Genomic DNA, 56,450 nt, shown 5'->3' with positions numbered 1-56,450 from the left:
TGTTCGACGTGCCGCCCGAGGCCTTCGATCCGCCGCCCAAGGTGGTATCGGCCATTGTGCGCATGGTGCCGCTGCCGGCGGACCGCTTGCGGCCCATCAGCGAGCGCGCCTTCGAAACCGTGGTGGCGCGCGCCTTTTCGCAGCGCCGCAAGATGCTGCGGCGGGTGCTGGCCGACTGGGCGCCGCAAGTGCCCTGGGAAGCGCTGGAGATTGCGCCGACCGCCCGCGCCGAGGACATTTCGGTCGACCGCTACATCCGCCTGTCGGATGCGCTAGTCGAGGCTGGAGTGTTGGCGCGGGACTGACGTCCTTTCAGTATGGCAAAGCAATGCAAAAAGGCCCCGCGGGGCCTTTTTGCTCTTTTTGCATTCAGACGCAGGGGGAAACGGTGTCAGACACCCTGGGGAGATGGACGTCAGCCTGTGACGGCGGTGCTGCGGGTGTCAGACACCTTGGCGAATCAGCGGGTGTCTGACACCTTGGCGAATCAGCGGGTGTCTGACACCTTGGCGAATCAGCGGGTGTCTGACGCCTGGCATGGCGAAGACCGCAACGTTGCAGGCGCAGGTGTTTGCCCCAGGCGCCCAATCACAGCATGCGTTTCTGCGCCGCCATCCACAGCTGCATCACGTCGCGCGCGCGGTCGGTAAGCAGGCGCTCGGCGTCCGCCAGGGCCTGCTGCAAGGTGATGGGGCCGGGGGCCAGGCTGAATGCGGCGCTGATGCCGCAGGCGTGCAGGGCTTCGTAGCCGTCGCCCAGAGAACCGGCCAGCGCCACGACGGGAACGCCCGCGCGCTGCGCAATCTTGGCGACGCCCGCCGGTGTCTTGCCGCGCAGGGTCTGTGCATCCATCCGGCCTTCGCCGGTGAACACCAGCGTCGCGCCTTCGACCGCTTCGGCCAAGCCACCCAGCTCCGCGACGATCTCCACGCCGGGGCGGAAGTGCGCGTTGAGAAACGCCTTGGCGGCAAAGCCCAGGCCGCCCGCGGCGCCCGCGCCGGGCGCATCGCGGTGGTCGGCGTTCAGATGGCGCGCGCACACGTCGGCAAAGTTGCCCAGCATCGTGTCCAGCGTCTGCACCTGTTCCGGCGTCGCGCCCTTTTGCGGCCCAAAGACATGCGAGGCGCCCTGCGGTCCGCACAACGGGTTGTCGACGTCGGAAGCGATGTCGATGCGGACCTGCGCCAGCCGCGGGTCCAGACCGCGCGTGTCGATCGAGGCAAGCTGCCCCAGCGCGCCGCCGCCCGGCGGCAGGCTGTTGCCGCCGGCGTCCAGCAGCCGCACGCCCAGCGCCGTCAGCATCCCGGCGCCCGCGTCGTTCGTGGCCGAGCCGCCCAGACCCAGAATGATGCGCGTGGCGCCCGCGTCCAGCGCCGCGCGCATCAGCTCGCCCACGCCGTGGCTGCTGGCACGCATCGGGTCGCGCTTGGACGGTGCAATCAATTCAAGGCCCGCCGCCGCAGCCATTTCGATGATGGCGGTGCCGTCTTCCAGCAGCCCCCACACGGCGTCGACCTTGTGGCCGAGCGCGTCGTTTACGGTGATCTGCCGCTCCTTGCCGCCGGTGGCGGCCAGCACGGCCTCGACGGTGCCTTCGCCGCCGTCGGCCATCGGGACGCACACCGTATGCGCGCCGGGAAAGGCCGCCTTGACGCCGCGCGCAATGGCGGCGGCCGCATCAGGCGCGGAAACGCTTTCTTTGAACGAGTCGGGAGCGATGACGATTTTCACGGGTGTCGTTGGGCGTGTTGAGGGTCGGAAATGTCACCCATGATACCCGTGGCAACGCGGCCGGCGTACCATAGCGCTTTCGTTGTTTTTGCGAGAGTGGACCGCCATGCCTGTATTGCGCCGCACCAAAATTGTCGCCACCCTGGGACCCTCGACCTCGTCGCCCGAACGCATCGACGCGCTGATTCGCGCGGGGCTGGATGTGGCGCGGCTGAACTTCTCGCACGGCAGCGCGGACGATCACCGCGAACGCGCGCGCCTGGTGCGCGAGATCGCCGCCAAGCAAGGCCGCTTCGTCGCCATCATGGGCGACTTGCAAGGGCCCAAGATCCGCATCGCACGCTTTGTCGATAAGCTGGTGCATCTGCAGGTGGGCCAGCCGTTCACGCTGTCGCGCGTGCATCCCAAGGACGCCGGCACCGCCAGCATCGTGGGCATCGATTACCCCGAACTCGTCACCGACTGCCGCGTGGGCGACGAGCTGCTGCTCGATGACGGCCGCGTCGTGCTGGTCGTCGACCGCGTCGAAGGCGACGAGGTCCACACCACCGTCACGGTGGGCGGCCCGCTGTCCAACAACAAGGGCATCAACCGCCGCGGCGGCGGCCTGTCAGCGCCCAGTCTTACCGACAAGGACCGCGTCGACATCAAGCTGGCCGCCGAAATGGAACTGGATTACGTGGCCGTGTCGTTCCCGCGCTACGGCAGCGACATCGACGAGGCCCGCACCCTGCTTGCCGCCGCCGGCAGCCAGGCGTGGATCATCGCCAAGATCGAACGCGCCGAAGCCGTGGCCGACGACGAAGCCCTGGACGCGCTGATCCGCGCCAGCGATGGCGTGATGGTGGCTCGCGGCGACCTGGGCGTGGAGGTCGGCGATGCCGAACTCGTGGGCATCCAGAAGCGCATCATCCAGCACGCGCGCACGCTGAATAAGGTGGTCATCACCGCCACGCAGATGATGGAGTCGATGATCTCCAGCCCCATGCCGACCCGCGCCGAAGTCTCGGACGTAGCCAATGCGGTGCTGGACTACACCGACGCCGTCATGCTGTCGGCCGAAAGCGCCTCGGGCCAGTACCCGGTCGAAACTGTGCAGGCCATGGCGCGTGTGTGCCTGGGCGCCGAAAAGCACCCGACCACCACCAAGTCGCATCACCGCATGGGCGAGACCTTCACGCGCTGCGACGAGACCATTGCACTGGCGGCCATGTACGCGGCCAATCACTTCCCCGGCGTGAAGGCCATCATTGCGCTGACCGAAAGCGGGCACACCCCGCTCATCATGTCGCGCATCCGCTCGGGCGTGCCGATTTACTGCTACAGCCCGCACAGCGTGACGCAGAACCGCGTGACGATGTTCCGCGGCGTGTACACCATCCCGTTCTCGCCGTCGGACTACGATCCCGCCGACCTTTCCAACGCCGCCATCGACGAACTGCGTAAACGCAATCTGGTGCAGACGGGCGACTGGGTCATTCTGACCAAGGGCGATTTCTATCGCGACAGCGGCGGCACCAACGGGATGAAGATCCTGCTGGTGGACTGAGCCAGTCTTGAATGGGGGCGCGGCCGGGCGCCAGATGCCGGCCGGCGCGCCCTGCGATCAGCCGAAGAACCAATAGCAGACGCCGATCGCGGCCAGCACACCGGCCAGATCGGCGATCAGCGCGCATCCCACCGCATGGCGCGCGCGCAAGATGCCTACCGATCCGAAATACACCGCCAGCACGTAGAACGTGGTCTCGGTGCTGCCTTGCACCACCGCGGCCAGCAGCGCCGGGAAACTGTCCACGCCAAAGTGCGTCATGGTTTCCAGCATCATGGCGCGCGCCGCGCTGCCCGAGAACGGCTTGACCAGTGCAGTGGGCAGCGCGTCCACGAACCGCGTGTCCCAGTTGGCCTGCGCGGCCACCCAGCGGATGCCGTCCAACAGGAAGTCCAGCGCGCCGGACGCGCGCAGCACACCCACGGCGCACAGCATCGCCACCAGATAGGGCAGCAGGCTCTTGGCGATGTCGAAGCCTTCTTTGGCGCCCTCGATGAAGGCCTCGTACACGGGCACCTTCTTCCAGGCGCCCACGACCAGAAACGCCAGCAGGATGCCGAACAGCGTCAGGTTGCCCATCAGCGAGGACAGCGACGCGATTGCGGCCGCCGACATGCTGGCCAGCAGCGCCATGAATCCGCCCAGCACCAGCGCGGCGCCGCCCAGCCACAGCAGGATGACGGGATCGGCCAGGCGCAGGCGCTGGCACAGCGCCACCGCCAAAAAGCCGGCCAGGGTGGACGCGCTTGTCGCTAGCAGGATGGGCAGAAAAACCAGCGTGGGATCGGGCGCGCCCTGTTGCGCGCGGAACATGAACAGCGTGACGGGCAAGAGTGTCAGCGACGACGCATTGAGCACCAGAAACAGAATCTGCGCATTGGTGGCGGTGTCGGGCTTGGGATTGAGCGATTGCAGCTCGCGCATGGCGCGCAGGCCGATGGGCGTGGCGGCGTTGTCCAACCCGAGGCCGTTGGCCGCGAAGTTGAGCGTGATGAGACCGATGGCCGGATGATTGCGCGGCACCTCGGGCATCAGTCGCGCAAACAGCGGTCCCAGCACGTGCGCCAGCTTTTCGACGAGGCCCGCACCCTCCGCGATGCGCAGGAAACCGAGCCACAGCGTCAGCGTGCCAAAAAGCAGCACCATTACTTCCACGGACACGCGCGCCATGTCGAACAGGCTGGCGACCATCTGGCGAAAGACCTCGGGATCTCCGATGGCCAGCCAGCGGTACAGCGCGGCCGCGGCGGCGGTGAGGAAGAAGCCAAGCCAGAGTTTGTTCAGCATGCGGACGTGCCCGGACAGCGGTTGATTGCGCATCAGCGCGGCGACGCTCATTGTCGCAGAGTCGGTAAGCCGCAGCTTGGCCGCACGGCGTCAATTCTGGTACTTTGCCCCGATACGTCTTGTAGCGAACAACAGGGGGACCCATGGATTTCAACGCCTGGCGCCGGCGCCGCATTTCGGAACCCGCATACCGCTGGGCCCGCAATGCATTGCCGGCCATGTCGGCCACCGAACGCGAAGCCATCGAAGCCGGCGATAGCTGGTGGGATGCCGACCTGTTCACGGGCAACCCCGACTGGCGCAAGCTCCTGGGCGTGCCGCCCGCCACGCTGACGCCGGATGAACAGCGGTTCATCGACGGCCCCGTGCGCCAGCTTTGCGGCATGCTGGATGAATGGGACATCTCCTGGAACCGGCGTGATCTGCCGCCGCAGGTCTGGGAATTCCTGAAGACGCAGCGCTTCTTCGGCATGATCATTCCGCGGCGCCATGGCGGGCTGGGCTTCTCGCCTTATGCGCACTCCGAGGTGGTGCGGCGCATTTCCGCATATTCCATCACCGCGGGCGTCACCGTGATGGTGCCGAACTCGCTGGGCCCCGGTGAACTGCTGATGCAGTTCGGCACGTCCGCGCAGCGCGACTACTGGCTGCCGCGGCTGGCCGATGGCCGCGAGATCCCGTGCTTTGGCCTGACCAGCCCCGAAGCCGGATCGGACGCGGCCTCAATGGTGGACACCGGCATCGTGTGCCGCCAGGTGGTGGACGGCCGCGAGCTCATCGGCATCCGGCTCAATTGGCACAAGCGCTACATCACGCTCGGGCCGGTGGCCACGGTGCTGGGGCTGGCGTTCAAGATGTCCGACCCGGACGGCATCCTGGGCGGCGCCAAGGACATCGGCATTTCGGTTGCGCTGGTTCCCACGGAAGCGCCCGGCGTCGAGATCGGCCGCCGCCACCTGCCTGCCATGCAGGTCTTTCAGAATGGCCCCAACTCGGGGCGCGACGTTTTCGTGCCGCTGGATGCGCTGATCGGCGGCGTTGAGCGCGCCGGCCAGGGCTGGCAGATGTTGATGAGCGCGCTGGCGGCCGGGCGCGGCATTTCGCTGCCGTCGCTGTCGGCAGCCGCCGCTGCGATGTGCGCGCACACCACGGGCATGTACGCCCGGGTGCGCGAGCAGTTCGGCATACCGATCGGCAAGTTCGAAGGCGTGCAGGAACGGCTGGCCAGCCTGGCCGGTAACGCGTATCTGGTCGAGGCCGCGCGCCGCCTGACGTGTGCCGCGCTCAACCAGGGCGTCAAGCCCGCGGTCGTGTCCGGCATCATGAAGTACCACGCCACCGAGCGCATGCGCATGTCGGTGAACGACGCCATGGACGTGCACGCGGGCCGCGCCGTCATGGACGGTCCCAGCAATTATCTGGGCTCGCTGTACCGCGCCGTGCCCATCGCCATCACGGTCGAGGGCGCCAACATCCTCACACGCAATCTGATCATCTTCGGGCAGGGCGCGATCCGCGCGCATCCCTACCTGATGCCGGAGATCCTGGCGCTGGGCAATCCCGACGAGGAACGTGGCATCGAGGTCTTTCACGATGTCTTCTGGCGCCATCTGCGCCACGCGGGCATGAACACGCTGCGCGCAATCGGCCGCGCCTGGACGGGCGGCATGCTGGCGCCCGCGCCGGCTTCGGGGCCGGTGGCGGGCCATTATCGGAGGCTGGGCCGCTATGCGTCGGGCTTTGCGCTGCTGGCGGACGCCACGCTCGCGCAGTTGGGCGGCGGCCTGAAGCGCCGCGAAATGATCTCCGCCCGGCTGGGCGATATCCTGTCGGAACTCTATCTGCTGTCCGCGGTGCTCAAGCGCTGGGAAGACGAAGGCCGCAAGCACGACGACCTGCCGCTGGTGCGCTGGTGCATGGCGCAGGGCTACGCCAGCATCGAGAAATCGATGGACCAGGTGCTGCGCAACCTGCCGGTCAAGGTGGTGTCGTGGGGATTGCGGGCGGCCATCCTGCCCTTGCGGCTGGCCAAGGGGCCGGACGATGCGCTGACGCGAGAATGCGCCGAGCTGCTGCTCAAGCCGTCGCCCACGCACGTGCGTCTGGCGGCCGACTTGCAGCGCGAGCCCGGCGAAGATCCGCTGGGCCTGTTGACCCGCGCCTTTGCGCTGGCCGACGCGGTGCAGCCGATCCGCGACCGTCTGCGCCAGTCCAACGTGCGCAACTGGCGCGAGGCCCATCAGCGCGGCGCGATTACGGATGCGCAGGCAGCGCAGCTCGAAGCCGCCGAAGCGACGGTGCTGAGGGTATTGCAGGTGGATGATTTTGCGCCGGAGGCGCTGACGCCGCACGGCGAAGGCGCACCGGCTCAGAAGCAGAAGCAGAAGCAGGATCAGGAGCCGCAGCCGCAACAGCCGCAGCCGCCGCAACAGGAGGACGAGCCCCCCGCTGCGGCAAAACCCGCCGAAAACGCCTAATCGTCCTGGTTCGGGTCCATGCCCGGGAACAGGATTTCAGTGAAGCCGAACTTCGTGAAATCCTGGATCCGGGACGGATACAGGCGGCCGATCAGGTGGTCGCACTCGTGTTGCACGACGCGCGCGTGAAAGCCCTCGGCTTCCCGTTCGATCAACTGACCGTACGGGTCGCGGCCGCTGTAGCGGATGTGGCGGTAGCGCGGCACCAGGCCGCGCAGGCCGGGCACCGACAGGCAGCCTTCCCAGCCGTCTTCCATTTCATCCGACAGCGGCGTGATGACCGGATTGCACAGGATCGTCTGCGGCACCGGCGGCGCGTCGGGATAGCGGTCGTTGCGGTCGAAACCGAAGATCACCAGTTGCAGGTCCACGCCGATCTGCGGCGCGGCCAGGCCTACGCCCTGCGCCGCAGCCATGGTCTCGAACATGTCGTCGATCAGGGCGTGCAGCTCAGGGGTGTCGAAACGCTCGACCGGCGGCGCCACGCGCAGCAGCCGCGGGTCGCCCATTTTCAGGATGGGATGGATCATGGCTGGCGTCCGGATCAGTCCTGGCGGTCTTTCTTCTGGATGAATTCGATCTTGTAGCCGTCGGGATCTTCCACGAAGGCGATGACCGTCTTGCCGTGCTTCATGGGGCCGGCTTCGCGGGTGACCTTGCCGCCGCGTTCCTTGACCTTGTCACAGGCTTCGTAGGCGTTGTCGACTTCCAGGGCGATGTGGCCGTAGCCGTTGCCCAGGTCGTACTTGTCGGTGTCCCAGTTGTGGGTCAGTTCGATGACGGCGCCATCAACTTCGTCCTGGTAGCCCACAAAGGCCAGCGTGAACTTGCCGTCCGGGTAGTCGTTGCGGCGCAGAAGACGCATGCCGAGCACGTTGGTGTAGAAGTCGATGGACGTGTCGAGGTTGCCGACGCGCAGCATGGTGTGGAGCAGACGCATGGGAGGTTTCCTTAAGCGATGAGAGGTTGGGGGAAAAGCCGGGCATTTCCGACATGTTCCCGGGAGATTCCGATGTCGCGCAGCGCGCCGCCCATGGCGTCGACCGCCTGCCGCATCTGGCCGGCGCCAAAGGCGCCGATGCAGCCGACCCGGAACGTGGGTTCTTCGGTGTTGGTGAAGTTGCTGATCACATAGCCGCGCTGCTTGAGCGCGTCCACAAAGAGCTGCAGGTGCCAGGTCGGGGCATCCGGCGCGCGGACGTTGACGACGATGGGGCCTTGCAGCTCGGGCGGCAGGTACGGGGTCAGGCCAAGTTCGATCACGCCATCATAGAGCGTGCGCATGTTTGCCGTGTAACGCGCCAGACGGGCCTCGCGGCCTTCCTGGCGGAAAAGCTCCAGCGCCACGGCCAGCGCCGCCAGCGTGGGGGCGGCGGGGGTGAAGCGGGGACCGGCGTTGGGCGCCAGCGTGTGCTGGTAGATGTCCGCCAGATCGAGCGACCAGCTTCCCGCATTGCCGCGCGCGGCATCCAGGCTGTCGCGGCGCGCGACCACGAAGGCGGCGCCGGGCAGGCCTTCCAGGCATTTGTTGGCGGTCAGCACCACGGCATCGACCGCAGGCAAGGCGCGCAGTTCGAGCGGCAGCGCGCCGAAGGCGGACACGGCGTCGATGATCACGCGGCGTCCCAGCGCATGGGCGATGCGCGCCAGATGGGGCACGTCGTGGCAGATGCCGCTGCCGGTTTCGCTGTAGACCAGCGCCACGTGTGTAATCGTCGGGTCGCGTTCCAGCGCGTCGGCCACGGCCTGCGGGTCCACGCGCTCGGTTTTGCCCACCGCAAGCGGCACGGCAACGCGGCCGGCCTCGCCGGCCAGTTTCTGCAGACGGGCCGCATAGGCGCCGGTGGACGGCGCCAGCACGCGGCCGCCGGGCGGCACGAAAGTACGGAGGGCGGCTTCGACCGCGAAATGGCCGCAGCCGGGCAGGGCAAGGGCCACGTGTTCATCCGCGCTGGCTTGCGCAATCGCCAGCACGCCGTCGCAGACCTGCCGGTACAGGGTTCGAAAATCGTTGTCCCAGGGCGCGTAGTCCTGCGCCATGGCGGCCTTCACCCGCGCATCGGTCGTGACCGGGCCCGGAATCAGCAGCAGCATTTCGATTCTCCTTGGGATCGCTGAGACGCTGGTGTGCTCCGGCGCCTCAGAACTGAGGCAGCGAAGCAGGATCGTGACGCCGCAGGATGTTCTTGGCGTCTTCGAAGTCGGGCAGGATCTGGCCCACTTCGCGCCAGAAGTCCTGACTGTGGTTCATCTCGCGCAAATGGGCAAGCTCGTGCGCGATGACGTAATCGATGATGGCCGGGGCAAAATGAATCAGGCGCCAGTTCAGCATGATGTTGCCGTCGCTGGTGCAGGAGCCCCAACGGGTGGCGGCCGACGACAGGCGCCAGCGGCTGATCTTCAGTCCGCTGATTTGCAGGAAGTGGGCCAGCCGCGTGCCGAACCAGGCGCCCGCGCGCTGTTGCAGCCAGGCTTGCGCCGCATCGCGGATGCGGCCCTGGTCGGCGTGGGACGGCAGCGCCAGCCACAGCGTGTCGCCGTCCTGCGGCGCATCGGCGTCGCCGGACAGGTTGGCCTGACGGCTGTCGCCACCCACGCCGATGACGATGCGCCGGCCCAGATACGGGAGTTCGCCACCTGCTTGCCAGCGGGTGTGGGCCATGGCCAGTTGCTGCTTGCGGGCATGCCATTCACGCAGCTTGGTCAGGATCCAGCGGGACTTTTCACGCACTGCGTCGTCGATCTGCGTCAGCGTCACCCAGTTGGGAGCGGTGACGCGCAGGCCATCGTCGGTGATGACAAACCCAATACTGCGCCGCCGCGAACGCAGCAGCACGAAGCCGATGGGTTGCTGTTCGGTGGGCACCTCGCGCCAGCGCGCACCGGGCGGCAGCGGGTCAGGGCAGGGCGTGGGCACGCGCGAGGCCGCGTTGGGTGACAGCGTCAGCAGCGGCTCGCCGGTGGCGGGCGCCTTGGCGGCGTCGGGAAACAGGTTGGCGGGCGCGACGGGCTGGGGCGTGTCGGGGCGGTGCGTGTCGGGACGGTGCGTGTCGGGGCGGTGAGTCTGGGGCCCGGCGGACGGCGCCCGGGGGGCGGCCGTCGGCGTCGGCACGCCGATCAGCGGCGACGCGCCCGCGGGCGCGGCGTCTTCCTGCGTACCGAACAGGAGTTCTAGCTGATCAGTGCTGGGCATACCTTTCGGGGTTGAGACGCCGCATTTCCCCTTCGATCCATGCTTGAACCTTCTGGTTCAGTTCGTCGGGGGTGAGTCCCTTGGATTCTATCGCGGGACCGATCGACAGGGTGACCATGCCGGGGTACTTGACGAAGGCGTTGCGGCGCCAGCATTCGCCGGCGTTGTGCGCAACGGGAATGACCACGGCGCCGGTGCGCGAAGCGAGCAGCGCGCCGCCCATCTTGAAACGCCCGGCCTGGCCGGGCGGCACGCGCGTGCCTTCGGGAAACAGCAGCGGCCAGCGGCCTTCGTTCAGGCGGGTCTGGCCTTGCTTGACCACCTGTTCGAACGCGTCGCGGCCCTTGGCGCGGTCAATGGCGATCATGCGCAAGAGCGCCAGGCCCCAGCCGAAGAACGGCACCATGTGCAGCTCTTTCTTGTAGACGAAGCAGACCTCGCGCGGCATGTAGGCCGGGAAGAACAGGGTTTCCCAGGCCGACTGGTGTTTGGACAGCAGCACCGCCGGGCCGTCGGGCAGGTTTTCCCAGCCCTTGACCTGCCAGCGGATGCCGCAGAAGACCTTGGCGCCCCAGATGGCCAGGCGGGGCCAGCCCACCGTGAGCTTGTAGCGCCAGTGCAGCGGCAGCGGCGCCCACAGCACGCAGGCGAAGGCGTACGGAATGACCGTGACGGCCAGAAACACGAAGTACAGGAAGGAACGAAGCCGGGCCATCGGGTCACGCGTCCTGCAGCAGGGCGTCGGCCACGGCCGACAGGTCATTGCAGACGCGCGTGTTGTCCGGCAGTCCGCCCTTGGCCTGCGTCTTGGCGCCATTGCCCGTCAGCACCAGCCAGGGCGAGCACCCCGCGGCCGACGAGGCCTGCAGGTCACGCAGCGAATCGCCCACCGCCGGCACGCCGGCCAGATCGATGTCGTAGCGGTGACCGATCTGCTCGAACATGCCGGGACGCGGCTTGCGGCAGCTGCAGTCGTCGTCAGGGCCGTGCGGGCACATGAAGATGGCATCGACGCTGCCGCCCACCGCGGCCAGTTCGCGCCGCATCTTGGTGTGGATGGCCGTCAGCGTGTCCATGTCGAACAGGCCGCGTGCCAAGCCCGACTGGTTGGTGGCAACCACCACCTTCCAGCCGGCCTGCGTGAGGCGCGCGATGGCCTGCAGGCTGCCCGGCAGCGCGATCCATTCGTCAGGCGTCTTGACGAATGCGTCGCTGTCCTGATTGATGACGCCGTCGCGGTCGAGGATGATGAGCTTCACTGGGCGAGCCTGGAGATGTCGGCGACCTGATTCATCAGGCCATGCAGCTGGGCGAGCAGGGCCAGCCGGTTGGCGCGCACGGCCGGGTCTTCGGCCATGACCATGACGTCGGCAAAGAACGCGTCGACCGGCTCGCGGGCCTGGGCCAGCGTGGACAGGCTGCCGGCGAAGTCGCCGTCGGCAAGCTGCGCTTCGGCCTTGGGACGCAGGGCCGCCACGGCGGTGGCCAGCGCCTTTTCGGCGGGCTCCACCAGCGCGGCGTCGTTCACGGCGCCGATCTCGCCCTCGGCCTTCTTGAGCAGATTGCCGATGCGCTTGTTGGCGGCGGCCAGGCTGGCGGCCTCGGGCAGCTGCGCAAACGCGGCGGCGGCGCGCACGCGTTCGGCCACCTGGTGCAGCGGCGGGGTCAGCGCGATCACGGCCTCGACGGCGTTGCGGTCGAAGTCGTTGATGAGCTGGTTGCGATAGCGTTCATAGATGAAGGTGCGGACCTCGGCCAGCGTGTCGGCCGGGATCTTGCCGGCCGGGAACGTGCCGGCAGCCAATTGCAGCAGGCCGTCCAGCGTCAGCGGACCGTTCTGGCTGATCTTCAGCCAGCCGCCCGCGGCCAGTTGTTCGAAGGCGCTGATCAGGCCCAGCGCGGCGCGGCGCAGGCCGAAGGGGTCGCGTTCGCCGGTGGGGGCCAGGCCGATCGCCCAGATGCCGACCAGCGTTTCGACGCGCTCGGCGATGAAGAGCGTGGCGGCAGTCAGGGTGTCCTGCGTGACCGGCGCGTCGTACCGGTTTCGGTACTGGCTGCGCAGGGCTTCGACGACGCTGGCGGGCTCGCCGTCGCCGGCGGCGTAATACGCGCCCATGATGCCTTGCAGCTCGGGGAACTCGCCGACCATGTTCGACCCGAGGTCGGCCTTGGCCAGCATGGCAGCGCGGTCGGCGGCGGACACGTCGCCGCCCAGTTCGCCGGCGATGCCGCGGGCAATCGCGCGCACGCGCTCGACGCGCTCGAGCTGGGTGCCGAGCTTGTTGTGATAAACGATGGAGCCCAACTGTTCGACACGCGCGGCCAGCGGCGTCTTGCGGTCGGTTTCAAAGAAGAATTGCGCGTCGGCCAGACGCGGACGCACCACGCGCTGGTTGCCTTCGACGATGTTCACCGGATTGTCCGTGCGCATGTTGCTCACGATCAGGAAGCGGTGGGTGAGACGGCCGGTCGCCGGGTCGAACAGCGGGAAGTACTTCTGGTTCAGCCGCATGGTCAGGATCAGGCATTCCTGCGGAACCTGCAGGAACTGCTCTTCGAACTCGCCCACGTACACGGTGGGGTGCTCGACCAGCGCGGTGACTTCGTCCAGCAGCGCGGCCACTTCGGGGTCATCGCCCAGCGTGGCGGACAGGCGGGTCGCATCTTCCTGCAATTGGCGCTGGATCTCGGCGCGGCGCGCCTCGAACGAGGCCACGACATGGCCCTTTTCGGCCAGCGTGGCGACGTAGGCGTCGGCATCGGCGATGGCAATGGCGCCCTCGCTCATGAAGCGGTGGCCGAGTGTTTCGCGGCCGGCGGCAAGGCCCAACGCCGAGACCGGCACCACGTCCGCGCCGAACAGGGCGATCAGGCCATGCGCCGGGCGCACGAACTTGACGGTGGAGACGCCGTCCGCCAATTGGTAGCGCATCACCTTGGGGATGGGCAGGCCGTCGATGGCGGCTTCGATGCCTTCCTGCAGGCCGGCAGCCAGTTGCGCACCCGCGGCCGTGCCGCGCGCCACCAGGTAGTCCTGCTTGCCGTCGGATTCACGGTCCAGGGTGGACACGTCGATGTTTTCAAGGCCCTTGGCAGCCAGCTTCTTTTGCAGCGCGGGCGTGGCCTTGCCGTCTTCGGTCAGGCCGATCTTCACGGGCATCAGCTTTTCGGCATAGGCCTGGTCGGGCGCCTGCGCCAGCACGGCGGACAGGTGCACGGCCAGGCGGCGCGGCGTCGAGTACGGGGTGACGGCGCAGCCCTCGGCCAGCAGGCCGTGGCGGTCCAGCGTGGCGCGCACGCCTTCGGCAAAGGCCTGGCCCAGCTTCTGCAGGGCCTTGGGCGGGAGTTCTTCGGTCAGCAGTTCAACCAGCAGCGGGCGGATGTTCGTCGTCATTTATGCTGCCTCCCCGGCGGCCTTGTCGCGGCCCAGCATGGGAAAGCCCAGTCGTTCGCGGGAATCGTAATAGGCCTGCGCGACGGTGCGCGACAGGTTGCGGATGCGGCCGATGTAGGCGGCGCGCTCGGTCACGCTGATCGCGCCGCGCGCGTCCAGCATGTTGAAGGTGTGCGCGGCTTTCAGCGCGGCCTCGTAGGCCGGCAGCGCCAGGGGCACGTCCATCAGGCGCTTGGCTTCGGCTTCGTAGTCGTTGAAATGCGCAAACAGCATCTCGGCCGACGAGTGTTCGAAGTTGTAGGTGGATTGCTCGACTTCGTTCTGGTGGAACACGTCGCGGTACAGAACGCGATTGCCGTTGGCGCCTTCCGTCCAGACGAGGTCGTACACGCTTTGCACGTCCTGCAGGTACATGGCCAGGCGTTCCAGGCCGTAGGTGATTTCACCGGTGGTGGGCGTGCAGTCCAGGCCGCCGACCTGCTGGAAATACGTGAACTGTGTCACTTCCATGCCGTTCAGCCAGACTTCCCAGCCCAGGCCCCAGGCGCCGAGCGTGGGGTTTTCCCAGTCGTCCTCGACGAAGCGGATATCGTGCTGCGTGGGATCGATGCCCAGCGCCTTCAGCGAACCGATATACAGATCCAGGATTTCGGGCGGCGCGGGCTTGAGCACGACCTGGTACTGGTAGTAGTGCTGCATGCGGTTGGGGTTTTCGCCGTAGCGGCCATCCTTCGGGCGGCGCGAGGGCTGCACATAGGCGGCGCGCCAGGGCTCCGGACCGATGGCGCGCAGGAACGTGGCCGTGTGCGAGGTGCCGGCGCCGACTTCCATGTCGTAGGGCTGCAGCAGGGCGCAACCCTGCTTGTCCCAGTATTCCTGGAGCGTAAGGATGATTTGCTGAAAGGTGAGCATAGGATTCTTGGAATTCGGCCGCCGGGCAAAAACTGCCCCGCGCGTGGGAAACCCGGCATTTTAACTGGCCTGCGGCTGTAGCGGGCCCGGGCGGGGCCGTACCGGTTACATCTGGGTCCGAAGGCGTCCCCGAATGTGCCCCTGGTGGACACGAGGGGGCCTTTGCCTGCGCCCGTAAACCAATGGTCGTATGATTCCGGGTTGAGCCTGAGTCTTATATAAAACCCGGAACCCGATTCCGAGAAATTCGCGAAAAAGGAGCAGTCCCATGTCTGACCTGATCACGGTGGAAGTCACCGACGGCATCCAGATCATCACGATCAACCGTCCCGAGGCCAAGAACGCCATCAACCTGGAAACCGCCGTGGCCATGGCCGCCGCGCTGGACCAGCTGGACAGCCGTGACGACGTGCGCATCGGCATCCTGACGGGTGGCGGCGGCACGTTCTCGTCGGGCATGGACCTGAAGGCGTTCGCCGCGTCCGGCCAACGCCCCTACGTGGAAGGCCGCGGTTTTGCCGGCCTGAACGAACGCCCGCCCAAGAAGCCGCTGATCGCCGCGGTCGAAGGCTACGCGCTGGCCGGCGGATGCGAAATGGCGCTGGCCTCCGACCTGATCGTGGCCGCCAGCAACGCCAAGTTCGGCCTGCCCGAAGTCAAGCGCGGCCTGGTGGCCGGCGCCGGCGGCCTCTTGCGTCTGCCGCGCCGCCTGCCGTACCACATCGCCATGGAAGTCATCCTGACCGGCGAAATGCTGAGCGCCGAACGCGCCCACGCCTTCGGCCTGGTCAACCGCCTGACCGAGCCGGGCGGAGCCCTGGCCGGCGCGCTGGAACTGGCGCGTGCCATCGTCGAAAACGGCCCGCTGGCCGTCCAGACCGCCAAGAGCATCGTCGCGCAAGGCGGCGACTGGGACCAGGAAGGCATGTTCGACCGCCAGCGCCCGCTGATCGCGCACATCTTCACGTCGGCCGACGCGAAGGAAGGCGCCACGGCCTTCGCCGAGAAGCGCAAGCCCGTGTGGCAAGGCAAATAAGTGGTTGGCCCCCACGCCGCGCACGCTCCGCGCGCTTGCTGCCCCCCCGAGGGGGCGCATTTTGCCTTGGGGCGGCCCGGCGGCAAAATAGTTCTTTTCTACTGCGGCTGATCACCGGATCAGCCGCGTTTTCACGTTTCCCCTCCAGACCTGCAAATCGCCATGTCCGTCATCATTAAAGAAGAAGACTTGATCCAGTCGATAGCCGATGGCATCCAGTTCATCAGCTATTACCATCCCGTCGATTACATCCGCCACCTGGCGCGCGCCTACGAGCGCGAGGAAAGCCCGGCCGCGCGCGATGCGATGGCGCAGATCCTGACCAACTCGCGCATGTGCGCCGAGGGCAAGCGTCCGCTGTGCCAGGACACCGGCATCGTCAACGTCTTCCTGAAGATCGGCATGAGCGTGCGCTTTGACACCAAGCGCACCCTGCAGGAGCTCTGTGACGAAGGCGTGCGCCGCGGCTATCTGAATCCGGACAATCCGCTGCGCGCCTCCGTGCTGGACGACCCGCTGTTTGCGCGCAAGAACACGCGCGACAACACGCCCTGTATCCTGCACGTCGAGCTTGTCCAGGGTGACAAGGTCGACGTGCAAATCGCCTCGAAGGGTGGTGGTTCCGAGAACAAGACCAAGTTCGCCATGTTGAACCCCAGCGATTCACTGGTGGACTGGGTGCTCAAGACCGTCCCGTCGATGGGCGCCGGCTGGTGTCCGCCCGGCATGCTGGGCATCGGCGTCGGCGGCACGGCTGAGAAGGCCATGCTGATGGCCAAGCAGTCGCTGATGGAAGACATCGACATGTACGAGCTGCTGGCCCGCGGCCCGCAGAACAAGCTGGAAGAGCTGCGCATCGAGCTCTACGAAAAGGTCAACGCGCTGGGCATTGGCGCGCAGGGCCTGGGCGGCCTGACGACCGTGCTGGACGTCAAGATCAGCACCTTCCCGACGCACGCGGCCTCCAAGCCCGTCGCCATGATCCCGAACTGTGCGGCCACGCGTCACGCGCACTTCGAGCTGGATGGCTCCGGTCCCGCGCGCCTGGATCCCCCGTCGCTGTCCGAGTGGCCCGACGTGCACTGGGCGCCGGACTACAACAAGTCCAAGCAGGTCGACCTGAACACGCTGACCAAGGAAGAAGTCGCCAGCTGGAAGCCGGGCCAGACCCTGCTGCTGTCGGGCAAGATGCTTACCGGCCGCGATGCCGCGCACAAGCGCATCCAGGACATGCTGGCCAAGGGCGAGCCGCTGCCCGTGGACTTCACCAACCGCGTCATCTATTACGTGGGTCCGGTGGATCCGGTGGGCGATGAAGTGGTCGGCCCCGCAGGTCCCACCACCGCCACGCGGATGGACAAGTTCACGGACATGATGCTGGAGAAGACGGGCCTGATCTCGATGATCGGCAAGTCCGAGCGCGGCCCCGTCGCCATCGAAGCCATCAAGAAGCACGGCTCGGCCTACCTGATGGCCGTCGGCGGCGCTGCCTACCTGGTGTCCAAGGCCATCCGCGGCGCCAAGGTGCTGGGCTTTGCGGACCTGGGCATGGAAGCCATCTATGAGTTCGACGTGAAGGACATGCCGGTGACCGTGGCGGTCGACGCCCAAGGCACCTCGGTCCACACGACCGGCCCGAAGGAATGGCAGGCCAAGATCGGCAAGATCCCGGTCGCCGTTGCCTGAACGCAGTGACTGCATGAAGTGCAAATTGGCCGCTGAGCCCAGCGGCCAATTTTTTTTAGGCGGGTGCGCTACGCAAGCGATGTATATACTCCGTCCGTCGTTCCGGGATAGTTCAGCGGCAGAACATCCGGCTCCAGTCCGGATAGGCGCTGGTTCGAATCCAGCTCCCGGATCCCTTCCTCTTACCTGAGCCACGCATCATGGATGACGCGCCGGATGCGCACGGGGCGGGTGGCGGCTATGCCGCCGCCATGCTCGCCAAAGCCTTCCTGACCCACGAGACCCACCCGGACCCCGCCGTGCGCGAACGCGCGGCGGTGCGCGTTGAGCGCTGGCGCCAGGTGCTGGCGCGTGCGCTGGACGGCTCGGCTACCTACGGCTCCGCCACGCCGCTGCCCGGCATTCCCGACTGGGTGACGCTGGACGTCGCCACCGGCGGCTTTGCCACGGGGGATCTGCTTGCCGGTGGACCGTTGACGCCCTACGAGCGCGAGCTGGCGGCGACGCTTTCCGGCATCGCGCCGGGCAACGAACGGCGCGATCTCAACGCCTGGTTTCTCAGCGAGGCCGGCGTCGCGCGTCTGCAAGACAGCCTGGCGCGGGGCGACTATCGCATCGAGGTGCCGGAAGAAGCTGTGCTGGCCGTGGCGGCGTGGCTGTTGGGGCAGGGGCTTGCCGACGCGGCGCGGGAACTGGTCGCGGTGGTGGCGCCTTTTTTTGACCGTCTGCGCTTCTTCCCCGCGCCCGGATCGGCCGATGACGCGTCGGGCGCCGACATCCATGTCAGCACCGCCGGCGACGTTGCCGCGCGGCTGTCCAGCCTGCCCGCGCAACCGCGCATCGCGGCGCAGCGTGCGGCCGTTCTGACCCTGCTGCCGCATTACGACCGCGCCGTCGCCCTGTTTCTTGAGACGGTCGAGGACGATTGGCCGTGCCGGCGTTATCCGCAGGACTGGATTCCACGCGCCCAGGCGCTGACGAACGAGATCAATGCGGCCCAGGACAGTGGCCAGTCGCCGGCCGGCACGTCGCGCAGGCATCGTCACAAGCGCGAGCTCTTCGACCTCCTGGCGCAATGCGCGCAGGACGCTGCCGGTCTTACCGGCAGGCAGGTCGGCCGTATACGCCGCATCGTTCGCGATTTCGTAGCCGCGCATGGCGAGCCCAGGTCTGCGGAGCACGAGGCCCTGCGCCAACGTCAGCGCGAGGAGGTGTCCGCTGTCGGATTCCATGAAATCGCGCGCCTGGTGGCCGCCCGCTTGCAGGGTCATCCGCAGTCGGCCGGCGTGCACGACCTGGCCCCGGTGCTGGCGCCGTTGAGCGCAACCGAAGCCGCAACGCTCCAATTGCCGCCGGGCGAGCCGGTTCCGGCGCCCATCGCCCGGCGCGCACAGCGCTGCCAAAGCGGCACGCTTGCCGACTTGGTGGCGCAGGGGCTGATCACCTCGCCGGACTTCCTGGCGACGCTCACGCCGCAGATCACGTCGGGCCTGCAAGGCGGCGGCTTTGACGATGCCGCGTTGCGCACGCTGTACAGCGCTTGTTATCGGGCGTTCCGCCGGCGCCGTTCGCTTCTCTTGCTGAACCTTGAACGGCAGGCGTCGTTCGACCGGTTGCCCTGGATCACGGCCCTGGAAGATCTTCGGCGTCCGGCGCGGCAGGACGCCGACGCGGCCCGCGCCGCGCTGACGGAAATCGCGGAACTTGCCCTGGCGTCATTCCCGCATGCGCCCGTGCCGAACAAGCTGCTGCGGGAACTGCACGCACTTGCCGAGCGTGCGCAATGGACGCTGCCGCTGGTGGATGAGGTGGCGGCGGACATCTTCATGGGGCGTTTCGGACGCAAATTCCTGGAAGCGGCGCAATGCGCGGCGGCGCTGCTCGGCGACTCTCTGTACACCCGCTATTTCGACATCGATGCCAGCCAGGTGCTGGCGCTGCCGTTACCGCGAAAATCTCGCGGCGACGACGCCGAGGCCGACGCGTTTGGCCGGTTGTGCGCCGCGCGCGCCGGCGTACAGCCTGGCTTCGGCCAAGTGGGCGCCAACGGCATGGTCATCGAGCAGCAGCAGATACTGACCACGCAGAATCTTGCGGTGCTGGTGAAAGACGCGGGGTTGGACGCGGCGCTACGCGGCCATTATGGCCAGATGGCGGTTGCCGGCTTCGAGTGGATCTGCGCGCGCCACCAAATGAAGATCCACGATTGGCATGCGTGTGTGCGGATGACCCGGAACACCGCCTATGCCTGGCGGCAGGTGCTGTTCTTTCTGTCGATGATGCCGCAGGCCGAGCAGGCGGCCGCGATCGTCGCCATGGATGCGCATTTCCAGGCGCAGAGCGGGGCGTTTCGCAACCGCTTCGAACCCATCATGCGCGGACTGCATCTGGCGGCAGACGGCCAGCGTCTGCCGCAGCACGACGCCGGCCCGCAAGGCGCTCGCGTGTTCCGGGGCTGGTTCAACACGCGCCACTGGCTGCTCGACGGCCTGCACTGAGCGGGCCGAGTCCTCCTACTTCCGGAACGCCGCAATCGCCTCCGCCGACTTGCCCAGCACGTCGCGCAGCACTTCGTTGGTGTGCTCGCCCAGCAGCGGCGGCGCGCGGCGGTACACGACGGGCGAATCCGAAAACCGCAGCGGACTGGCCGTCACGGGCGCCATGCCGCCGGCCGGATGCGGCATGTCTCGCCGCAGCTGCCGCGCCTGCGCCTGCGGGTGCGCGAATGCCTGGGCGATGTCGTTGATCGGCCCGCACGGCACGCCCACCGCCTCCAGCTTGGCAATCCAGTCATCACGCCGGCCTTCGCGCATGATGTCGGTCAGGATGCCGATCAGTTCCACGCGGTTGGTGACGCGCAGCCGGTTGGTCGCAAAGCGCGGATCGTCGCCGAGCTCCGGCACGCCGATGGCGCGGCAGTAGGCGCGATACTGCGATTCGTTGCCCGTGGCCACGATCAGGTGGCCGTCGCTGGCGGCGAACACCTGGTAGGGCACCACGTTCTGATGCGCGTTGCCGGCGCGGGTGGGCGCGACGCCCGAGTTGAAGTAGTTGGAGTTCTGGTTGGCCAGCAAGGCCACGTGGCTGTCGAGCAGCGCGATGTCCAGATGCTGGCCCTGGCCGCTGCGATGGCGCTCTTGCAGGGCCGCCAGCACCGCCACGGTCGCGTACATGCCGGTGACGATGTCGGTGACGGCCACGCCCGCCTTCTGTGGCCCGCCGCCGGGCAGGTCGTCGCGCTCGCCCGTGATGCTCATCAGCCCGCCCATGCCCTGGATCATGAAGTCGTAGCCGGGGCGCTGCGCAAACGGACCGTCCTGGCCGAAGCCGGTGACCGAGCAATAGATGAGGCGCGGATTGATCTGCTTGAGGCTCTGGTAGTCCAGCCCGTACTTGGCCAGGCCGCCCACCTTGAAGTTCTCGACAAGGATGTCGCTGACCGCGGCCAATTCCCGGATCAGCGCCGCGCCTTCCGGCGTGGCCATGTCGGCCTCGACGGAGCGCTTGTTGCGGTTGGCGCTGAGGTAATAGGCCGATTCGTTGGTGTCCTGGCCATCTCCGTCCTTCAGAAAGGGCGGCCCCCACGCTCGGGTGTCGTCGCCGACGTGCGGCCGTTCGATCTTGATGACGTCGGCGCCCAGGTCTGCCAGGTTCTGCGTGCACCACGGGCCGGCCAGAATGCGCGACAGGTCCAGCACGCGGATGCCGTCAAGAGGAGGCGGGCGCGTCATGATTGCACCGTCGCGGTGCCGTGGCTCATGACCACGACGCCGCGCTCTTTGGCGCGGGCAATGAAGCGGATCTGGCCATCCGGCATGCGCCACATATCGCATTGCAGTGTCTCGCCCGGATAGACGGGAGCCGAGAAACGCGTGTTCAGGCTGGTGAGCCGCGCGGCATCGTAATCGCAGAAGGTCTTGACGATGGCATGCGCGGCCACGCCGTACGAGCACAGACCATGCAGGATGGGGCGGGGATAACCCGCCTGACGCGCGACGTCCGGGTCTGCGTGCAGCGGATTGCGGTCGGCGTTCAGGCGATACAGCAGCGCCGCGCTGGATGGAATGCGCAGCTCGCAGCGCAATTCCGGGTCGCCGTCGGGCGCGGCGGGCAGGGCCTCGGGGCTGGCATCGCCGTCGCCGAAACCGCCATCGCCGCGGCAGAAGGTGCTTGATCGCAGGGTCGCCAGGCATTGGCCGTCTTCGTCGTGCAGCGTGCGTTCGCTGACGATGATGGCGCCCTTGTCCGCGCCCTTGTCGATCACGTGCGTGTTGCGTGTTCTGCCGGTGACGACGCCCGACACCGGCAGCGGCGCATGCAGCGTCAGCCGCTGCTCGCCATGCACGACCTTCACCCAGTCCACCGTCGAGCGCGGGTCGCTGACCCAGAAGCCCGGGTAGCCGAGGATCACGCTCATCGTCGGGAACGCGCGCAGGTCCTTTTCGTACACGTAGCGCAATTGGCCCGTGTCTTCCGGATCCTGCCCCAGGCCGATGCCCAGCGCATACAGCATGGTGTCCTTCTGTTCATAGCGCTGGCGCACATCGTCAAAGCGCCAGTCCTTCACGGTTGCATAGTCCAACGGCATGTGGCGGCCTCAGATGGGATCCCAGTCGATCACGTCGGGCGAACGCTCCAACGCATAGAAGTGCTTGCGCATGGCGGGCGCGGCGATCTCGGCGATGCGTTCCGGCGTCCAGCCTTCGCTGTGATGCACCGTGCGCAGCGGGCGAGGCTGGCTCATCAGCATGATCTCGTTGGCGCGCACCGCGAAGATCTGCGCGGTTATCTCGCTGGCCGCGTCGCTGGCCAGAAACACCGCCATCGGCGCCACCTTGCCGGCTTCCATCTTTTTCAGTTTCTCGACGCGCGCCTTTTCTTCGTCGGTCTCCGCGGGGATGGAGCTTGTCATGCGGCTCCAGGCAAACGGCGCGATGCAGTTGGACCGCACGTTGTAGCGCGCCATGTCCAGCGCAATCGACTTGGACAACGCGACGATGCCCAGTTTGGCGGCCGCGTAGTTGGCCTGGCCGAAGTTGCCGATCAGCCCCGACGTGGACGTCATGTGCACGAAGGCGCCCGATTCCTGTTCGCGAAAGTAGGGCGCCGCCGCGCGGCTCATGTAGAACGAGCCGTTCAGGTGCACGTCGATCACCTGGCGCCATTCCTCTTCGCTCATCTTGTGGAAAACCCGGTCGCGCAGGTTGCCCGCGTTGTTGATCACCGCGTCCACCCGGCCGAATGCGTCGATGGCGGTTTGCACGACGCGGCTGGCGCTGTCGTACGCGGCCACGCTGTCGGTGTTGGCCACGGCGTGGCCGCCCGCTTCGACGATTTCCTTCACGACCGCCTGCGCGGGACCGTCCGCGCCGCCTTCGCCGGTGAGCGATACGCCGATGTCGTTCACCACGACCTTCGCGCCCGCCTCCGCCATTGCCAGCGCCACGCTGCGGCCGATGCCGCCGCCCGCGCCCGTCACGATCACCACCTTTCCGGATACCAAGCCGCTCATTGCTTTTGACTCCTGTGCTGCGGCGCGCACGCCGTGTGTGGAAAACAGTTCCGCATCAACCCGTCTGGTTCATGGGCATGGCCTCATGGTAGATTCGACCCGGCATTCGAAGAATTCAAAATTAGAAATGCCCCCCTTCTGCGTGGTGGAACATGAGACATGATCTGACGGACCTGCGTTTGTTCTTGAACGTGGGCGAAACACTCAATCTGACCCGTGCCGCGGAACGCACGTTCCTGTCCTTGCCGGCGGCAAGCGCGCGGGTCAAGCACATGGAAGAGGCATTCAAGGCCCGCCTGCTGGTGCGCATGGCCACGGGCGTGGCGCTCACGCCCGCCGGCGAAGTGCTGCTCAAGCACGCCAATGCCGTCTTCCGCCAACTCGAATGCCTGAACGCCGATCTGCAGCCGTACGCCAGCGGCCTGAAAGGCCGTCTACGTCTGCTGGCCAACACCACCGCCACCAATTCCTTCCTGGCCGACGCGCTGTCCACGTTCCTGGCGGAAAACCCTGACGTCGATGTCGAGCTGGAAGAAAAAATCTCTGGCGACATCGTCATTGCCATCCGTGCCGGCGCCGGGGACCTGGGCCTTGTCGCGGGCAACATCGATGTCGAGGGCCTGGACGTCACGCCGCTGTTCCGCGACGAACTCACCGTGGTCACGTCGCTGGACCATCCGCTGGCCGCGCAGAAGACCGCGCATTTCGCGGACCTGGTGGACGCCTACCAGTTCGTCGGCATCCACCCGGACAGCGCGATCCAGACCTTTCTTGAAGACATCGCCAGTGGCCTTGGCAAGCGCATCTGCCAGCGCGTGCACGTGGGCAGCTTCGAGGCCGTGTGCCGCATGGTCGAGGCCGGCGCGGGCATCGCCGTCGTGCCACGCGCCTGCGCGGCGCGCTACAGCCGTCCCGACTTTCTGCATGTGCTCAAGCTGGACGACCCCTGGGCGCTACGCGATCGCCTGTTGTGCCGCCAACGCGGCCGCGACCTGCCCAGCTTCGCGGAGTGCTTCATCGGCCACGTGCAGCGCGCCGCGCGTGGGCAATAGGTAGTCGGGAGCCGACAGCGCGCCTGCGGTCCCAATCGCCCGACAGATGCGTCGCTCGGGGTTTGCCCTGACCCCATGAGTCCTAGCCCATGCGCCGTAGGGCTGCCATACAAGGCGTGCCCGCGCGTGCGGCCCATCCTTCAGCCCCCGCGAAAGAGGGGCTTTTGCAAATACGTAGCGGACTTCTCCGGCATTCGGCAAATAATAAAAAACAGCGGCGGGCGGCAGCACGCGATGTCCAGCCGTGACCAGAACAAGACTCAGGAGACTGCCGTGATCCATCAAGACCGCCGCCGCGTCCTCGCGGGGCTGGGCGCCGCATGCGCCGCCGCCATGCTTCCATCCTGGGCCCGCGCCGCCACCTGGCCGGGCCACGCCGTGACCTTCATCGTCCCGTTTCCCGCCGGGGGACCGGTCGACACCACCGCGCGCTTCACGACGCAGCCTCTCGGCCAACTCTGGTCCGTGCCCACCGTCGTTGACAACAAATCCGGCGCCGGCGGCATCGTCGGCGCGCAATTCGCTGCGAAAGCGGAGCCCGACGGCTACAACTTCTTTTTCGCGTCCATCCACCACGCCGTGCTGCCCAGCCTGCGCAACAACCTCAGCTACGACATCACCACCGACTTCGTGCCAGTAGGCATGGCCGCGGTATTTCCCATCGTGCTCGTCGTCAATGCGTCGCTGCCCGTCAACAGCGTCAGCGAACTCATCGCCTACGCCAAGCAGAACCCCGGCAAGCTGTCCTTCAGCTCCTCCGGCACCGGCGGCGGCACGCACCTGGCCGGCGAACTCTTCAACGCCATGGCCGGCGTGCGCATCCAGCACGTCCCCTACCGCGGCAGCGCACCCGCCATGCAGGACCTGCTAGGCGGCCAAGTGCAAGTCATGTTCGCCGACGGCCCCTCCGCCGTCCCGCACCTCAAGGGCGGCAAGATCCGCGCGCTGGGCGTTGGCAACCCCACACGGTCCAGCATGGTTCCCGACATCCCCACCATCGCGGAATCAGGACTGCCCGGCTACGAGGCCTACTCGTGGAGTGGCGTCATGGCGCCCAAAGGCACGCCGCCCGACATCGTCAAGCGTATCAATGCGGACATGGTGAAAGTGCTGTCGAACGACAGCACCGCAAAGGCAATGATCGCGGCGGGTGCGGAGCCCAAGCCGGGCTCGCCCGAGGAATTCGGCAAATTCGTGCGCGACGAAATCGCAAAGTGGCGCGACCTCATCAAGACCGCGAACATCAAGCTGGAGTGATCCGGTCAGGATCGTGACGATCAGCGCACCGCGAACCAGGCGCCATTGAGACTGCCGTTCATGCCGCAGAACGGCGGCCCAAAGCCGTCATTCTTCACACCGGCAGGCGGCGTCTCGCGCGTCACCAGCACCGCGCCGCTGCGCTTGAGCGTCAGCGTCCAGGGCGGTCCATCCTGATAGGTCACCGTCAGCGTGTCGCCCGACACGGCGCCTCGACCACTCAAATCGCAAACCCAGTTCCCGTTATACGGCCGCGCCGAATTCGCCGCCACCAGCAACTCGCCACGCGAATTCTGCGTGATCTCGATCTCGCCTTCGATGTTCCTCCACTTGCCGACAAATCCGTCGGCCGGCTTGGGATTGATCGCCTTCAGGAACGCCAGACGGTAGCGCATGGTGTCGGTAAGCGCCTCGAAAGGCGTGCTTTGCACGTAGGGCTCTGCATAAGCGTTGTCGCGTACGCCCAGAAAGTACTTCTGATCGGCAACCAATGCCTTGGCCGCCTCCGCATCCAGTTCATCGCGCACGGCCTTGAATTGCTGCGCAATGGCGGCATCCTGATCCCCTAGCCTCGAATTGCCGCAAAGCGACTTCTCAACCGGCGTGGAGGCCTTGGCGCAATTGAACGACGGGGCGGCCACTGCGCTGCCAGCCATCGCCAGCGAAGCCGAAAGGACCAGATAACGGATCATGGTTTGAAGTTCTCCAGAGGATGAACAAGTCCGGCCGCCGACCGGCGCCGCATGACCGCGCAGTTTACCGGTGTTGCCGTTATCTCGGAGATGGTGTCTGACACCCTGCGAAGACTGCCGTTATGCCACGGATGTGTCCCAAGGGTGTCAGACACCAGCGCAGATTGCGACGCCCGAACTGGGACAGGTGTCAGACACCCTGCGAAGACTGTCGTCATGCCGCAGATGTGCCCCAAGGGTGTCAGACACCAGCAACACCGCCGCACATCGCGAGTAAGGTATCTGGCACCCGAGCACACCCCCGGCTGCAAGCGCGAAGCGTCATCCACGAACGCAAGACACCGCGTAAGCGTCCGGAGGCCGCCCGCGCGGCCAACCGGGCGCGGGCCCCGCAAGACGCTCCAAACCCGCGCAAGCGCAGCCAAAACCCTCAAGAACCCACCCCGCCCCAGCGCCCGCCAAGCTGAAGCCACCCGAGCACGGCGCGTCGGCGGCCTGGCGCGCGCGGGGCGTGTAGATGCGCCCGAGGGAATCTGAAGGGAAGGCCGCAGGCCTGGACGAAGATGACGACGGGGCAGTCCGGAGCGAAGGCTCCGGACCGCAATCGTAGCCCCGCGCGCGCCAAGCCGCCGACGTGCCGGGCGTCAAAAGAACGAGCCCGACCCCGCCGACGTGCCGGGCGTCAAAAGAACGAGCCCGACCCCGCCGACGCGCCGGGCGTCAAAAGAACTCAAACCCGCCGCGACGCAGCAGCAACAGCCCCGAGATACTCCCCCTCCAACTGCGCCACCAGTTCTGCAACAGCCAACACCTCCTGCACAGCCCCCACCCCCTGCCCAGCACTCCAAATATCCTTCCAAGCCTTAGGCCGTGAACTTTTGTCCATATTTGCCGGCGGTGCCACCCCATTGCTGGCCAGCACAACAGGATCCAACCCCGCGGCCAAAATGCTCTCCGACAGATAGTTCGCCGGCACCCCCGAAAAATAAGCCGTATAAGTCACATCCCCCGCCTGCGCCGCCAACACCATCTCCCGGTAAGCATCCCCCGCCAACGACTCCCGCGTCGCAATAAACCGAGTTCCCATATAGGCAAAATCGCACCCCAGAACCTGCGCCGCCAAAATATCCTTCCCATGGCTGATGCAGCCGGACAACGCCAACGGCCCGTCATAAAACGCCCGTATCTCATTCACCAGCGCAATCGGATTCATCTGCCCCGCATGTCCGCCAGCCCCCGCGGCAACCAGGATCAACCCGTCAACCCCCGCGTCCAGCGCCCGCTTCGCATGCCGCACGTTCGTCACATCGTGATAGACCAGCCCGCCATAGGCATGCGCCGCCTTCACCACCGCCTCCGGCGCATGCAGCGACGTAATCAGCAGCGGCACCTGGCGTTCCGCGCAGATCGCAAGGTCTCCTTGCCAGCGCGGATTGCTTGGATGCACGATCAGGTTCACCCCATACGGCGCCACCTTCTCCGACGGCGCCGCAAGGCGCCGCGCCGCCAGCCCGTCCTCGATCCGCGTGATCCACTCGTGCAATTGCTCCTGCGGCCGCGCGTTCAATGACGGAAACGTCCCGATGATCCCCGCCGCGCACTGCGCGACCACCAGTTGCGGCCCCGACACCAGGAACATCGGGGCGCCAATCACAGGCAGGCGGATCTGGTCTCGCAATGCAGACGGGGAATTCATCGTGATGCTCCGGGGAAAATCAGTTGGCCTGAATGTTCGCGGTCTGGATCACGTCCGACCACAACGCGTACTCGCGGTCGATCCGCGCCTGCAGGGCTTGCGAATCGCCCGTGTTGATCGTGTACCCGCCTTCCGTCATCGCCTGACGGAAAGCCGGGTCCTTCGACACTTCCGACAGCGCCCGGGTCAGCCGCGCCGTCACCGCATCAGGCAGCTTCTTCGGCCCCACCAGCGCATACCAGCCCACCACCTCGTAATCCTTCATGCCGGCCTCCATCATCGTGGGCACGTCCGGCAACTCCGGATTGCGCGTCTTCGACGTCACCGCCAGCGCCCGCGCCTTACCGCTCTTCACAAACGGAATCGCCGTGCTCGTGATGTCGAACATGAACGTCACCTTGCCGCTCACCACGTCCATCATCGCCGGTGAATTACCCCGATACGGCACGTGCAGCATCGACGCCTGCGCCTGCTTCTTCAGCAGCTCCGCCGAAAGGTGGTTCGACGCCCCGATCCCTGCCGACCCGAACGACACCGCCTCCGGATGCTCGCGCGCATAGGTCACGAGTTCGCCCACGTTCTTCGCCGGGATCTGCGGCCCGATCAACAACACGTTGGCGTAGTCCACGACAAGGCCCAGCAGCGAAAAATCCTTGCGCGGATCGAACAGCGTGCTGCGCTGGACCAGCGGCGACATCGTCAGTGTGGGGCTGGCGGCAAAGCCCAGCATGTAGCCGTCTGGGGTGGCCTTGGCGGTCGCGTCCGACGCGATCATGCCGCTCGCGCCCGCCCGGTTCTCCACCACCACGGTCTGTCCCAGCTTGTCGCCGAGATACTTCGCAAAGACGCGCGCTGTCGTGTCCACCGGACCGCCCGGGGCGTAGCCCACGAGCAGGCGGATGGGACGGTCGGGATACGTCTGGGCCGAGGCGGTTTGCGCGCCAGCCAGCGCGGCCACGGCCGAGGCCGCGGCGATCAGGGTCTTGATGTTCACGCTCTTGTCTCCTTGTGCATAAGTGGCCGGTCGTCAGAGCGGAACAGCTGTCCGCGTCTACGCCAGCCTTTCTTTCAGCGGCTGCTTCAGGATCTTGCCGCTGACGGTGGTGGGAATCGTCTCGATGGGAATGATCCGCGCCGGCCGCTTGTACGGGGCAAGCTGGGCGCGCAGGTGCAGCATCAGCAGATTCGTGTCGATCGTCGCGCCCGGCAGGGGTTCGACGAAGGCGATGACCTCTTCGTTGTGATCTTCGGTGTCGCGTCCCACCACGGCCGACAGGCGCACGCCGGGGAACGCGTTGATCACCGACTCGACCTCGATCGGGTAGACGTTGAAGCCCGACCGGATGATCAGGTCCTTCGAACGCCCCGAGATGAACAGCGCGCCGCTGTCGTCCACGTAGCCGATGTCGCCCGTGTTGAGCCAGCCGCCCGGCAGCAGCGCCTGCGCCGTCTGTTCCGGATTGCGGTAGTAGCCCAGCATCACGCCCGGACCGCGGATCAGCAGGTCGCCACGCGTGCCCGGCGCAGGGACCGCGTCCGGGTTGCCGACACGCAGCTCCACGCCGTCCACCGCATGCCCCGCCGAGCAATCGTCGCGCGGCGCGTCGATGTCCGTGATGAACATCGAGCCCGCGTACTCCGTGATGCCGTAGCCGTGGTGCATCGGCGCGCCGAAGTAGCGTTCGGCATCGCGCTTCTGCGTCGGATCGAGCGCCGCGCCGCCCGTGTACAGGTAGCGCAGGGCCGGCGCGCGCAGATCCGCGCGGGGCGGCGCCACCGCCATCAGACGGCTGAACATCGTCGGCACGCCTTGCAGGATGCTGACGCCGGGATGCGCCAGCGCCTTGAACACGTCGTCCGGATCGAAGCGGCTGCGCAGCACCAGGCTGGCGCCCGCGTGCAGCGTGGACATCAGCACCGTCGCGATGCCGAAGATGTGCGACATCGGCAGCGCCGCGTAGCCGATATCGTGCGGGGTCAGCCGGCGCGATGCCGCCGATACCCGCGCAAAGTGGATCAGCCCGCGATGCGGCACCATCACGCCCTTCGGTGCGCCGGTCGTGCCGGATGTGTAGATCACCGTGCCGACCTCGTTGGCCAGCTCGCCGGTTTCAGCCTGCGTCGGCTCGGCCGCGCGCGCGGCAGCGATGCCCGGTCCCCAGACTGCCGCGTCCGCTTCAACCGCGCCCGCCGAAGCGGCATGGGCGGCAGCCGCCGTCGACACGCCGGTCGTGAACAGCACCAGCTCGGGCTGCGCGTGCTGACGGATGTTGTCGATCTCGCGGCCGGACAGGCGCGCATTCACGCCCACGGGCCAGGCGCCCGCGACCCCGCAGCCGAACAGCGCGGCCAGCATCGCCGTGCAGTTCTCGCCCACCATCATCACGCGATGGCCGGGCTGCACGCCCTGGCCGCGCAGCCATTGCGCCGTGTCCTGCACCCGCTGCCACAACTGGCCGTAGGTCACCGTGCCGCCGCCTTCCTCGTACAGGCAGATGGCGTCGGGCTGCCGGCGCGCCTGCAGCGCCAGAATGTCGTGGATGCGGGTGATGGATTCAGCGTGAGACATGGGTGATACGTCGGATCAAAGAGTTGCCTGGGTGCCCAGGATGGCGGTCGATTGGCTGGACAGGGTACCGCCATTGCCATGCACCAGCGCAAGCTGCGCGTCTGGAACCTGCCGTTCGCCGCATTCGCCGCGAAGCTGGCGCACCGCCTCGATCATGATGAAGACGCCATACATGCCGGGATGCACGCAGCACAGGCCGCCGCCGTTGGTGTTGACCGGCAGCCGGCCCCCGGGCGCAATGCCGCCGTCCGCAATGAACTCCTTGCTTTCGCCCTTGGCGCAGAAGCCCAGGTCTTCCAGGAACAGCAGCGTGTTGATGGTGAAAGCGTCGTAGAGTTCGACGACGTCGATGTCCTTGGGGGCAAGGCCCGCCATCGCGAACGCGCGGCTGCCAGACTCGGCGGCGGCGGTGACCGTCAGGTCTTCCATTGAAGAGATCTGCCGGTTCCACACGGCCGTTGCATTGCCCAGCACATAGACGGGCGGACGCGGCAGGTCGCGGGCGCGGTCGGCGCGCACCAGCACGTAGGCGCCCGCGCCGTCGGTGACCAGGCAGCAGTCGCGTACGCTCAAGGGATCGGACACCATGCGCGCGGAAAGAATCTGATCCAGCGTGGCCGGCTCGCGCAAGTGGGCTTCCGGGTTGAGTTGCGCCCACTGGTTGGCCGCCAGCGCCACCCGCGCCAGATCTTCGCGGCGGGTGCCGTACTGATGCATGTGCCGGGCGGCCGCCAGCGCATACGAGGACAGCGGGTTGAGCGGATCGTAGGGGGACTCGTAGGGGTGCGGATCGAACTGCTTGCGCACCCGCCCGACCTCGGCGCGGCTGAGCGTGGAGGTGCGCTGCGTGCTGCCGTAGCAGACCAGCACGGCATTGCACTGGCCGGACGCCAGCGCGTGCAGCCCCGGCATCAGATGCGCTACGAAGCTCGAGCCGCCCAGCATGGTGCTGTCGATGAACGTCGGCCGAATGCCCAGGTGTTCGATCACCGGCATGGCCCACATCGGCGCGGCCACGCTGGCGGTGCAGATGCCGTCGATGTCGCGCATCGTCAGGCCCGCGTCCGCCACGGCGCGCTGCGCCGCCTGCACCAGGATTTCCATTTCGGTAAAGCCCGTGGCCTGTCCGAGGCCCGCGTGGCCCACGCCGGCCACCGCCACGGCGCCGCGCAAATCATTCAGCGTCATGCCGCCTCCTTGTTGGGAACGAAGACGACCAGCCCGCGGCCGTCCTGCTGGATCACCTGCGCGCGCACGCCCATGCCGATGCGCACGGCGTCCGGCGCCACGCCGTCGACGCGGCTCATCAGCCGCACGCCTTCCTGCAGGTCGATCAGCGCCACGTTGTAGTCGCCGCCTGCCTCGGGCTTGCGCCGCACGACGGTGGTGGAGTACACGGTGCCGCGTCCGTCGGGCGCCGCGAAAACAAGCCGGTCCGCGCCGCAGTGCGGGCAGATCATGCGGGGATAGAACACGGCGCGGTCGCAACCGCCGCAGCGCTGGATGAGGAAGCGGCCTTCGTCGAGCGCCTGGCGGTATTGCGCCTCGACGCCTTGCGAGACGCCATCCGTCTGATCGGGAGCAGTCATGGTGCGATGGGATTCCAGTGATTGAAGCGTGAATCTGAAGCGTGAATCTGAACAGGCCCTAGTGTCGGCACTGCCAACCGCTTCGGCCATTCTTCATTGCTGAAGCAGGACTTTTGCCAATCCGTAGTGGACCGCGCGCCCTACACGCAACGCGAAGCCCGTCTTCGGGAGAGGCAGATTGTCCGGTCGTGCGCGCCGTGGCTAGATACCGGGCAAAGGAGGTGGACCATGAACCTGACCTGGACGCCGCAAGAGCGCCAATTCCGCGAAGCCGTGCGCGCCTTCGCCGCCGAGAAGCTGCCGGACGACATTCGCGCCAAGGTGCTGCGGCACCAGCGGCTGGAACGCGATGACTACGTGCGGTGGCACAACATCCTGGCTGACCAGGGGTGGGGCGCGCCCAACTGGCCGGTCGAACATGGCGGCACGGGATGGAACGCCTTGCAGCGCCTGATCTTCGAAGTGGAATGCTTCAAGGCGGGCGCGCCGCGGCTGCTGCCGTTCGGGCTGTCCATGATCGGCCCCGTGCTGATGAAGTACGGCAGCGCCGAGCAGAAGACCCGGCTGCTGCCGCGCATGATCCGTGTGCAGGACTGGTGGTGCCAGGGGTATTCCGAGCCGGGTTCCGGTTCCGATCTGGCGTCGCTCAAGACCCGTGCCGTGCGCGATGGCGACGACTACGTGGTCAACGGCCAGAAGACCTGGACGACGCTGGCGCAGTATGCGGACTGGATGTTCTGCCTGGTGCGCACCGACCCCGATGCGCGCGCGCAGCGCGGCATCTCGATGTTGCTGCTGGACATGCGTGCGCCGGGCGTCACGGTGCGTCCGATCCGCACGCTGGACGGCGGCCATGACGTCAACGAGGTCTGGCTGGAAAACGTGCGCGTGCCGGCCGGCAACCTTGTCGGCGAGGAGAACCAGGGCTGGACCTACGCCAAGTACCTGCTCGGTCACGAGCGCACCGGCATCGCGGGCCTGGGCCATTGCCACCGCGAGCTGGGCATCCTGAAGGACATGGCGGCGCGCGCGCAATCGCGCGGCAGGCCGCTGCTGCAGGACAGCCGGATGCGCGACCGCATCTCGCGCATCGAGGTCGACATCATGGCGCTGGAAATGCTGCTGCTCCGCGTGGCCGCCAGCAACGACGGCACGCCGGGGCCGGAGGCTTCGGTGCTGAAGATCCGCGGCTCCGAGATCCAGCAGGACCTGGCCATGCTGCAGATGGAAGTGGCGGGGCCGGACGCCTGGCCCTATGACCCGGACTGGCTGGTGGCCGGCAACGATTTCCACGGCCCCGGGCCGGAGATGACAGCCGCCGCGGGCGCCGGCTATGCCGATATGCGCAAGACCTCGATCTACGGCGGTACGACCGAAGTGCAGAAGGGCATCATCGCCCGCCTGGTGCTGGGCGTATAGGCTCGCCGCGCAACCTCGACAGGAATACGACGCATGGATTTCATCTACACGGAAGAACAGCGCATGCTGGCCGACAGCCTGCGCCGCCTGGTGGACCAGGCATGGACGTTTCCCCAGCGGCGCGCCCGGCAGGCCACGGGCACGCTGGATCGGCAGGCCTGGAATGCGCTGGCCGAACTGGGCGTGCTGGGCCTGAACATTTCGCAGGACCACGGCGGCTTCGGCGAAGTGCCCGCCAGCCTGCTGCCGGTGCATGTCGAGCTGGGGCGCGGGCTGGTGTCCGAGCCGGTCATCCCGAGCGCGGTGATGGGCGCGGCGCTGGCTGATGCCTGCGGCGACGCGGCGCGCGGCCGCTGGCTGCCGCCCATCGCGGCGGGCGAGGCCATCGTCAGCGTGGCGTGGCAAGAGCCCGGCCGGCGTTATGCGGCGGATCCGCAGGACTGCCGCGCCGCGCAGACCGCCGAAGGCTGGCGGCTGGACGGGGCCAAGCACCTGGTCTGGCACGGCGCGGCCGCCGATGCTTGGTTCGTCAGCGCGCGCGGCGGCGATGGCCAGACCGTTCTGTTGGCGGTGCCGGCCGATGTGGCCGGCGTGCGCATGACGGACACGCCCACGCTGGACGGCGCGCGCTGCGCGCGGCTGGATTTCGATGCGGTGACGCTGCCCGCGCAGGCGCTGCTGGCAGCGGGTGATGCGGCCGACCATGCGTTGGCGCAGGCGTTGCAATGGGGCACGGCGGCGCTGTGCGCGCACGCGGCGGGCGCAATGGAGCGCCTGTTGGAAATCACGGTGGAATACCTGAAGACCCGCAAGCAGTTCGGCCAGCCCCTGGCGTCCTTTCAGGCGCTGCAGCACCGCCTGGCCGAGATGCTGGTGGCCAAGGAGCTTGCGCTGTCGATGGCCTATGTGGCGGTGGCCGCGTTGACCGAATCCGACGCGGCGCAGCGGCGCCGCATGATCGCGTCGGCCAAGCTGGAGGCCGCGCGCGCCGGCCGTCTGGTCGCGCAGCTGGCCGTGCAGTTGCACGGCGGCATGGGCATGACGGACGAACTGGAGGTCGGCGATTATTTCAAGCGCCTGACCGTTGTGGATCAATTGATGGGCGATACGGCAGAGCAACTGGCCGTCCTGGAGGAGTTGGCATGAGCGCAGACGCACCGGCTTTCACACACCTGCCGGCTTTCACCCAGATCCAGTTCACGCTGGAACGCGGCGTGGGCGTCATCACCCTGAACCGGCCCGAGCGCATGAACAGCTTCACCGAGGTCATGCACGGCGAACTGGCGCGCGCGCTGGACCTGCTGGAAGGGCAGGAAAACCTACGCGGGCTCGTGATCACCGGCGCGGGCCGCGGCTTTTGCGCCGGCCAGGACCTGGGCGAACGCAAGCCCGCCGAAGACGGCTCGCGTCGCGATCTGAGCGTGATGCTGGAGAAGTGCTATCGCCCGCTCATCAACCGCTTGCGCGCCTTGCCCGTGCCGGTGGTGTGCGTCATGAACGGCGTGGCGGCCGGCGCGGGCGCGAGTCTGGTGCTGGCGTGCGACGTGGTGTTTGCGGTGGAATCGGCGCGCTTCGTGCAGGCGTTCAGCAAGATCGGCCTGTTGCCCGATGCGGGCGGAACGTGGTTCCTGCCGCGCCTGGTCGGGTCGGCGCGCGCGATGGGCGCGGCGCTGTTCGGGGAATCGGTGTCGGCCGCTCAGGCGGAAGCCTGGGGCCTGATCTGGCGCGTGGTGCCCGACGCGGCGCTGGCGGACACGATCGCGCAGGTGACCGGCACGCTGGCCGCCGGCCCCACGCGCGCCTACGCGGCCGCCAAGGCGGCGTTGCAGGCGTCCAGCGGCAACACGCTGGCGCAGCAGTTCGATCTGGAATGCAGCCTGCAGCGCGAATTGGGCTACACGGACGATTACCTGGAAGGCATGCGCGCCTTCGCTGAGAAGCGCCCGCCCGCATTCACCGGCAAATGACGCGGCGCAACGTCAGGATTCTTGCGGCGTCTGAATCTGTTCGATGAGTTCGCGCGCGCAGCCCGGCAGGGCGTCGATGTCGCGCACCAGCAGCTTGCGTTCGCGCACCACCCACGGCTCGTCCAGTTCGACGACGCGCAGCTTGGTGTCCCCGCCGTAGCGGCGCGCGGCCGAGTCCGGAATGACGCCGACGCCCACGCCCGCCTGCACCATGCGGCAGATCGAATCGAAGCTGTAGAGCTGGATGCGCTGGGGCAGGCGCTGGCCGACGCGTTCCAGTTGGTCGCGCAGGAAGGCCACCAGCGTGGAGCCTTCGTGCATGGTGATGAACGGATAGCGCACGGCGTCCGCCAGCTTGACCTTGTCCTGATCCTGCAGCGGATGGCCGTTAGGCACCACCAGCACCAGGCGGTCGGTGCTGAAGTGGATGGTCTGCAATTCCGGCGCATCCACCGGTCCCGCGACGATGCCCAGGTCGGTGGTGCCGTCCAGCACGCCGCGCACGATGTCGCGCGTCAGACGCTCCTGCAGATCCACCGTGACGCCGGGGTGGCCCGACAGGAATTGCGCCAGGATGTCCGGCATGAATTCCGTGACGGCTGTGGTGTTGGCAAAGATGCGGATGTGGCCGGCGTCGCCGTCGGCCTGTTCCTGGAAGTCGTGTTTCAGGTGATCCACCTGCCGCATGATGACGCGCGCGTGCTGCAGCAGTTTCTGCCCGGCGGGCGTGATTTCCACGCCGCGGCTGTCGCGGTAGAGCAGTCGGGTATTGAGCTGGTTCTCCAGCGCCTTGATCCGTACGCTGACCGCGGCCAGGGACAGATGCGCCCGCTTGGCCGCCTGCGTCAGGCTGGGGGATTCGGCGATGTGGATGAACAGTCGAAGGTCGGCAAGGTCGAAGTGCATGGGCCATATATTACGGCGCGGATGGCCGATTCAGGCGCCGCAAACCCCGCCTTGAGGAAAAACGAATTCACACGCCCGCCGGCTTGCGGGCATGCTTCAGGCTGTAAAAACACCACCAGAGGAACTCGGCATGACATCTACAGATCCGGCCGCGTGGATCGGCAGCGGCGAGCGCAAGGCGGACGCCATGGACCCCGGCCACGCCGCGCGTATCGCCGCCACCCTGGGTGGACCGGTGCCGGCCGAGGGCGACGACCTGCCGCCGTTGTGGCAATGGGCTTTCTTCATCGCCACCGTCGGCATGGACGGGTTGGGGACGGATGGCCATCCGTCGCGCGGCGGCTTTCTGCCGCCTGCGCAGGACCGCAACCGCATGTGGGCCGGCGGCCGCGTGGAATTCCGCCAGCCGCTCAAGGTGGGCGTGCCGGCCGAACGGGTGTCGACCGTGGCCGAGGTCAAGGAAAAGACCGGCCGCACCGGCTCCCTGCTGTTCGTGACCGTGCAGCATGAATACCGGCAATCGGGCGAAGTGGCCATCCTGGAAGAGCAGGACATCGTGTACCGCCAGCCCACGCCGCCCAAGCTCACGGGCAGCGAGCCCGCGCCACAGGCGCAATGGAGCGACACGGTCAATCCCACGTCGATCCTGCTGTTCCGCTATTCGGCCGTTACGTTCAACGGCCACCGCATCCATTACGACCATCCCTACGTCACCGGCGTCGAAGGCTATCCCGGCCTGGTCGTCCACGGCCCGCTCATCGCCACCGAGATGGTCGCCGCCTTTGTGCGGGCGCATCCCAAGGCCCGCCTCACGCATCTTGCCTACCGCGGCTTGCGCCCGCTGATTTCCCCCGCTCCCTTCCAGGTCGCCGGCCGCTTGTCCGAGCCGGGCGTCGCCCAGCTCTGGGCCGAGCAGGACGGCACGCTGGCCCACCAAGCCGAATTGAGGTTCACCGAATGAACATGCAGGCCTCCCGCCCGCTGGACGGCATCACCGTCGTCAGCCTGGAACACGCCATCGCCGCGCCTTTCTGCACCCGCCAGCTCGCGGACATGGGCGCGCGCGTCATCAAGATCGAACGTCCGGGCAGCGGCGACTTCGCCCGCGGCTACGACGAGCGCGTGCGGGGGCTGTCCTCGCACTTCGTCTGGACCAACCGCTCCAAGGAAAGCCTGACGCTGGACCTGAAGCGCGACGAAGCCGCTGGCGTCATGGACCGCCTGCTGGAATCGGCCGACGTGCTGGTGCAGAACCTGGCGCCCGGCGCCGCGGCGCGCCTGGGCCTGTCGTTCGAGGCGCTGCACGCGAAGCACCCGCGCCTGATCGTCTGCGACATCTCGGGTTACGGCGAGGGCGGTCCCTACCAGGATAAAAAGGCCTATGACCTGCTGATCCAGAGCGAAAGCGGCTTTCTGTCGGTCACCGGCACGAAGGACGATCCGGTCAAGGCGGGGTGTTCCATCGCGGACATCGCCGCCGGCATGTACGCCTATTCGGCCATCCTGAACGCGCTGCTTCTGCGCAAGCGCACGGGCGTGGGCAGCCGCCTGGACGTCTCCATGCTGGAGAGCATGGTCGAGTGGATGGGCTTTCCCATGTATTACGCCTTCGACGGCGCGGCGCCGCCCGTGCGCGCGGGCGCGGCCCATGCGTCCATCTATCCGTACGGGCCGTTCCCCGTGGGCGGCGGATCCACCATCATGCTGGGTCTGCAGAACGAGCGCGAATGGCGCGTCTTCTGCGCGCAGGTGCTGCGCCAGGCCGAGCTGGCCGAGGACCCGCGCTTCATCTCCAATTCGCTGCGCACCGCCAACCGCGACGCGCTGCGCGCGCTCATCGTGACCGCCTTTGCCGACCTGTCCATCGAGCAGGTGACGCAACGCCTGGAAGACGCGCAGATCGCCAATGCGCGCGTCAACGACATGGCCGGCGTGTGGGCGCATCCGCAATTGCAGGCGCGCCAGCGCTGGAGCCAGGTCGACAGCCCCGCCGGCATGCTGCCTGCGCTGCTGCCGCCCGCCACCAGCAACGCGTTTACGGCGCACATGGGGGCGGTGCCCGCCGTGGGCCAAAACACCGATGCGGTGCTAGCATCTCTGGGATACGCGCCGGATCAGGTGGCGCAGTTTCATGCCTCGGAGGTCGTGTGAATCATCCCGTCGTTCGTAGCGCCCTGTTTGTGCCGGCCTCGCGGCCCGAGCGCATCCCCAAAGCGCTTGCCGCGGGCGCGGACGCCGTCATCGTGGACCTGGAAGACGCCGTGGAACACCTGGCCAAGGCGTCGGCGCGCGAAGCCCTGTGTGATTTCCTGGGCCTGAATCGCGAGGCCCGGCTCTGGGTGCGCATCAACGACGCTTCCACGTCCTGGCACGACGACGATCTGAAGGCCTGCCGCGGCAGGGCCGGCGTAGCGGGCATTCTGCTACCCAAGGCCGAAAGCATGATGCAGGTGCGGCACGCGGCCCAGACCGGCTGTCCCGTGATTCCCATTCTTGAAACCGCGCAGGGCATTCTCAATGCCGGCGAGATCGCCGCCACGCCGGGCGTCGCGCGGCTGGCGTTCGGCAGCCTGGACTACGGCCTGGACCTGGGCCTGACGCCCGACACGCCGGGCGCCGAAACCGTGCTGGACCACGCCCGGGTGCAGGTGCTGCTGCAGACCCGTGCCGCGGGCCTGGCGCCTGCGCTGGACGGCGTCTTTCCCGGCGTGCAGGATCAGGCGGGGCTGGCCGCGGCGGCCGGCCGGGCGCAGCAGATGGGTTTTGGCGGCATGCTGTGCATCCATCCCACGCAGGTCCCCGTCATCCACGCTGCCTTCGTGCCGGCCCAGCAGGAACTCGACTGGGCGCGGCGCGTCATCGCCGCGCACCGCGATACCGCCGCGGGCACGTTCATGCTGGATGGCAAGATGGTCGACGCGCCCGTCATCGCACGGGCGCGGCTGGTGCTGGCGCAGGCGGGCGAATCCGCGCGCGGCTGAATCCCGCGCCGGCGCCTCGTCCAGACCGTGCGCCGAGGCGCCCCGCGCATACAACCTGACAAGGCGGGCCCATGGGCGAGGCGCTCTTCATCGGACATACCTACATCGACGTCACCGTGCTGGCCGACGAATGGCCCACGGGCGACCAGAAAAGCGTGGCGCGCGACTACGCGGTCTCGTTCGGAGGCAACGCGGTCACGGCGGCGTTTGCCTGCGCGCGGCTGGGATTGCCGCCCGATCTGGTCTGCTCGCTGGCGCCCGACTGGCTGGGCCACATGTACTCGGACATGGCGGCCGCGCATGGCGTCACGCTGCACGCGCGCCAGGTGCGGCGCTCCTCGCTGTCGTTCATCATGCCCAACCATGGCAAGCGCGCCATCGTTCGCGCGCGCGACGCGGGCTACCTGAACGACTTTCCGCGGCTGGACATCGGCGGCTATCGTGCCCTGCATCTGGACGGCCATCAGCCCGACGCCGCGCTGCATTACGCGCGGGCGTGCCGGCAGGCCGGCGTGCTGACCTCGCTGGACGGGGGCGGCATGCGCGAGAACACCGACGAACTGCTGCGCCATATCGACGTGGCGGTTTGCGCCGAGCGCATGTGCGAGCAGCTTGGCCTGTCGCCGGAAGGGCTGCTGGATCTGCTGAAGGCGCGCGGGTGCCGCATCGGCGCGGTGACGCTCGGCGAGCGCGGCATGCTGTGGTACGACGAGACGGGACGCGTCGGCACGCTGCCGTCGCTGGACGTCCCCGCGTCGCGCATCATCGACACCTCGGGCGCGGGCGACGTGTTCCACGGCGCTTATGTGTGGTCCTACCTGACGCGGCCGGAACAACCCTGGATCGAGCACTTCACGTTTGCGCGGGCGGCCTCCGCGCACAAGATCCAGCATCTGGGGAACGAGGCGGGGCTGCCGGACGTGGAAGACGTCGAGCGCGCCATGATGGCGTTCACGCCGAAGGCTTGATGCCGCCTGCGGCGCGTATTGTGCTGCTTGGTTGAGAGCAGGCGCGCATTGCGCCGCGTCGCTGAATCCGCGCTCAGGGCGCGAGTCGTTCGATCGGCTGGTCGTGGATCGCGCCGATCCAGGCGTCAAGCGGTTGGCCTTGCACGGACAGGCCCGGCGCGAGATCGCGCAGCGGCAGCAGCACGAAGGCACGCAGATGCAGGCGGGGATGCGGCAGGATCAGCCGCGCGTCGTCCAGCCGCGCATCGCCGTGCAGCAGCAGATCCAGATCGAGCGTGCGAGGGGCGTTGCGGTAGGGCCGCAGGCGGCCGTGTTCGTTTTCGAGCGCCTGCAGGACGTCCAGCAATGCCAGCGGCGCGAGGACGGTATCCACGGCCGCCACGGCGTTGATGAAGTCGGGGCCGGTGGCATCCACCGGCGCGCTGCGGTAGAACGGCGAGGCCGTCACCCCGGTGACGCCGGGCGTGGCCTGCAACTGCGCCAGGACCTGCCGCAGCGTGGCCGCGCTGTCGCCCAGGTTGGCGCCCAGGCCGACATAGGCACGCACGGGCAGTTGCTGCGGCATGCGGGTTACTCGGTGCCCGGCGCGCTGCGCGGGCCGCTGCGGCGCGGACGGCGGCGCCGGCGCGCGGGGGCTCCCGTGGCCGCGGCCGCATCGGCGGCTTCGCGCGGCTGGCGCGAGATTTCCTCGATCATGTCGGCGCGGGTGGCGTCGTCGGCGTTGGCCAGATCCATCCACCACTGCGCCAGCACGCTGTCGAATTCGCCGGCGGCGGCGCGCAGCTGCAGGAAGTCGCATGCGGCGCGGAAGCGCGGCTGCTCGATCATGCGGTAGATGGTCTTGCCCATGCGGCGTTCGAAACGCGGCTGCATGAACCAGATTTCGCGCATGTCTGACGAGAAGCGGCGCTGGATGGCGAGCTTCTCGGTTTGTTCGTCCAGCACCGAATCCGCCGCCGTCGACAGGGCGGGGATGGTGTGCTCGCCCTGGGCGCGCAACTGCTTCCAGCGCACGTCCACCTGCTGCCACAGCAGCGCGGCAAAGAGGAAGCTGGGGCTGATGGTCTTGCCGGCGCGCACGCGCGCGTCGGTGCGCTCCAGCGCCAGTTCCACGAAGTGTTCGCCGCCGGGTTGCTCGAGCACCACGTCCAGCAGGGGCAATAGGCCGTTGTGCAGGCCGTCGGCGCGCAACTGGCGCAGGCAGTCCATGGCATGGCCGCAGGTCAGCAGCTTGAGCATCTCGTCGAACAGGCGCGAGGCCGGCACGTTTTCGATGAGGTCGGCCATCGTGCTGATGGGCTCGCGCGTGGCCGGGTCGATCGTGCCGTTCAGCTTGGCGGCAAAGCGCACCGCGCGCAGCATGCGGACCGGGTCTTCGCGGTAACGCTTGACGGGGTCGCCGATGATCCGGATCTGGCGCTTCTTCAGGTCGGCCACGCCATCGTGGTAGTCGATGACTTCCTCGTTGTGCGGGTCGTAGTACAGCGCATTCATGGTGAAGTCGCGGCGCTTGGCGTCTTCTTCCTGCGAACCGAACACGTTGTCGCGCAGGATGCGGCCGTGCTCGTCGGTCTCCTGGTCTTCCGAAGCGGGCGCGCGGAAGGTGGAGGTCTCGATGATTTCCTGGCCGAACACGACGTGAACCAGCTGGAAGCGGCGGCCAATGATGCGCGCGCGGCGGAACAGCGGGCGGATCTGTTCGGGCGTGGCGTTGGTGGCCACGTCGAAGTCCTTGGGTTCCAGCCCGACGATCAGGTCGCGCACCGCGCCGCCGACGATATAGGCTTCGTAGCCATGCTGGCGCAGCACCTCGCACACCTTGATGGCGTGGCGCGACACGTTGCGGCGGTCGATGCCGTGCTTGTCGCGCCCGATGCGCAACGGCCCCTTGGGTGTCGGCGCGAAGAGCCGGCCGACGAATTTTCTTATGGTTTCAGTGATCATTTAGGACTTCGAATCTTCCATGTGGTCGAACAGGTCGATCACTTGCCAGCCGCGTTCCTGCGCAATGGCGCGCAGGGTGGGGCTGGGGTTGGCGGCAATCGGACGGGTCACTTTTTCGAGCAGCGGCACATCGTTGACCGAATCGCTATAGAAAAACGATTCGGAGAAATCCGCAAGCCCCAGGCCCATGCCGGCCAGCCAGTCGTTGACGCGCACGACCTTGCCTTCCTTGAAGCTGGGCGTGCCCAGGATGCGGCCGGTGTAGCGGCCGCGCAGGTACTCGGCATCGGTCGCGACCAGGTGGGGCACGCCGAAGGCGCGGGCGATCGGGGCAGTGACGAAGCTGTTGGTGGCCGTGACGATGGCGCAGAGGTCGCCGGCTTCGAGGTGGCTGTCGACGAGGTCGCGGGCAGCCGGCGTGATGGACGGGCGGATGACTTCGCCCATGAAGGTTTCGTGCCAGGCAGCCAGGTCGTACGGCGAATGCGCGGCCAGAAGGCCCAGCATGAATTCGGCGGCCTGTTCGGCCGTGAGTTCGCCGCGGTTGTAGCGGTCCATCAGATCGTCGTTCAGGCGGCGGGCTTCGACGGGATCACCCGCGCGGCCCGTGCGCGCCAGATAGTCGGCCCATTGGTAGTCGCTGTCGAGCGGCAGCAAGGTGTGATCCAGGTCGAACAGGGCGAGACGTCGGGTGGTCATGTGCGTTGTGAATCAGGATCTGCGAGCATGGCGCGCAGCAGGGGGAGGGTGATGGGGCGGCCGGTGGCCAGAGAGTAACGGTCCAGCGCGTCGAGCAACGCGGCAAGCTTGCGGATGTCGCGTTCGTGGTGCGTGAGCATCCAGTTGATGATTTCGGGCGCCAGGTGCAGCCCGCGTTCGGCGGCTTGCGCCGACAGCGCGGCCAGCTTGTCGGCGTCGGACAGCGGGTCCAGGCGGAACACCAGATCCCAGCCCAGGCGCGTGCGCAGGTCTTCGCGCAGCGGCATCGACAGTGGCGCGCGGTCGCCGGTCAGCGCCAGCGCGAAGGCGCGCTGCGTGGCCGCGGATTCCCGCCACCGGTTGTACAGCGCGAACAGGGCAGCCTGACGGCTGTCGTCCATGCGGTGCACGTCGTCGACCGCCACGAACTTGGGCATGGGCGATTTGGAGTCGGCCTCGGCCAGGCGGCGCAGCATGTTTTCGCCGTTGGCTGGGTCAACGTAGACGGCATCGGGCCGGGCGGTCAGCGCGCGCAGCAGATGAGTACGGCCGCAGCCGGCGGCGCCCCAGATGTACAGGGCCCGTCCGGGCTTGAGCGCACGCACGGCTGCCACCGCTTCTCCGTTGGGGCCGGCGATGTAATTGTTCAGCGAGGGCGCTGGCGCGGGGAGAACGTCGAGCAGCAGCTGGCGGTTCATGAGAGTTAGCAATCGGGCTTTTCAGGGGCGCCGCAAAAAGCCAAGAAAAATCGGTAATACACGGGCCAAATAGAAACTGGCAAAATCAATACCGGCCAACCCTACACTTTAAACCACCTGAGGCGATGGTGTCGCGTCCGAACGCTTGGCCTGGCTTGGGTTTGCGCCCTCTCGCGCCCGTCCGCGCCCGCGGCATCGTAAAATGCAGGGCGTTCCACCAAAATCCCAGCAATTGTTACATACCCCACGGCATTTCTCATGACGAACCAACCTAAAGCCCCCCTGACCTACCGCGACGCCGGTGTCGACATCGACGCAGGCGACGCCCTGGTCGACCGAATCAAACCCCTTGCCGCGCGCACCATGCGCCCCGGGGTGCTGGCCGGTATCGGCGGCTTTGGCGGCCTGTTCGAAGTGCCCAAGACGTATAAAGAGCCCGTGCTCGTTTCCGGCACCGACGGCGTGGGCACCAAGCTGCGCCTCGCGTTCGACTGGAACCGCCATGACACGGTCGGCATCGACCTGGTCGCCATGAGCGTCAACGACATCCTGGTGCAGGGCGCCGAGCCGCTGTTCTTCCTGGATTACTTCGGCTGCGGCAAGCTGTCGGTGGACACGGCGGCGGCGGTGGTGGGCGGCATTGCCAAGGGCTGCGAATTGTCGGGTTGCGCGCTGATCGGCGGCGAAACCGCCGAAATGCCGGGCATGTACCCGGACGGCGAATACGATCTGGCCGGCTTCGCGGTGGGCGCGGTGGAAAAGTCCAAGATCATCGACGGCAAGTCCATCAAGGCGGGCGACGTGGTCCTGGGTCTGGCGTCCAGCGGCGCGCACTCCAACGGCTACTCGCTGCTGCGCAAGATCCTGGAACGCGCCGGCGCCAAGCCGGACGACGATTTCCACGGCCAGAAGATGGTCGACGTGGTCATGGCCCCGACCCGCATCTACGTGAAGCAGGTGCTGGCCGCGCTGGCCAAGCACGGCACGGCGATCAAGGGCCTGGCCCACATCACGGGCGGCGGCCTGCTGGACAACGTGCCGCGCATCCTGCAGGACGGCCTGGCCGCCAAGCTGCACCGCGACGCCTGGGAAATGCCCAAGCTGTTCCAATGGCTGCAGGAGCAGGGCGGCGTCGAGGACACCGAGATGTATCGCGTCTTCAACTGCGGCATCGGCATGGTGCTGGTGGTGGATCCGGCCCAGGCCGACGCCATTGCCGCCACGCTGCGCGAGCAGGGTGAAACGGTCAGCAAGCTGGGCGAAATCGTTCCCCAGGAAGCCGGCATGGCGCAGACCTTCGTGGTGTGACGCCGCGGCGATCGTGCTGCAATAAAAATGACCGCCGTGATGAACTGACCCCCAGAAGTTGGACGTCAGAAGCTAAAGCCCGAAGGCCTGAGCTCGGTATTGCACCGGGCTCAGGCCTTTTAGCTTGAGCTTGATGCGATCGTGATTGCAGTAACGGATGTACTGCCGGATGCCGGCCTGCAACTGGTCGACGCTATCGAAGCGGTTCAGGTGGAAGAACTCGGCCTTGAGCGTGCCGCTCGAAGGTGTCTGACACCCCCTGAGACGGCATCGCAGGATGAAGTCGGTCTCGTTGGGGTGTCAGACACCTTCGAGAGCCTCCTTCGAACGCAGCGCGCTGCCCGTCAGTCCGCCAGCGTCAGCGCCACGGCGTCGATGGTCTGCGCCACGGCGTCGGCCGCCAGGCAGTCGACGATGACGCGATCGGGCTGCGCGCGCAGCCAGGTGATCTGGCGCTTGGCCAGTTGCCGCGTCGCCGCGATGCCCTGCTCGCGGGCGGTGTCCAGGTCGATCTGGCCGTCCAGGTGCGCCCACATCTGGCGGTACCCCACGCAGCGCACGGACGGCAGGCCCGGGTGCAGGTCGGCGCGAGCGTGCAGGCCGCGCACCTCGTCCAGCAGTCCCTGCCGCAGCATGGCGTCAAACCGCTGCTCGATGCGGGCGTGCAGGGCGGCGCGGTCCGAGGGCTCCAGGCTGATCGTCACGTAGCGGTTGCCGTCGTCGTCCGGCTTGCGCTGGGCGCGTTGCAGCAGGGCCGACATGGGGTGGCCGGAAAGCTGGCAGATTTCGAGTGCGCGCTGGATGCGCTGGCTGTCGTTGGGCGCCAGGCGCGCGGCGGTGACAGGGTCCAGCGCCGCCAGCTCGGCGTGCAGCGCGGGCCAGCCCAGGCGGGCGGCGCGCGCTTCCAGTTCGGCGCGCAGCGCCGGATCGGCCTGCGGCAGGTCGTCCAGACCGTCGCGCAGCGCCTTGTAATACATCATGGTGCCGCCCGCCAGCAGCGGAATGCGGCCGCGCGCGCGGATTTCACCGATCAGACGCAGTGCATCGGCGCGGAATTCCGCGGCCGAGTACGACTGCGCGGGATCCAGAATGTCCAGCAGATGCTGCGGCACGCGCGCCTGCTCGTCCGCCGAGGGCTTGGCCGTGCCGATGTCCATGCCACGGTAGATGGTGGCCGAATCGACGTTGACGATCTCGAGCGGCCAGCGCTCGGCCAGCGCCAGCGTGGACGCGCTCTTGCCGGCCGCGGTGGGACCAGCCAGGCAGATGACGGGGAGCGACGCGGGGGATTGGGAAGACGGCAAGCTATTGTCCGCGCAAAAAGAGCTTGTCCAGGTCCGACATGGACCACTGCACCCAGGTCGGCCGCCCGTGGTTGCACTGGTCGGCCCGTTCCGTGGTTTCCATCTGGCGCAGCAAGCCGTTCATCTCTTCGAGGGTGAGCTTGCGGTTGGCGCGCACGGACCCGTGGCAGGCCATGGTCGAGAGCAGTTCGTTGCGCTGTTCGGTGAGCAGACGCGAGACCCCCACGGCGCCCAGGTCGCGCAGCACGGCGCGGGCCAGGGTCTCGATGTCGCCGCGCGCCAGGATGGCCGGCACCGATCGCACGGCGATGGACGTGGGGCCGGACGGACGCATCTCGAAACCCAGGTCGTTCAATTGTTCTTCGAACTCCTCGACCAGGGCCAGGTCCTTTTCCTGGGCGTGGAACACCACGGGCACCAGCAGATCCTGGCGCGGCAGGCTGCGCGCGTCCAGGGCCTGCTTGAGCTGTTCGTAGACCACGCGCTCGTGCGCGGCGTGCATGTCCACCAGCACCATGCCGCGGCGGTTCTGGGCCAGGATGTAGACGCCATGCAGCTGCGCCACTGCCATGCCCAGCGGGTGCTCCTCGTCGGCGGGCAGCGCGGCGGGCGCCGGCGACGGTTCACGCAGGGGCGCGGTGCGGGCCGCCGTGTCGTCGGTCAGCGGGCGATAGAGCGATTGCCAGTCGGCCGCGGGAATCCCGGCCGGTTCGGCGTGCAGCCGGAAGGGCACCTGGGTGTGCGGGCGCTGGGCGGCGGGCGAGGGGCGCAGGCCGTAGGCGGCGCCGTTGCCGGGGCCGCTCGCGCCAGGGTTAGCGCCGGCGTTCGAGCCGCCGGCCGTGGCGCCATTCATTCCACCACTCATGCCCCCATAGCCGGGGCGCGGGGATTCCGTCGCGGGCGTCACCGGGCGGTACGCCGGTGCGGCGGCATCGGACGGGGCCGTTTCGCCCGCCGGACGCGCCACGGTTTCGAATTCGGCGTCTTCGGCATGCCCCGTCGGCGCAACGGCGGACGAGCCGCCCATCTGGGCCAGCGTCTGGCTGACCGCATGCGAGACAAAGCGGTGCACGGCGCCGCTATCGCGGAAACGGACTTCGTGTTTGGCCGGATGGACGTTCACGTCCACGGCGGCAGGGTCGATGTCCAGGAACAGCACGTACGCGGGCTGGCGGTCGCCGTGCAGCACGTCGGCATAGGCAGAACGCAGCGCGTGGCTGACCGTGCGGTCCCGCACATAGCGGCCGTTCACGTACAGGTACTGGCGGTCGGCGCGGGCGCGGGCGGCGGTCGGACGCGTGATCATGCCGGCCAGGCTGACTGTGCCGACCGAATGCGACAGCAGCAGCCCGTGCTCGGCGAATTCGGCGCCCAGCACGTCGCGGATGCGCTGCGGCGGGTCGGCGGGCAGCCACTGGCGCTGCGCGCGATCGTGGTGGAATAGGCGGAAGGCGATTTGCGGATGCGCCAGTGCGATGCGCTCCATCGCGTCGACGCAATGGCCGAATTCGGTGGCTTCGGATCGCAGGAACTTGCGGCGGGCCGGCACGGCGTCAAACAGCTGGCGCACGTCGACCGTGGTGCCGGGCGGGCCGGAGGCGGGGCCCACCTGCATGCTGCCCGCGTCGATCTGCCAGGCATGGTCGCCATCTCGGGTGCGGGAAATGATGGATACCTGGGCCACCGACGCAATGGACGCCAGCGCTTCGCCGCGGAACCCCATGGAGGCCACGGATTCCAGCTCGTTCAGCGAGCGGATCTTGCTGGTGGCGTGGCGGGCCAGCGCCAGCGGCAGTTCTTCGGGGGGGATGCCCCCGCCATCGTCCGTGACGGCGATGCGGCGGATGCCGCCGCCTTCCAGGCGGACCTCGATGGCGCGCCCGCCCGCGTCAATGGCGTTTTCCAGGATTTCCTTGAGCACGGACGCGGGGCGCTCGATGACCTCGCCAGCGGCGATCTGGCTGATCAGCAGGTCAGGAAGCGCAAGGATGGAACGACGTTCGGTCATGTGGCCCAGATCTTATGTAGCAGTGCGGACGATTTTAGCGTCATGCCCCGGTCGGCTATAGTCGCTGACAAATTCCCATCGGATATCAGGGCCGCTTCAATGCTTGAGTTTTTCAATATGGTGCTTCACATCGACCAGACGCTTGGCCTTTGGGTCGAGCAGTACGGCGTGTGGGTGTATCTGGTGCTGTTTCTCATCGTCTTCGCGGAGACGGGGCTGGTCGTGCTGCCCTTTCTGCCGGGCGACTCGCTACTGTTCATCGCCGGGGCCTTCGGCGCGACGGGGCATATCGACCCCGTCATGATATCTGTGCTGCTTATCGTGGCCGCCGTGACCGGCAACTCGCTGAACTACGCCATCGGCCGCTACATCGGGCCCCGGGTGTTCTCGATGAACCTGCGTTTCCTGGACCGCGGCGCGCTGATGCGCACGCACGCGTTCTACGAAAAGCACGGCGGCAAGACCATCGTCATGTCGCGCTTCATCCCCGTGGTGCGCACCTTTGCGCCGTTCGTGGCGGGCGTGGCCGAGATGTCGATGGCGCGCTTCCAGCTCTTCAACATCACGGGCGCGCTGCTGTGGGTGATCAGCCTGGTGGCGGCGGGCTACTTCTTCGGCAACATCCCGATCATCCGCGATCACCTGAACACCATCGTCCTGGTGGGCCTGGCGGCGGCGGTCGTGCCGGTGGTGGCCGCAGGCGTCCTCAAGCTGGTGCGCGCGCGCCGGACGCAATAACGTCCACGCCGCGCTTGAAACAAAAAGGCGATGCGCCAGAGGGTGCATCGCCTTTTTTCATGGGCCGGGACATCGACCCCGGCATGTGTCCTGAATCCGTCTAGCTCAGGTCGCCCAGTCGCGCCAGCGGCGGATTGGCCGTGAAGTAGCGCTGGATGCCGGTCATCATGGCCTGCGCCAGCTTGTCCTGGTGCGAGGAGCTGCGCAGCAGCGCTTCTTCCTGCGGGTTGCTGATGAAGGCGGTCTCGACCAGCACCGACGGGATGTCGGGCGCCTTCAGCACGGCAAAGCCGGCTTGCTCGACGCTGTTCTTGTGCAGGCGGTTGATCTTCTTGATCTCGTCCAGGAAGGCGTTGCCGACCTTGAGCGAGTCATTGATCTGGGCCGTGGTGGAAAGATCCAGCAGCACCTTCGCGACCTGGCGGTCGTGGCTGCCCAGGTTGACGCCGCCGATCAGGTCGGCCGCGTTTTCCTTGTCGGCCATCCACCGGGCCTGCGCGCTGGTGGCGCCGCGCTGGGACAGCGCAAACACCGATGAGCCGTTGGCCGTGGGCTTGACCCAGGCGTCCGCGTGGATCGAGATGAACAGGTCCGCGTGCACGCGGCGGGCCTTTTGCACGCGCACGTGCAGGGGCACGAAGTAATCGTCGTCGCGCGTCAGGTAGGCGCGCATGTAGGGCTGGCTGTCGATCAGCGCCTTCAGGCGCCGCGCGATGCGCAGGACCACGTCTTTTTCACGCAGCCCGGATTTGCCGATGGCGCCCGGGTCTTCGCCGCCGTGGCCGGGATCCAGCGCGATGGTCAGCATGCGCGGCTTGCCGCGGCTGGCGGTGGCGGGGGGCTTAGGCGGGGTGGGCAGGGCGGGCGCCGGCTGCTGGCCGCGCACGCGCGGCGGTTCGGGCGGGTCCGCGCGGGTCACCGGGTTGCGCTGGATGTCTTCAAGGATGCGCGCCAGCGGATCGTCCACGTCGGGACCGCTGGACTTGTTCAGGATCGCGATCAGCGGATCCTGCGCGATCTTGGGATAGAGGTCGAGCACCAGGCGGTACTGGTAATCGGCCACCGGCTTGAGCGTGAATACCTGCGGCGCCACGGGCTGCTTCAGGTCGAACACCAGCCGCACCACGTTCGGGCGGTTCTGCGCCACGCGCAGGCTTTGAATGTAGGGATCGTCGGGCCGGACCTTGGAGACCAGGTCGTTCAACGCGGCGCTGATGGTCAGTCCCTCGATATCGACCACCAGGCGATGGGGATTTTCGAGGGTGAATTGTTCGGCCTTGAGTTCGCTGTCGAGTTCCAGCGTGACCCGGGTGTATTCGTCGGCCGGCCAGGTCCGGACGGCCAGGATCGTTGCAGCCTGCGCCAGCCGAGGCACGACCGGCAGGACGAGCAGGGTGGCGGCGACGCTGATCAGGCGTCGGCGGGTGGCGCCTGCCGCGGGGAGGGCGCCGTCAGGGGCGGGGGGACAATCGCGTTCAACCATGTTTGTCCTCGGGCGGTGTACGCGGTCAGGGTGGCGTCACGTCCGTCGCCTGCATAAACCAGGCAGATCAGAAGGTCGGGCGGGGGTAAAAAACCTTCCGCCCGCTCCGGCCATTCGATCAAAACGACTGCGTCGTCACGCAGTAAATCTCGGAATCCTGCGTCCAACCATTCGCGCGCATCACTAAATCTATAAAAATCAAGGTGATAGAAGTATAAGTTAGAAACTTTATAGGTTTCAAGCAGCGCGTAGCTTGGACTCTTGATTCGGCCTGTGATGCCGCTTTCCCGCAACAATGCCCTGGAGAAGGCCGTTTTTCCTGCCCCAAGGTCCCCTTGAAGGTGAATACATGCGCCTGGCAGGCCGGTTTGGGCGCCGGTCACCATGGGCGCAAGCTGGCGTGCCAGCGCCTCGGTGGCGGCTTCGTCGGGCAGGTGCAGGGTCAGGGTGGCGAGAGGGGCGGACATGGCGCGGGAGCAGTGGTAAAAAACGAGGATCGGAGCACAGATGGGAGCAATTATAGGAATGCGGGTTTCTGCTAACCTATAACGATTGCTATTCTCAATAATGTCGCAACTGACGGCTTCCCGCCGCCCGCGACTGACGCCGCCACGGAGTTGTACGCGCCATGAAGACCCGCATCGAAAAAGACACGTTTGGCCCCATCGAGGTGCCGGAAGACCACCTGTGGGGCGCCCAGACCCAGCGCTCCCTGCATTTCTTCGCGATTTCCACCGAGAAGATGCCGGAACCGCTGGTCAATGCGATGGCGCGGCTCAAGCGCGCGGCGGCCAAGGTCAACGCCGACCTGGGCGAGCTGGACTCCAAGATTGCGGACGCGATCATGCGCGCCGCCGACGAGGTGGTGGCGGGCAAGTGGCCCAACGAGTTTCCGCTGTCCGTCTGGCAGACCGGTTCGGGCACACAAAGCAACATGAACATGAACGAGGTGCTGGCCAACCGCGCCTCGGAACTGCTGGGCGGCGTGCGCGGCGAAGAGCGCAAGGTGCACCCGAACGACCACGTCAACCGCGGTCAGTCGTCGAACGACACCTTCCCGACCGCGATGCACGTGGCGGCCGCGGTGGAAGTCGAGCACCGCCTGCTGCCGTCGCTGAAGGCGCTGCGCGCCACGCTGGCGGCCAAGAGCGCCAAGTACTACGACATCGTCAAGATCGGCCGCACCCACTTGCAGGACGCCACGCCGCTGACGCTGGGCCAGGAGCTGTCGGGTTACGTGGCGCAGCTGGATCTGGCCGAGCAGCAGATCCGCGCCACGCTGCCGGGCTTGCACCAACTGGCCATCGGCGGCACCGCGGTGGGCACGGGCCTGAACGCCCACCCGCAATTCAGCCCCAAGGTGTCGGCCGAACTGGCCCACGCCACCGGCACGGCGTTCGTCTCGGCGCCCAACAAGTTCCAGGCGCTTGCATCCCACGAAGCGCTGCTGTTCGCGCACGGCGCGCTGAAGTCGCTGGCGGCGGGCCTCATGAAGATCGCCAATGACGTGCGCTGGCTGTCGAGCGGTCCGCGTTCGGGCCTGGGCGAGATCAGCATTCCCGAGAACGAGCCGGGCAGCTCGATCATGCCGGGCAAGGTCAACCCGACGCAGTGCGAAGCCATCACGATGCTGGCCGCGCAGGTCCTGGGCAACGACGTGGCCATCAACATCGGCGGCGCCAGCGGCAACTTCGAATTGAACGTCTACAAGCCCCTGGTCATCCACAATTTCCTGCAATCGGTGCGTTTGCTCACGGACGGCATGGCCAGCTTCGACCAGCATTGCGCCGCGGGCATCGAGCCCAACCACGAGCGCATCGCTGAACTGGTGGACCGTTCGCTGATGCTGGTGACCGCGCTGAATCCGCACATCGGCTACGACAAGGCCGCGCAGATCGCCAAGAAGGCGCACAAGGAAGGCCTGTCGCTGAAGGAATCGGCGCTGGCCCTGGGTTTTGTGACCGAAGCGCAGTTTGCCGAATGGGTCGTGCCGGGCTCGATGACGAACGCGCACAAGCCGTCGTAAGCCGTCCCGCGTTACCGACGCCATGAAGATGGCCGCCCTTGCCGGGGCGGCCATTTTTCTTGCGCGTGGGCTAGATGCGGCCGGCCAGCAGCAGCCACATCGGGATCGTGACCGCCGAGAACAACGTGCCCAGCGAGATCAGCACGGCCACCATGCGGCCGTCACCGCCCATGCGCATCGCCAGCACGTACGCGGCCGACGCCGTGGGCAGCGCCGCAAACAGCAGCAGCATGCGCGCTTCGAGCGGGGGCAGGTTGAGCAGGTTCGCCACCAGCAGGGCGACCGCGGGCAGCGCGACCAATTTGACCGCCAGCATCCACGCGATCAGCGTGCCGTAGCCCTTGCCGCCCTCCCAGGCCAGGCTGGCGCCCACGCAGATGATGCCCAGCGCAAGCGCCGCCGCGCCCAACCGCGCGAACACCGTGTCGACGGGGCCGGGAAGCTGCAATCCCGCCAGATTGCAGGCCAGGCCGAGCAAGGTGGACGTTACCAGCGGATTGCGCGCTAGCTCGCGCAGGAGGTTGCCGCCGCTGTGGCGAGCCAGGCCGTAGACGGCGGCGACGTTGGCCATGGGCACTGCGAAGCCGACGATCAGCGCCATGACGGTCTGACCCTGCGCGCCCGCCAGGCTGGCTGCCAGCGCCAGGCCGATATAGGTGTTGAAGCGGTATCCGCATTGCGCGGAGGAGGCCAGGCCCAGCGACGAGGGCCGTAGCGCCAGGCCCGCCAGCCACGCCATTGCCACGCCGGCCGCCACGACCGCCGCGGTGGCCTGCAGCAGCAGCGCCGCGTTGCCCGCCGTGATGGGCGTGCGCAGGATCGATTGGAACAGCAGTGCGGGGAACAGCACGAAGTAGACGAGGCGTTCCGTGCCGGCAAAGAACTCGCGTGAGAAACCCAATTTGTGACGTAGCGCCCAACCCAGCGCGACCAGCATGAAATCGGGGAGAACCAGGAGTGCTACAGACATAAAGGCGTGGGTTTTCGTCTGGCGCCGGGAGGCGTCCGGCGCGCTATGCGGGTGTAAGCATTTGCTGCTATTCTCCGTCATTCTGGCGGGCGCGTGTGCCACAAGCAACCTATAAATGCGGCGTAGACACGCTGCGCACAAGCAATGCGCCCGCACCGTTATCTGCTGGTCCGTCTACAGGCGGGCACATCACACAACGGTCCGTCTACACACGGGCTCGCAATCTTGGAGGAAACACAACTATGAATAAGGTCCGCTCCCTGGCAGTGGCCATCGCCCTTGCTACCGGTGCTGCCGGCACGTTGGGCGCTTCGGTCGCGCACGCCGCAGACAAGTACCCCAGCAAGGCCATCCGCGTGATCGTTCCGTTCGCGCCTGGCGGTTCCACGGACATCATTGCGCGCCTCGTGACGCAGCGCATGAGCCAGGAACTCGGCCAGCCGATGGTCGTTGAAAACAAGGGCGGCGCTGGCGGCGCCATCGGTGCGGCCGAAGCCGCACGCGCGCCTGCCGACGGCTACACGCTGTCCATCGCCACCGTCTCCACGATGGCCGTGAACCCCGCCTGCCGTCCGAAGGACCTGCCGTACGATCCGATCAAGGACTTCCAGCCGGTCACCAACTTTGCCAACACCGCCAACGTCGTGGCCGTGAACCCCAAGTTCCCCGCCAAGGACTTCAAGGGCTTCATCGAAGAGCTGAAGAAGAACCCGGGCAAGTACTCGTACGGCAGCTCGGGCACGTGCGGCGTGCTGCACCTGATGGGCGAATCGTTCAAGATGGCCACCGGCACCGACATCGTGCACGTGCCCTACAAGGGTTCGGGCCCGGCGCTGGCTGATGCCGTCGGCGGCCAGATCGAAATCCTGTTCGACAACCTGCCGTCCTCGATGCCGCAGATCCAGGCGGGCAAGCTGAACGCCATGGCCATCGCGTGGCCCGAGCAGATCGCCGCCGTCAAAGGCGTGCCGACCTTCAAGGACGCCGGCTTCCCGGTGCTGAACCAGCCCGTCTGGTACGGCCTGCTGGCCCCCAAGGGCACGCCGATGGAAGTTGTGAACAAGCTGCGTGACGCCGCCGTCGTGGCCCTGAAGGACCCGAAGGTCATCAAGGCGCTGGACGAGCAAGGCTCGGCGCCGTCGGGCAACACGCCGGAAGAGTTCGCCAAGGAAATCCAGGAACAGTTCAACTGGGCCCAGGACGTCGTGAAGAAGCAGAACATCAAGCTGGACTGATGCTGCGCGGGGCGGCCCAGTCTGCCCCCATCGACACAACAACGGGCGCCTTCGGGCGCCCGTTGTGCTTTGCGGGCCGCGCGCGGCTTGTCAGGCGGGCGCGTCCAGTCCTTCCAGCAATGCGGTGCAAGCCGCGCGCAGGCGCTCGATCAGGTCACGGTGCAACGCCGACAGCGGATCCTGGTTGCGCGTCATGATGCTGATCGGCACGCGCAGCGCGGGTTCCAGGCGGCGCAGGGTCATGCCCGGACGCAGCATGGCACGCGCGGTGATGGCGTCGACGATGGCGTCGCCGCAGCCTGCGTCGACCAGCGCGCAGGCGACGTAATGCGTCTGCACCTGGATCGCGACCTGCGGCGCCAGGCCCTGCGCGTCCAGCGCCAGTTGCAGCAGGGCGCCCGATGCGTCGCCCGCGTCCAGCACGATGAGCGTGTCGCCGGAGTCGGTGGCGTCTGCCGGGTCAGACAAGTCCGACAGCCTTAGCGGCCCCTGCCCGGGCTTGCGGCTCAGGTGTACGAGTTCCGTGTGCCCCAGCCCCATGCGTGTGAGGCCGGGATAGTCGTTCGTGTCGAACGTGATCGCCAGGTCCAGCTCGCGCGTCAGCAGCCCTTGCACCAGTTCGGCGCTGTGGTGCGTGTGGATGTCGAAGGTGATGCCGGGCTGCGCATTGCGGCTGTCGCGCACGACGCCGGGCAACAGGCCAAGGCCGAGCGCGGGCGCGCAGCCCAGGCGCAGATGGCCGTTGGGACGGTCGCGCAGGTTGGTCGCCAGCCTGCGCACGCTGTTCAGGTCCTGGCTCAGCCGCGCGATCTCGGGCGTGAGGATCTCGGCCTCGCGCGTGGCGACCAGCCGGCCCTTTACGCGGTCAAACAGCTTGAAGCCCAGCTGGCTTTCCGCATGCGCCAGCAGCTTGCTGGCGGCGGGCTGCGAAATATGCAGCGCGGCGGCGGCTTCGGTCAGGGATCCGGTGCGGCGGATCGCTTCGAATATCTCGATGTGGCGCAGGCGCATGGCGCAGATGGGGGGGATCCGAAACCGCGATTCTAAGCCGGATGGCGCGCACCGGGCGCCTGCCGCGCGACAGCGGCGCGGCCCTTTGACTATCATGGACGCCAGCCGGGTGTCCGGCGATCACCGGAGCCCTCCATGCGCCTACGCCGCCACGCCGCCCTGCTGCTCGCCGCCGCGATAGCCGGCCTGCCGTTCGTTTCCGCCAGTTGGGCGCGCACGCCGCCCGCGGCCGAGGACATCAATCCCGAGGCTGCCAGCGGCGTCCAGGCGCGCCAGCTCGTGCGCGCGCCGCACTTCATGATGGTGTCCGCCAATCCGCTGGCCAGCCGCGCGGGCGAAGCCATGCTGCGGCGCGGCGGCAGCGTGGTGGACGCCGCCATTGCGACGCAACTGGTGCTGAACCTGGTCGAGCCGCAATCGTCGGGCATCGGCGGGGGCGCGTTCATGGTGCTGTACTCCGCAGCGGACGGCCAGATCCGCACCATCGACAGCCGCGAGACCGCGCCCGCGGCCGCGCGGCCCGACCGCTTCCTGGATGCCGAGGGCAAGCCGCTACCGTTTGCGCAGGCCGTCAACAACGGCATGTCGGTGGCGGTGCCTGGCCTCCTGCGCGGTCTCGAACTGGCGCACAAGGCGCACGGCAAGCTGCCGTGGGCCGACCTGTTCCAACCGGCCATTGAATTGGCGGAAGCGGGCTTTGCGGTGTCGCCGCGTTTGCATTCACTGCTGGCCGGCAACAAGGCGTTGCCGCAGCAGGCCGCGGCGGCCGCGTTTTTCTATGCGCCGGACGGGATGCCCTGGCCGGTGGGCCACGTGCTGAAGAACCCGGAATTCGCACGCACGCTGCGCGCGGTCGCAACGCAAGGCGCCGATGCGTTCTACCAGGGCGACATCGCGCGCGATATCGTGGCCGCCGTGCAGGGGCACGAGAAGCCGGGCGACCTCACTCTGGCGGACCTGGCGGGTTATCGCGCCAAGCCGCGCGACCCCGTCTGCGGCGCGTATCGCGGCTACCAGCTCTGCGGCATGGGACCTCCAAGCAGCGGACCCATCGCCGTGTTGCAGATCCTGGGCGAGCTGGAGCAGTTTCCGCTAAGCCGTTACGCGCCGGGCACGGCGCAGGCGGTGCATTATTTTTCGGAAGCCGGCCGGC

Annotated in this window: 50 protein-coding genes, 1 tRNA gene and 1 pseudogene (2 of these 52 cut by a window edge); 21 read left to right on the top strand and 31 right to left on the bottom strand. The window is 67.3% G+C overall.

Annotated elements, in window-relative coordinates:
• Positions 1-305 carry the 3' portion of a 16S rRNA (adenine(1518)-N(6)/adenine(1519)-N(6))-dimethyltransferase RsmA gene (rsmA, locus tag ASD71_RS21015; protein WP_056569139.1) on the top strand. The gene continues 487 nt to the left of window position 1, outside the view, so only the last 305 of its 792 coding nucleotides appear in the window; the start codon falls outside the window, past its left edge; the stop codon is at positions 303-305.
• A gap of 283 nt (positions 306-588) precedes the next feature.
• Here rsmA and ASD71_RS21010 read toward each other — a convergent pair whose 3' ends face one another.
• A complete protein-coding gene (locus ASD71_RS21010) occupies positions 589-1,731 on the bottom strand; it encodes a glycerate kinase (RefSeq protein ID WP_056569135.1) in 1,143 nt (380 codons plus the stop codon).
• Between the two features lie 106 nt (positions 1,732-1,837).
• Between ASD71_RS21010 and pyk the strand changes: the two genes are divergently transcribed.
• Positions 1,838-3,280 carry a pyruvate kinase gene (gene pyk, locus ASD71_RS21005; RefSeq protein WP_056569133.1) on the top strand — a complete coding sequence of 481 codons (1,443 nt, stop codon included), beginning with the start codon at positions 1,838-1,840 and terminating at the stop codon, positions 3,278-3,280.
• A gap of 57 nt (positions 3,281-3,337) precedes the next feature.
• On the opposite strand, the gene ASD71_RS21000 is transcribed toward pyk, so the two are convergent.
• The gene (locus ASD71_RS21000; RefSeq protein WP_056569539.1) at positions 3,338-4,567 is read right to left on the bottom strand and encodes a nucleoside recognition domain-containing protein; all 1,230 of its coding nucleotides are present in this window, start codon (positions 4,565-4,567) and stop codon (positions 3,338-3,340) included.
• Between the two features lie 143 nt (positions 4,568-4,710).
• Between ASD71_RS21000 and ASD71_RS20995 the strand changes: the two genes are divergently transcribed.
• Positions 4,711-7,044, top strand: coding sequence for an acyl-CoA dehydrogenase (locus ASD71_RS20995; protein WP_082579006.1), 2,334 nt, complete (start codon positions 4,711-4,713; stop codon positions 7,042-7,044).
• On the opposite strand, the gene def is transcribed toward ASD71_RS20995, so the two are convergent.
• Genes def through glyQ form a run of 8 tightly spaced genes read right to left on the bottom strand, consistent with a single transcriptional unit; the run spans position 7,041 to position 14,543 of the window.
• Complete coding sequence (def, locus tag ASD71_RS20990) at positions 7,041-7,574, bottom strand: peptide deformylase (protein ID WP_056569130.1); 534 nt, start codon at positions 7,572-7,574, stop codon at positions 7,041-7,043. The two genes, ASD71_RS20995 and def, sit on opposite strands and share 4 nt — an antisense overlap.
• A gap of 14 nt (positions 7,575-7,588) precedes the next feature.
• Positions 7,589-7,984 carry a lactoylglutathione lyase gene (gene gloA, locus ASD71_RS20985; protein WP_056569127.1) on the bottom strand — a complete coding sequence of 132 codons (396 nt, stop codon included), beginning with the start codon at positions 7,982-7,984 and terminating at the stop codon, positions 7,589-7,591.
• Positions 7,985-7,995: 11 nt separating this feature from the next.
• Complete coding sequence (locus tag ASD71_RS20980) at positions 7,996-9,138, bottom strand: 2-aminoethylphosphonate--pyruvate transaminase (RefSeq protein WP_056569124.1); 1,143 nt, start codon at positions 9,136-9,138, stop codon at positions 7,996-7,998.
• 46 nt (positions 9,139-9,184) lie between these two features.
• Complete coding sequence (locus ASD71_RS20975) at positions 9,185-10,237, bottom strand: YgjP-like metallopeptidase domain-containing protein (protein WP_156395241.1); 1,053 nt, start codon at positions 10,235-10,237, stop codon at positions 9,185-9,187.
• The gene (locus ASD71_RS20970) at positions 10,224-10,952 is read right to left on the bottom strand and encodes a 1-acyl-sn-glycerol-3-phosphate acyltransferase (RefSeq protein WP_056569123.1); all 729 of its coding nucleotides are present in this window, start codon (positions 10,950-10,952) and stop codon (positions 10,224-10,226) included. The genes ASD71_RS20975 and ASD71_RS20970 overlap by 14 nt, the downstream gene beginning before the upstream one ends.
• A gap of 4 nt (positions 10,953-10,956) precedes the next feature.
• On the bottom strand, positions 10,957-11,496 hold the full coding sequence (gmhB, locus tag ASD71_RS20965; RefSeq protein WP_056569120.1) for a D-glycero-beta-D-manno-heptose 1,7-bisphosphate 7-phosphatase: 540 nt from the start codon (positions 11,494-11,496) through the stop codon (positions 10,957-10,959).
• Positions 11,493-13,631 carry a glycine--tRNA ligase subunit beta gene (gene glyS / locus ASD71_RS20960; RefSeq protein ID WP_056569117.1) on the bottom strand — a complete coding sequence of 713 codons (2,139 nt, stop codon included), beginning with the start codon at positions 13,629-13,631 and terminating at the stop codon, positions 11,493-11,495. Before glyS ends, gmhB begins: the two co-directional genes overlap by 4 nt.
• Complete coding sequence (gene glyQ, locus ASD71_RS20955) at positions 13,632-14,543, bottom strand: glycine--tRNA ligase subunit alpha (protein WP_056569114.1); 912 nt, start codon at positions 14,541-14,543, stop codon at positions 13,632-13,634. It lies immediately after the preceding gene.
• Positions 14,544-14,811: 268 nt separating this feature from the next.
• Here glyQ and ASD71_RS20950 point away from each other — a divergent pair, with 268 nt between their 5' ends.
• The 4 genes from ASD71_RS20950 (at position 14,812) to ASD71_RS20935 (ending at position 19,763) form a co-directional block, all read left to right on the top strand.
• The gene (locus ASD71_RS20950) at positions 14,812-15,579 is read left to right on the top strand and encodes a crotonase/enoyl-CoA hydratase family protein (protein ID WP_056569111.1); all 768 of its coding nucleotides are present in this window, start codon (positions 14,812-14,814) and stop codon (positions 15,577-15,579) included.
• A gap of 162 nt (positions 15,580-15,741) precedes the next feature.
• On the top strand, positions 15,742-17,265 hold the full coding sequence (locus tag ASD71_RS20945; protein ID WP_056569109.1) for a fumarate hydratase: 1,524 nt from the start codon (positions 15,742-15,744) through the stop codon (positions 17,263-17,265).
• A gap of 101 nt (positions 17,266-17,366) precedes the next feature.
• Positions 17,367-17,438 (top strand) — tRNA-Trp (locus tag ASD71_RS20940).
• Positions 17,439-17,465: 27 nt separating this feature from the next.
• Entirely contained in the window at positions 17,466-19,763 is a 2,298-nt protein-coding gene (locus ASD71_RS20935; RefSeq protein ID WP_056569106.1) for a hypothetical protein, read from the top strand.
• A 15-nt stretch (positions 19,764-19,778) separates the two neighbouring features.
• Here the strand turns inward: ASD71_RS20935 and ASD71_RS20930 are convergent, their stop codons facing one another.
• From ASD71_RS20930 to ASD71_RS20920, 3 genes are read right to left on the bottom strand one after another with little or no spacing between them, the layout of a single operon-like run.
• Positions 19,779-20,996: a CaiB/BaiF CoA-transferase family protein gene (locus tag ASD71_RS20930; RefSeq protein ID WP_056569103.1), complete on the bottom strand. Its 1,218-nt coding sequence runs from the start codon at positions 20,994-20,996 to the stop codon at positions 19,779-19,781.
• A complete protein-coding gene (locus tag ASD71_RS20925; RefSeq protein ID WP_056569101.1) occupies positions 20,993-21,853 on the bottom strand; it encodes a MaoC/PaaZ C-terminal domain-containing protein in 861 nt (286 codons plus the stop codon). The genes ASD71_RS20930 and ASD71_RS20925 overlap by 4 nt, the downstream gene beginning before the upstream one ends.
• Positions 21,854-21,862: 9 nt before the next feature.
• Positions 21,863-22,777 (bottom strand): SDR family NAD(P)-dependent oxidoreductase, encoded by a 915-nt coding sequence (locus ASD71_RS20920; RefSeq protein ID WP_056569098.1) that lies wholly within the window; start codon positions 22,775-22,777, stop codon positions 21,863-21,865.
• 152 nt (positions 22,778-22,929) lie between these two features.
• Here ASD71_RS20920 and ASD71_RS20915 point away from each other — a divergent pair, with 152 nt between their 5' ends.
• Complete coding sequence (locus ASD71_RS20915) at positions 22,930-23,829, top strand: LysR substrate-binding domain-containing protein (protein ID WP_056569094.1); 900 nt, start codon at positions 22,930-22,932, stop codon at positions 23,827-23,829.
• A 234-nt stretch (positions 23,830-24,063) separates the two neighbouring features.
• Positions 24,064-25,086, top strand: a complete 1,023-nt coding sequence (locus tag ASD71_RS20910; RefSeq protein WP_056569091.1) for a tripartite tricarboxylate transporter substrate binding protein — start codon at positions 24,064-24,066, stop codon at positions 25,084-25,086.
• A 20-nt stretch (positions 25,087-25,106) separates the two neighbouring features.
• Here the strand turns inward: ASD71_RS20910 and ASD71_RS20905 are convergent, their stop codons facing one another.
• The 6 genes from ASD71_RS20905 to ASD71_RS20880 form a co-directional block, all read right to left on the bottom strand.
• Positions 25,107-25,778 carry a lysozyme inhibitor LprI family protein gene (locus tag ASD71_RS20905; RefSeq protein ID WP_056569088.1) on the bottom strand — a complete coding sequence of 224 codons (672 nt, stop codon included), beginning with the start codon at positions 25,776-25,778 and terminating at the stop codon, positions 25,107-25,109.
• Positions 25,779-26,508: 730 nt separating this feature from the next.
• Positions 26,509-27,474: a nitronate monooxygenase family protein gene (locus ASD71_RS20900; protein ID WP_056569085.1), complete on the bottom strand. Its 966-nt coding sequence runs from the start codon at positions 27,472-27,474 to the stop codon at positions 26,509-26,511.
• 19 nt (positions 27,475-27,493) lie between these two features.
• Complete coding sequence (locus tag ASD71_RS20895) at positions 27,494-28,468, bottom strand: tripartite tricarboxylate transporter substrate binding protein (protein ID WP_056569082.1); 975 nt, start codon at positions 28,466-28,468, stop codon at positions 27,494-27,496.
• 57 nt (positions 28,469-28,525) lie between these two features.
• Positions 28,526-30,043 (bottom strand): class I adenylate-forming enzyme family protein, encoded by a 1,518-nt coding sequence (locus ASD71_RS20890; protein ID WP_056569079.1) that lies wholly within the window; start codon positions 30,041-30,043, stop codon positions 28,526-28,528.
• A 15-nt stretch (positions 30,044-30,058) separates the two neighbouring features.
• On the bottom strand, positions 30,059-31,231 hold the full coding sequence (locus tag ASD71_RS20885) for a thiolase (RefSeq protein WP_056569076.1): 1,173 nt from the start codon (positions 31,229-31,231) through the stop codon (positions 30,059-30,061).
• Positions 31,228-31,632, bottom strand: a complete 405-nt coding sequence (locus ASD71_RS20880; protein WP_056569073.1) for a Zn-ribbon domain-containing OB-fold protein — start codon at positions 31,630-31,632, stop codon at positions 31,228-31,230. Before ASD71_RS20880 ends, ASD71_RS20885 begins: the two co-directional genes overlap by 4 nt.
• Positions 31,633-31,860: 228 nt before the next feature.
• On the opposite strand from ASD71_RS20880, the gene ASD71_RS20875 reads away from it, so the two are divergent.
• The 3 genes from ASD71_RS20875 to paaG are packed head-to-tail and all read left to right on the top strand — an operon-like array spanning position 31,861 to position 35,018.
• Complete coding sequence (locus tag ASD71_RS20875; RefSeq protein ID WP_056569070.1) at positions 31,861-33,051, top strand: acyl-CoA dehydrogenase family protein; 1,191 nt, start codon at positions 31,861-31,863, stop codon at positions 33,049-33,051.
• 33 nt (positions 33,052-33,084) lie between these two features.
• Complete coding sequence (locus ASD71_RS20870; protein ID WP_056569068.1) at positions 33,085-34,197, top strand: acyl-CoA dehydrogenase family protein; 1,113 nt, start codon at positions 33,085-33,087, stop codon at positions 34,195-34,197.
• Complete coding sequence (paaG, locus tag ASD71_RS20865) at positions 34,194-35,018, top strand: 2-(1,2-epoxy-1,2-dihydrophenyl)acetyl-CoA isomerase PaaG (RefSeq protein WP_056569065.1); 825 nt, start codon at positions 34,194-34,196, stop codon at positions 35,016-35,018. Before ASD71_RS20870 ends, paaG begins: the two co-directional genes overlap by 4 nt.
• A 12-nt stretch (positions 35,019-35,030) precedes the next feature.
• Here paaG and ASD71_RS20860 read toward each other — a convergent pair whose 3' ends face one another.
• Positions 35,031-35,924 carry a LysR family transcriptional regulator gene (locus ASD71_RS20860; RefSeq protein WP_056569061.1) on the bottom strand — a complete coding sequence of 298 codons (894 nt, stop codon included), beginning with the start codon at positions 35,922-35,924 and terminating at the stop codon, positions 35,031-35,033.
• A 130-nt stretch (positions 35,925-36,054) separates the two neighbouring features.
• Here ASD71_RS20860 and ASD71_RS20855 point away from each other — a divergent pair, with 130 nt between their 5' ends.
• From ASD71_RS20855 to ASD71_RS20840, 4 genes are all read left to right on the top strand, one after another.
• Positions 36,055-36,885: a MaoC family dehydratase N-terminal domain-containing protein gene (locus ASD71_RS20855; RefSeq protein WP_056569058.1), complete on the top strand. Its 831-nt coding sequence runs from the start codon at positions 36,055-36,057 to the stop codon at positions 36,883-36,885.
• A complete protein-coding gene (locus ASD71_RS20850) occupies positions 36,882-38,075 on the top strand; it encodes a CaiB/BaiF CoA-transferase family protein (protein WP_082579005.1) in 1,194 nt (397 codons plus the stop codon). The genes ASD71_RS20855 and ASD71_RS20850 overlap by 4 nt, the downstream gene beginning before the upstream one ends.
• Complete coding sequence (locus ASD71_RS20845; RefSeq protein WP_056569056.1) at positions 38,072-38,905, top strand: CoA ester lyase; 834 nt, start codon at positions 38,072-38,074, stop codon at positions 38,903-38,905. The genes ASD71_RS20850 and ASD71_RS20845 overlap by 4 nt, the downstream gene beginning before the upstream one ends.
• Positions 38,906-38,976: 71 nt before the next feature.
• Complete coding sequence (locus ASD71_RS20840) at positions 38,977-39,873, top strand: sugar kinase (RefSeq protein ID WP_056569054.1); 897 nt, start codon at positions 38,977-38,979, stop codon at positions 39,871-39,873.
• 73 nt (positions 39,874-39,946) lie between these two features.
• Here the strand turns inward: ASD71_RS20840 and ASD71_RS20835 are convergent, their stop codons facing one another.
• Genes ASD71_RS20835 through hda form a run of 4 tightly spaced genes read right to left on the bottom strand, consistent with a single transcriptional unit; the run spans position 39,947 to position 43,214 of the window.
• Positions 39,947-40,438, bottom strand: a complete 492-nt coding sequence (locus tag ASD71_RS20835; protein ID WP_056569051.1) for a 2-amino-4-hydroxy-6-hydroxymethyldihydropteridine diphosphokinase — start codon at positions 40,436-40,438, stop codon at positions 39,947-39,949.
• 5 nt (positions 40,439-40,443) lie between these two features.
• Positions 40,444-41,817 carry a polynucleotide adenylyltransferase PcnB gene (gene pcnB / locus ASD71_RS20830; protein WP_056569048.1) on the bottom strand — a complete coding sequence of 458 codons (1,374 nt, stop codon included), beginning with the start codon at positions 41,815-41,817 and terminating at the stop codon, positions 40,444-40,446.
• On the bottom strand, positions 41,818-42,516 hold the full coding sequence (locus ASD71_RS20825; RefSeq protein ID WP_056569045.1) for an HAD family phosphatase: 699 nt from the start codon (positions 42,514-42,516) through the stop codon (positions 41,818-41,820).
• Positions 42,513-43,214: a DnaA regulatory inactivator Hda gene (hda, locus tag ASD71_RS20820; protein WP_056569042.1), complete on the bottom strand. Its 702-nt coding sequence runs from the start codon at positions 43,212-43,214 to the stop codon at positions 42,513-42,515. Before hda ends, ASD71_RS20825 begins: the two co-directional genes overlap by 4 nt.
• 258 nt (positions 43,215-43,472) lie before the next feature.
• Here hda and purM point away from each other — a divergent pair, with 258 nt between their 5' ends.
• Positions 43,473-44,522, top strand: a complete 1,050-nt coding sequence (gene purM / locus ASD71_RS20815; protein ID WP_056569039.1) for a phosphoribosylformylglycinamidine cyclo-ligase — start codon at positions 43,473-43,475, stop codon at positions 44,520-44,522.
• A gap of 72 nt (positions 44,523-44,594) precedes the next feature.
• Here the strand turns inward: purM and ASD71_RS27765 are convergent.
• The 3 genes and pseudogenes from ASD71_RS27765 to mutL form a co-directional block, all read right to left on the bottom strand.
• Positions 44,595-44,759, bottom strand: a pseudogene (locus tag ASD71_RS27765) (IS3 family transposase); the annotation flags it as partial.
• A gap of 107 nt (positions 44,760-44,866) precedes the next feature.
• Positions 44,867-45,826 (bottom strand): tRNA (adenosine(37)-N6)-dimethylallyltransferase MiaA, encoded by a 960-nt coding sequence (gene miaA / locus ASD71_RS20810; protein ID WP_056569037.1) that lies wholly within the window; start codon positions 45,824-45,826, stop codon positions 44,867-44,869.
• A gap of 1 nt (position 45,827) precedes the next feature.
• Complete coding sequence (mutL, locus tag ASD71_RS20805; protein WP_056569035.1) at positions 45,828-47,834, bottom strand: DNA mismatch repair endonuclease MutL; 2,007 nt, start codon at positions 47,832-47,834, stop codon at positions 45,828-45,830.
• A 99-nt stretch (positions 47,835-47,933) separates the two neighbouring features.
• On the opposite strand from mutL, the gene ASD71_RS20800 reads away from it, so the two are divergent.
• Positions 47,934-48,572 carry a VTT domain-containing protein gene (locus ASD71_RS20800; protein WP_156395240.1) on the top strand — a complete coding sequence of 213 codons (639 nt, stop codon included), beginning with the start codon at positions 47,934-47,936 and terminating at the stop codon, positions 48,570-48,572.
• Between the two features lie 100 nt (positions 48,573-48,672).
• Here the strand turns inward: ASD71_RS20800 and ASD71_RS20795 are convergent, their stop codons facing one another.
• Positions 48,673-50,055, bottom strand: coding sequence for an N-acetylmuramoyl-L-alanine amidase (locus ASD71_RS20795; RefSeq protein WP_056569030.1), 1,383 nt, complete (start codon positions 50,053-50,055; stop codon positions 48,673-48,675).
• Positions 49,983-50,522: a tRNA (adenosine(37)-N6)-threonylcarbamoyltransferase complex ATPase subunit type 1 TsaE gene (gene tsaE / locus ASD71_RS20790; protein WP_056569028.1), complete on the bottom strand. Its 540-nt coding sequence runs from the start codon at positions 50,520-50,522 to the stop codon at positions 49,983-49,985. Before tsaE ends, ASD71_RS20795 begins: the two co-directional genes overlap by 73 nt.
• 161 nt (positions 50,523-50,683) lie before the next feature.
• Here tsaE and fumC point away from each other — a divergent pair, with 161 nt between their 5' ends.
• Positions 50,684-52,081: a class II fumarate hydratase gene (fumC, locus tag ASD71_RS20785; RefSeq protein WP_056569025.1), complete on the top strand. Its 1,398-nt coding sequence runs from the start codon at positions 50,684-50,686 to the stop codon at positions 52,079-52,081.
• A 70-nt stretch (positions 52,082-52,151) separates the two neighbouring features.
• Here fumC and ASD71_RS20780 read toward each other — a convergent pair whose 3' ends face one another.
• Complete coding sequence (locus ASD71_RS20780; RefSeq protein WP_056569022.1) at positions 52,152-53,051, bottom strand: AEC family transporter; 900 nt, start codon at positions 53,049-53,051, stop codon at positions 52,152-52,154.
• A 242-nt stretch (positions 53,052-53,293) separates the two neighbouring features.
• Between ASD71_RS20780 and ASD71_RS20775 the strand changes: the two genes are divergently transcribed.
• Complete coding sequence (locus ASD71_RS20775; protein ID WP_056569019.1) at positions 53,294-54,286, top strand: tripartite tricarboxylate transporter substrate binding protein BugE; 993 nt, start codon at positions 53,294-53,296, stop codon at positions 54,284-54,286.
• 90 nt (positions 54,287-54,376) lie between these two features.
• Here the strand turns inward: ASD71_RS20775 and ASD71_RS20770 are convergent, their stop codons facing one another.
• Entirely contained in the window at positions 54,377-55,297 is a 921-nt protein-coding gene (locus tag ASD71_RS20770) for a LysR family transcriptional regulator (RefSeq protein ID WP_056569018.1), read from the bottom strand.
• Between the two features lie 135 nt (positions 55,298-55,432).
• Here ASD71_RS20770 and ggt point away from each other — a divergent pair, with 135 nt between their 5' ends.
• Positions 55,433-56,450, top strand: the 5' portion of a protein-coding gene (ggt, locus tag ASD71_RS20765; RefSeq protein WP_056569015.1) for a gamma-glutamyltransferase. Its footprint extends 746 nt past the window's final position; 1,018 of the gene's 1,764 nt are visible here — the first part of the coding sequence; it begins with the start codon at positions 55,433-55,435; its stop codon lies off the right edge, out of view.

It is taken from the genome of Achromobacter sp. Root565, from assembly GCF_001427425.1.
Taxonomy (GTDB): Bacteria; Pseudomonadota; Gammaproteobacteria; order Burkholderiales; family Burkholderiaceae_B; genus Achromobacter; species Achromobacter spanius_D.
The sequence above is the reverse complement of the archived record's forward strand: the minus strand, read 5'-3'. Positions and strand labels throughout refer to the sequence as shown.

Coding starts and splice junctions, on each gene's coding strand:
- paaG (WP_056569065.1), top strand. CDS start 34,194: ATGAGCGCAGACGCACCGGCTTTCACACACCTGCCGGCTTTCACCCAG.
- pcnB (WP_056569048.1), bottom strand. CDS start 41,817: ATGATCACTGAAACCATAAGAAAATTCGTCGGCCGGCTCTTCGCGCCG.
- ASD71_RS20880 (WP_056569073.1), bottom strand. CDS start 31,632: ATGACTGCTCCCGATCAGACGGATGGCGTCTCGCAAGGCGTCGAGGCG.
- ASD71_RS20970 (WP_056569123.1), bottom strand. CDS start 10,952: ATGGCCCGGCTTCGTTCCTTCCTGTACTTCGTGTTTCTGGCCGTCACG.
- hda (WP_056569042.1), bottom strand. CDS start 43,214: ATGAACCGCCAGCTGCTGCTCGACGTTCTCCCCGCGCCAGCGCCCTCG.
- tsaE (WP_056569028.1), bottom strand. CDS start 50,522: ATGTCCGCCCCTCTCGCCACCCTGACCCTGCACCTGCCCGACGAAGCC.
- ASD71_RS20780 (WP_056569022.1), bottom strand. CDS start 53,051: ATGTCTGTAGCACTCCTGGTTCTCCCCGATTTCATGCTGGTCGCGCTG.
- ASD71_RS20975 (WP_156395241.1), bottom strand. CDS start 10,237: ATGCCCAGCACTGATCAGCTAGAACTCCTGTTCGGTACGCAGGAAGAC.
- ASD71_RS20850 (WP_082579005.1), top strand. CDS start 36,882: ATGAACATGCAGGCCTCCCGCCCGCTGGACGGCATCACCGTCGTCAGC.
- ASD71_RS20930 (WP_056569103.1), bottom strand. CDS start 20,996: ATGACGCGCCCGCCTCCTCTTGACGGCATCCGCGTGCTGGACCTGTCG.
- ASD71_RS20920 (WP_056569098.1), bottom strand. CDS start 22,777: ATGAGCGGCTTGGTATCCGGAAAGGTGGTGATCGTGACGGGCGCGGGC.
- ASD71_RS20835 (WP_056569051.1), bottom strand. CDS start 40,438: ATGCCGCAGCAACTGCCCGTGCGTGCCTATGTCGGCCTGGGCGCCAAC.
- ASD71_RS20775 (WP_056569019.1), top strand. CDS start 53,294: ATGAATAAGGTCCGCTCCCTGGCAGTGGCCATCGCCCTTGCTACCGGT.
- ASD71_RS20945 (WP_056569109.1), top strand. CDS start 15,742: ATGTCCGTCATCATTAAAGAAGAAGACTTGATCCAGTCGATAGCCGAT.
- ASD71_RS21000 (WP_056569539.1), bottom strand. CDS start 4,567: ATGCTGAACAAACTCTGGCTTGGCTTCTTCCTCACCGCCGCCGCGGCC.
- ASD71_RS20900 (WP_056569085.1), bottom strand. CDS start 27,474: ATGAATTCCCCGTCTGCATTGCGAGACCAGATCCGCCTGCCTGTGATT.
- ASD71_RS20840 (WP_056569054.1), top strand. CDS start 38,977: ATGGGCGAGGCGCTCTTCATCGGACATACCTACATCGACGTCACCGTG.
- pyk (WP_056569133.1), top strand. CDS start 1,838: ATGCCTGTATTGCGCCGCACCAAAATTGTCGCCACCCTGGGACCCTCG.
- gloA (WP_056569127.1), bottom strand. CDS start 7,984: ATGCGTCTGCTCCACACCATGCTGCGCGTCGGCAACCTCGACACGTCC.
- glyQ (WP_056569114.1), bottom strand. CDS start 14,543: ATGCTCACCTTTCAGCAAATCATCCTTACGCTCCAGGAATACTGGGAC.
- ASD71_RS20770 (WP_056569018.1), bottom strand. CDS start 55,297: ATGCGCCTGCGCCACATCGAGATATTCGAAGCGATCCGCCGCACCGGA.
- ASD71_RS20950 (WP_056569111.1), top strand. CDS start 14,812: ATGTCTGACCTGATCACGGTGGAAGTCACCGACGGCATCCAGATCATC.
- ASD71_RS20905 (WP_056569088.1), bottom strand. CDS start 25,778: ATGATCCGTTATCTGGTCCTTTCGGCTTCGCTGGCGATGGCTGGCAGC.
- fumC (WP_056569025.1), top strand. CDS start 50,684: ATGAAGACCCGCATCGAAAAAGACACGTTTGGCCCCATCGAGGTGCCG.
- ASD71_RS20980 (WP_056569124.1), bottom strand. CDS start 9,138: ATGCTGCTGCTGATTCCGGGCCCGGTCACGACCGATGCGCGGGTGAAG.
- ASD71_RS20935 (WP_056569106.1), top strand. CDS start 17,466: ATGGATGACGCGCCGGATGCGCACGGGGCGGGTGGCGGCTATGCCGCC.
- ASD71_RS20995 (WP_082579006.1), top strand. CDS start 4,711: ATGGATTTCAACGCCTGGCGCCGGCGCCGCATTTCGGAACCCGCATAC.
- ASD71_RS20795 (WP_056569030.1), bottom strand. CDS start 50,055: ATGGTTGAACGCGATTGTCCCCCCGCCCCTGACGGCGCCCTCCCCGCG.
- purM (WP_056569039.1), top strand. CDS start 43,473: ATGACGAACCAACCTAAAGCCCCCCTGACCTACCGCGACGCCGGTGTC.
- mutL (WP_056569035.1), bottom strand. CDS start 47,834: ATGACCGAACGTCGTTCCATCCTTGCGCTTCCTGACCTGCTGATCAGC.
- ASD71_RS20910 (WP_056569091.1), top strand. CDS start 24,064: ATGTCCAGCCGTGACCAGAACAAGACTCAGGAGACTGCCGTGATCCAT.
- ASD71_RS20925 (WP_056569101.1), bottom strand. CDS start 21,853: ATGCCGTTGGACTATGCAACCGTGAAGGACTGGCGCTTTGACGATGTG.
- ASD71_RS20875 (WP_056569070.1), top strand. CDS start 31,861: ATGAACCTGACCTGGACGCCGCAAGAGCGCCAATTCCGCGAAGCCGTG.
- ASD71_RS20885 (WP_056569076.1), bottom strand. CDS start 31,231: ATGACGCTGAATGATTTGCGCGGCGCCGTGGCGGTGGCCGGCGTGGGC.
- ASD71_RS20870 (WP_056569068.1), top strand. CDS start 33,085: ATGGATTTCATCTACACGGAAGAACAGCGCATGCTGGCCGACAGCCTG.
- ASD71_RS20915 (WP_056569094.1), top strand. CDS start 22,930: ATGAGACATGATCTGACGGACCTGCGTTTGTTCTTGAACGTGGGCGAA.
- ASD71_RS20800 (WP_156395240.1), top strand. CDS start 47,934: ATGCTTGAGTTTTTCAATATGGTGCTTCACATCGACCAGACGCTTGGC.
- ASD71_RS20860 (WP_056569061.1), bottom strand. CDS start 35,924: ATGCACTTCGACCTTGCCGACCTTCGACTGTTCATCCACATCGCCGAA.
- def (WP_056569130.1), bottom strand. CDS start 7,574: ATGATCCATCCCATCCTGAAAATGGGCGACCCGCGGCTGCTGCGCGTG.
- ASD71_RS20855 (WP_056569058.1), top strand. CDS start 36,055: ATGACATCTACAGATCCGGCCGCGTGGATCGGCAGCGGCGAGCGCAAG.
- glyS (WP_056569117.1), bottom strand. CDS start 13,631: ATGACGACGAACATCCGCCCGCTGCTGGTTGAACTGCTGACCGAAGAA.
- ASD71_RS20825 (WP_056569045.1), bottom strand. CDS start 42,516: ATGACCACCCGACGTCTCGCCCTGTTCGACCTGGATCACACCTTGCTG.
- ASD71_RS20890 (WP_056569079.1), bottom strand. CDS start 30,043: ATGTCTCACGCTGAATCCATCACCCGCATCCACGACATTCTGGCGCTG.